At 50.2% G+C, this 57,671-nt stretch carries 43 protein-coding genes, 2 tRNA genes and 11 pseudogenes (2 of these 56 only partly in view); 38 read left to right on the top strand and 18 right to left on the bottom strand.

The genetic code is table 11. The annotated features are described in order from the left end of the window. Positions 1-35, top strand: partial view of a tRNA pseudouridine(38-40) synthase TruA gene (truA, locus tag GPOALKHO_RS01610; RefSeq protein WP_406702608.1) — the 3' portion only. 751 nt of this gene lie to the left of the window's left edge; only the last 35 of its 786 coding nucleotides appear in the window; the start codon falls outside the window, past its left edge; its stop codon occupies positions 33-35. 39 nt (positions 36-74) lie between these two features. Further along, positions 75-434 (top strand): annotated as a pseudogene (locus GPOALKHO_RS01615) (hypothetical protein); the annotation flags it as partial. Here the strand turns inward: GPOALKHO_RS01615 and GPOALKHO_RS01620 are convergent. Then, positions 384-632: a hypothetical protein gene (locus GPOALKHO_RS01620; RefSeq protein WP_406703520.1), complete on the bottom strand. Its 249-nt coding sequence runs from the start codon at positions 630-632 to the stop codon at positions 384-386. The pseudogene GPOALKHO_RS01615 and the gene GPOALKHO_RS01620 overlap by 51 nt on opposite strands. 1,514 nt (positions 633-2,146) lie before the next feature. Here GPOALKHO_RS01620 and GPOALKHO_RS01625 point away from each other — a divergent pair. The 17 genes and pseudogenes from GPOALKHO_RS01625 to GPOALKHO_RS01705 all read left to right on the top strand — a co-directional run bounded on the left by GPOALKHO_RS01625 (position 2,147) and on the right by GPOALKHO_RS01705 (position 17,055). Beyond that, entirely contained in the window at positions 2,147-2,410 is a 264-nt protein-coding gene (locus GPOALKHO_RS01625; protein ID WP_406702681.1) for a hypothetical protein, read from the top strand. Positions 2,411-3,307: 897 nt separating this feature from the next. Further along, positions 3,308-4,527 (top strand): annotated as a pseudogene (locus GPOALKHO_RS01630) (sugar phosphate nucleotidyltransferase). 229 nt (positions 4,528-4,756) lie between these two features. Continuing rightward, positions 4,757-6,133: a phosphomannomutase CpsG gene (gene cpsG / locus GPOALKHO_RS01635; protein WP_406702683.1), complete on the top strand. Its 1,377-nt coding sequence runs from the start codon at positions 4,757-4,759 to the stop codon at positions 6,131-6,133. A gap of 106 nt (positions 6,134-6,239) precedes the next feature. Then, on the top strand, positions 6,240-6,860 hold the full coding sequence (locus GPOALKHO_RS01640; protein WP_406702684.1) for an ABC transporter permease: 621 nt from the start codon (positions 6,240-6,242) through the stop codon (positions 6,858-6,860). Between the two features lie 44 nt (positions 6,861-6,904). Continuing rightward, the gene (locus GPOALKHO_RS01645) at positions 6,905-7,228 is read left to right on the top strand and encodes an ATP-binding cassette domain-containing protein (RefSeq protein WP_406702685.1); all 324 of its coding nucleotides are present in this window, start codon (positions 6,905-6,907) and stop codon (positions 7,226-7,228) included. A gap of 272 nt (positions 7,229-7,500) precedes the next feature. Beyond that, positions 7,501-7,776 carry a hypothetical protein gene (locus GPOALKHO_RS01650; RefSeq protein ID WP_406702687.1) on the top strand — a complete coding sequence of 92 codons (276 nt, stop codon included), beginning with the start codon at positions 7,501-7,503 and terminating at the stop codon, positions 7,774-7,776. Between the two features lie 378 nt (positions 7,777-8,154). Continuing rightward, positions 8,155-8,685 (top strand): class I SAM-dependent methyltransferase, encoded by a 531-nt coding sequence (locus GPOALKHO_RS01655; protein ID WP_406703312.1) that lies wholly within the window; start codon positions 8,155-8,157, stop codon positions 8,683-8,685. 941 nt (positions 8,686-9,626) lie between these two features. Further along, positions 9,627-9,809 (top strand): hypothetical protein, encoded by a 183-nt coding sequence (locus GPOALKHO_RS01660; RefSeq protein ID WP_406702689.1) that lies wholly within the window; start codon positions 9,627-9,629, stop codon positions 9,807-9,809. Positions 9,810-9,857: 48 nt separating this feature from the next. Next, entirely contained in the window at positions 9,858-10,154 is a 297-nt protein-coding gene (locus GPOALKHO_RS01665) for a hypothetical protein (protein WP_406702690.1), read from the top strand. A gap of 310 nt (positions 10,155-10,464) precedes the next feature. Beyond that, complete coding sequence (locus tag GPOALKHO_RS01670; RefSeq protein ID WP_406702691.1) at positions 10,465-10,701, top strand: hypothetical protein; 237 nt, start codon at positions 10,465-10,467, stop codon at positions 10,699-10,701. A gap of 608 nt (positions 10,702-11,309) precedes the next feature. Next, positions 11,310-11,660: a hypothetical protein gene (locus GPOALKHO_RS01675; protein ID WP_406702692.1), complete on the top strand. Its 351-nt coding sequence runs from the start codon at positions 11,310-11,312 to the stop codon at positions 11,658-11,660. 204 nt (positions 11,661-11,864) lie between these two features. Continuing rightward, positions 11,865-12,143 (top strand): glycosyltransferase, encoded by a 279-nt coding sequence (locus GPOALKHO_RS01680; RefSeq protein WP_406702694.1) that lies wholly within the window; start codon positions 11,865-11,867, stop codon positions 12,141-12,143. 155 nt (positions 12,144-12,298) lie between these two features. After that, positions 12,299-12,568 (top strand): hypothetical protein, encoded by a 270-nt coding sequence (locus GPOALKHO_RS01685; protein WP_406702696.1) that lies wholly within the window; start codon positions 12,299-12,301, stop codon positions 12,566-12,568. A gap of 267 nt (positions 12,569-12,835) precedes the next feature. Further along, on the top strand, positions 12,836-13,045 hold the full coding sequence (locus GPOALKHO_RS01690; protein WP_406702697.1) for a hypothetical protein: 210 nt from the start codon (positions 12,836-12,838) through the stop codon (positions 13,043-13,045). 114 nt (positions 13,046-13,159) lie between these two features. Then, positions 13,160-14,566 carry an NADP-dependent phosphogluconate dehydrogenase gene (gene gndA, locus GPOALKHO_RS01695; protein ID WP_406702699.1) on the top strand — a complete coding sequence of 469 codons (1,407 nt, stop codon included), beginning with the start codon at positions 13,160-13,162 and terminating at the stop codon, positions 14,564-14,566. Positions 14,567-16,543: 1,977 nt separating this feature from the next. Further along, complete coding sequence (locus tag GPOALKHO_RS01700; protein ID WP_406702701.1) at positions 16,544-16,696, top strand: hypothetical protein; 153 nt, start codon at positions 16,544-16,546, stop codon at positions 16,694-16,696. A gap of 194 nt (positions 16,697-16,890) precedes the next feature. Beyond that, the gene (locus tag GPOALKHO_RS01705; RefSeq protein WP_406702703.1) at positions 16,891-17,055 is read left to right on the top strand and encodes a hypothetical protein; all 165 of its coding nucleotides are present in this window, start codon (positions 16,891-16,893) and stop codon (positions 17,053-17,055) included. Between the two features lie 218 nt (positions 17,056-17,273). Here GPOALKHO_RS01705 and GPOALKHO_RS01710 read toward each other — a convergent pair. Continuing rightward, positions 17,274-17,847: pseudogene (locus GPOALKHO_RS01710) on the bottom strand (lactate/malate family dehydrogenase); the annotation flags it as partial. A gap of 120 nt (positions 17,848-17,967) precedes the next feature. On the opposite strand from GPOALKHO_RS01710, the gene GPOALKHO_RS01715 reads away from it, so the two are divergent. Continuing rightward, positions 17,968-18,135 (top strand): hypothetical protein, encoded by a 168-nt coding sequence (locus GPOALKHO_RS01715; RefSeq protein ID WP_406702705.1) that lies wholly within the window; start codon positions 17,968-17,970, stop codon positions 18,133-18,135. Positions 18,136-18,814: 679 nt separating this feature from the next. Here the strand turns inward: GPOALKHO_RS01715 and GPOALKHO_RS01720 are convergent. The 3 genes from GPOALKHO_RS01720 to GPOALKHO_RS01730 form a co-directional block, all read right to left on the bottom strand. Beyond that, positions 18,815-20,110 (bottom strand): NCS2 family permease, encoded by a 1,296-nt coding sequence (locus GPOALKHO_RS01720; protein ID WP_406702707.1) that lies wholly within the window; start codon positions 20,108-20,110, stop codon positions 18,815-18,817. A gap of 1,354 nt (positions 20,111-21,464) precedes the next feature. Further along, positions 21,465-21,659 (bottom strand): hypothetical protein, encoded by a 195-nt coding sequence (locus tag GPOALKHO_RS01725; protein ID WP_406702708.1) that lies wholly within the window; start codon positions 21,657-21,659, stop codon positions 21,465-21,467. 516 nt (positions 21,660-22,175) lie between these two features. Beyond that, entirely contained in the window at positions 22,176-22,442 is a 267-nt protein-coding gene (locus tag GPOALKHO_RS01730; protein WP_406703314.1) for a DNA-3-methyladenine glycosylase I, read from the bottom strand. Between the two features lie 1,482 nt (positions 22,443-23,924). Here GPOALKHO_RS01730 and GPOALKHO_RS01735 point away from each other — a divergent pair. After that, positions 23,925-24,167 carry a hypothetical protein gene (locus GPOALKHO_RS01735; protein WP_406702709.1) on the top strand — a complete coding sequence of 81 codons (243 nt, stop codon included), beginning with the start codon at positions 23,925-23,927 and terminating at the stop codon, positions 24,165-24,167. Positions 24,168-24,182: 15 nt separating this feature from the next. On the opposite strand, the gene GPOALKHO_RS01740 is transcribed toward GPOALKHO_RS01735, so the two are convergent. Together GPOALKHO_RS01740 and GPOALKHO_RS01745 are read right to left on the bottom strand one after the other, a co-directional pair. After that, positions 24,183-24,524 (bottom strand): hypothetical protein, encoded by a 342-nt coding sequence (locus GPOALKHO_RS01740; protein ID WP_406702711.1) that lies wholly within the window; start codon positions 24,522-24,524, stop codon positions 24,183-24,185. Positions 24,525-24,563: 39 nt separating this feature from the next. Continuing rightward, on the bottom strand, positions 24,564-24,821 hold the full coding sequence (locus tag GPOALKHO_RS01745) for a hypothetical protein (RefSeq protein WP_406702713.1): 258 nt from the start codon (positions 24,819-24,821) through the stop codon (positions 24,564-24,566). Between the two features lie 224 nt (positions 24,822-25,045). Between GPOALKHO_RS01745 and srlE the strand changes: the two are divergent. The 5 genes and pseudogenes from srlE to gutQ all read left to right on the top strand — a co-directional run. Continuing rightward, positions 25,046-25,283 (top strand): annotated as a pseudogene (gene srlE, locus GPOALKHO_RS01750) (PTS glucitol/sorbitol transporter subunit IIB); the annotation flags it as partial. 63 nt (positions 25,284-25,346) lie between these two features. Further along, positions 25,347-25,574 carry a hypothetical protein gene (locus GPOALKHO_RS01755; RefSeq protein ID WP_406702715.1) on the top strand — a complete coding sequence of 76 codons (228 nt, stop codon included), beginning with the start codon at positions 25,347-25,349 and terminating at the stop codon, positions 25,572-25,574. Positions 25,575-25,660: 86 nt separating this feature from the next. Then, positions 25,661-26,277 (top strand): annotated as a pseudogene (locus GPOALKHO_RS01760) (SDR family NAD(P)-dependent oxidoreductase); the annotation flags it as partial. A gap of 495 nt (positions 26,278-26,772) precedes the next feature. Beyond that, positions 26,773-27,546, top strand: a pseudogene (locus GPOALKHO_RS01765) (DNA-binding transcriptional repressor). Further along, positions 27,539-28,507 (top strand): arabinose-5-phosphate isomerase GutQ, encoded by a 969-nt coding sequence (gutQ, locus tag GPOALKHO_RS01770; protein ID WP_406702716.1) that lies wholly within the window; start codon positions 27,539-27,541, stop codon positions 28,505-28,507. The pseudogene GPOALKHO_RS01765 and the gene gutQ overlap by 8 nt, the downstream one beginning before the upstream one ends. A gap of 2,468 nt (positions 28,508-30,975) precedes the next feature. Here gutQ and GPOALKHO_RS01775 read toward each other — a convergent pair. Together GPOALKHO_RS01775 and GPOALKHO_RS01780 are read right to left on the bottom strand one after the other, a co-directional pair. Further along, positions 30,976-31,113 (bottom strand): winged helix-turn-helix transcriptional regulator, encoded by a 138-nt coding sequence (locus GPOALKHO_RS01775; protein ID WP_406702718.1) that lies wholly within the window; start codon positions 31,111-31,113, stop codon positions 30,976-30,978. A 3,770-nt stretch (positions 31,114-34,883) separates the two neighbouring features. Continuing rightward, positions 34,884-35,136, bottom strand: a pseudogene (locus GPOALKHO_RS01780) (alkaline phosphatase PhoX); the annotation flags it as partial. Positions 35,137-35,939: 803 nt separating this feature from the next. Here GPOALKHO_RS01780 and GPOALKHO_RS01785 point away from each other — a divergent pair. The 3 genes from GPOALKHO_RS01785 to GPOALKHO_RS01795 all read left to right on the top strand — a co-directional run bounded on the left by GPOALKHO_RS01785 (position 35,940) and on the right by GPOALKHO_RS01795 (position 40,884). After that, positions 35,940-36,029: transfer RNA gene (locus GPOALKHO_RS01785), tRNA-Ser, on the top strand. Positions 36,030-39,137: 3,108 nt separating this feature from the next. Then, positions 39,138-40,046: a cation diffusion facilitator family transporter gene (locus GPOALKHO_RS01790; protein ID WP_406702719.1), complete on the top strand. Its 909-nt coding sequence runs from the start codon at positions 39,138-39,140 to the stop codon at positions 40,044-40,046. 631 nt (positions 40,047-40,677) lie between these two features. Beyond that, a complete protein-coding gene (locus tag GPOALKHO_RS01795) occupies positions 40,678-40,884 on the top strand; it encodes a hypothetical protein (protein WP_406702721.1) in 207 nt (68 codons plus the stop codon). An 844-nt stretch (positions 40,885-41,728) separates the two neighbouring features. On the opposite strand, the gene GPOALKHO_RS01800 is transcribed toward GPOALKHO_RS01795, so the two are convergent. After that, positions 41,729-41,947, bottom strand: coding sequence for a hypothetical protein (locus tag GPOALKHO_RS01800; protein WP_406702723.1), 219 nt, complete (start codon positions 41,945-41,947; stop codon positions 41,729-41,731). Between the two features lie 923 nt (positions 41,948-42,870). On the opposite strand from GPOALKHO_RS01800, the gene GPOALKHO_RS01805 reads away from it, so the two are divergent. Together GPOALKHO_RS01805 and GPOALKHO_RS01810 are read left to right on the top strand one after the other, a co-directional pair. Continuing rightward, positions 42,871-42,993, top strand: a complete 123-nt coding sequence (locus tag GPOALKHO_RS01805; protein WP_406703316.1) for a hypothetical protein — start codon at positions 42,871-42,873, stop codon at positions 42,991-42,993. Between the two features lie 162 nt (positions 42,994-43,155). Then, positions 43,156-43,236, top strand: coding sequence for a hypothetical protein (locus GPOALKHO_RS01810; RefSeq protein ID WP_406703318.1), 81 nt, complete (start codon positions 43,156-43,158; stop codon positions 43,234-43,236). 1,850 nt (positions 43,237-45,086) lie between these two features. Here GPOALKHO_RS01810 and GPOALKHO_RS01815 read toward each other — a convergent pair. The 3 genes and pseudogenes from GPOALKHO_RS01815 to rcsA all read right to left on the bottom strand — a co-directional run bounded on the left by GPOALKHO_RS01815 (position 45,087) and on the right by rcsA (position 48,037). After that, on the bottom strand, positions 45,087-46,307 hold the full coding sequence (locus GPOALKHO_RS01815) for a glycosyl transferase (protein WP_406702725.1): 1,221 nt from the start codon (positions 46,305-46,307) through the stop codon (positions 45,087-45,089). Between the two features lie 53 nt (positions 46,308-46,360). After that, the gene (locus GPOALKHO_RS01820; protein ID WP_406702726.1) at positions 46,361-47,173 is read right to left on the bottom strand and encodes a mannosyl-3-phosphoglycerate phosphatase-related protein; all 813 of its coding nucleotides are present in this window, start codon (positions 47,171-47,173) and stop codon (positions 46,361-46,363) included. Between the two features lie 300 nt (positions 47,174-47,473). Continuing rightward, positions 47,474-48,037 (bottom strand): annotated as a pseudogene (gene rcsA / locus GPOALKHO_RS01825) (transcriptional regulator RcsA). 1,064 nt (positions 48,038-49,101) lie between these two features. Between rcsA and GPOALKHO_RS01830 the strand changes: the two are divergent. The 3 genes and pseudogenes from GPOALKHO_RS01830 to GPOALKHO_RS01840 form a co-directional block, all read left to right on the top strand. After that, positions 49,102-49,500, top strand: coding sequence for a trehalose-6-phosphate synthase (locus GPOALKHO_RS01830; RefSeq protein ID WP_406703320.1), 399 nt, complete (start codon positions 49,102-49,104; stop codon positions 49,498-49,500). Further along, positions 49,497-50,132: pseudogene (locus GPOALKHO_RS01835) on the top strand (trehalose-6-phosphate synthase). The gene GPOALKHO_RS01830 and the pseudogene GPOALKHO_RS01835 overlap by 4 nt, the downstream one beginning before the upstream one ends. Positions 50,133-50,496: 364 nt before the next feature. Next, positions 50,497-51,069, top strand: a pseudogene (locus tag GPOALKHO_RS01840) (PhoH family protein); the annotation flags it as partial. 22 nt (positions 51,070-51,091) lie between these two features. Here GPOALKHO_RS01840 and GPOALKHO_RS01845 read toward each other — a convergent pair. Then, a tRNA-Ser gene (locus GPOALKHO_RS01845) sits at positions 51,092-51,181 on the bottom strand. 946 nt (positions 51,182-52,127) lie between these two features. Then, positions 52,128-52,313: a hypothetical protein gene (locus GPOALKHO_RS01850; RefSeq protein WP_406702727.1), complete on the bottom strand. Its 186-nt coding sequence runs from the start codon at positions 52,311-52,313 to the stop codon at positions 52,128-52,130. A 1,580-nt stretch (positions 52,314-53,893) separates the two neighbouring features. On the opposite strand from GPOALKHO_RS01850, the gene GPOALKHO_RS01855 reads away from it, so the two are divergent. Then, positions 53,894-54,133 carry a hypothetical protein gene (locus GPOALKHO_RS01855; protein WP_406702728.1) on the top strand — a complete coding sequence of 80 codons (240 nt, stop codon included), beginning with the start codon at positions 53,894-53,896 and terminating at the stop codon, positions 54,131-54,133. A 548-nt stretch (positions 54,134-54,681) separates the two neighbouring features. Here GPOALKHO_RS01855 and GPOALKHO_RS01860 read toward each other — a convergent pair. Then, on the bottom strand, positions 54,682-54,774 hold the full coding sequence (locus tag GPOALKHO_RS01860) for a hypothetical protein (protein WP_406702729.1): 93 nt from the start codon (positions 54,772-54,774) through the stop codon (positions 54,682-54,684). Positions 54,775-55,687: 913 nt separating this feature from the next. Next, positions 55,688-55,993, bottom strand: a complete 306-nt coding sequence (locus GPOALKHO_RS01865; protein WP_406702731.1) for a hypothetical protein — start codon at positions 55,991-55,993, stop codon at positions 55,688-55,690. Positions 55,994-56,346: 353 nt separating this feature from the next. Here GPOALKHO_RS01865 and GPOALKHO_RS01870 point away from each other — a divergent pair. After that, a pseudogene (locus GPOALKHO_RS01870) lies at positions 56,347-56,747 on the top strand (30S ribosomal protein S5 alanine N-acetyltransferase); the annotation flags it as partial. 131 nt (positions 56,748-56,878) lie between these two features. Here the strand turns inward: GPOALKHO_RS01870 and GPOALKHO_RS01875 are convergent. Then, on the bottom strand, positions 56,879-57,022 hold the full coding sequence (locus GPOALKHO_RS01875; protein WP_406703522.1) for a hypothetical protein: 144 nt from the start codon (positions 57,020-57,022) through the stop codon (positions 56,879-56,881). Here GPOALKHO_RS01875 and GPOALKHO_RS01880 point away from each other — a divergent pair, their 5' ends adjacent. Together GPOALKHO_RS01880 and murJ are read left to right on the top strand one after the other, a co-directional pair. After that, on the top strand, positions 57,023-57,220 hold the full coding sequence (locus GPOALKHO_RS01880) for a hypothetical protein (RefSeq protein WP_406702733.1): 198 nt from the start codon (positions 57,023-57,025) through the stop codon (positions 57,218-57,220). A gap of 448 nt (positions 57,221-57,668) precedes the next feature. Further along, positions 57,669-57,671, top strand: the 5' portion of a protein-coding gene (gene murJ / locus GPOALKHO_RS01885) for a murein biosynthesis integral membrane protein MurJ (protein WP_406702735.1). 1,539 nt of this gene lie beyond the right edge of the window; only the first 3 of its 1,542 coding nucleotides appear in the window; it begins with the start codon at positions 57,669-57,671; its stop codon lies beyond the right edge, outside the window.

The following is a 57,671-nucleotide window of genomic DNA, read 5'->3' on the forward strand; positions in this document are numbered from 1 at the left end:
CGCCGCCGCCGGGGCCATTATTTCTAGCGGAGTGACCGCTCATGTCTATCGCGCTGCATTGATGGAATAACTGCATGAAATATATAAAATTTATCATCGATTTTATTTTACATATCGATCTCCACCTGGCAGAACTTGTGGCGCAGTACGGTGTTTGGGTATACGCTCTCTCATTTATGATTCTGCTTTGCGAAACCGGTCTGGTAGTCACGCCTTTCCTGCTAAGGACTTGCTGCTGTTTGTTGCCGGGCTTGATATTCATGTGATTGTGCTTTTAAAGGTTCTGGTAGCGATCGCCGGCGATACGATCAATTGTGCCATTGGCCGCCTATTCGACGAAAAGCGGTTCAGCCACCCCGTCAAAACTATTCCGACGAAGCTATCTAGAAAAAACCATTTATGCCCGCCACGGTGGTAAAACGTGCGCTATCGCCATTTCGCGCTGGCTGTATAATGTCGCCCAGGTTGTGGGTTCGTCGATATAGCAACTGGTTTGGCGGGCGAAGTCCATGCATTTGGACGCTTTGCTGAAGCTGTAGCCGCCTGCCGACGGCAGCGACGCGCGGGTGCAGACAAAGCTCCGCCACGACGGTGATAGCCAACCAGCGCCCTAACGGATAACGCGCTGTCAAATCTTAAGATTTTAGCGGGCGGCTTAGCCTGTGCGCGCGAAACATCATTTATCGCGGTATGACAATAACCGATTTCAGTGTGCAGGCGGACAACCGCCATGGTGGACGGCTGATCCTAAAGACTACCGGCAAACTTGGCAGAAAGGCGTTTTATTACCTTGGATGCCGCCGGGGAATAGCCCCTGTTCCATTTGCATCCGCAATTTCCTGCGTCGCGCTTGGCCCGCTGCTGAAAGCGTTTGCATTTCCCCAGACGCGCTAAAGGGAGATATGGGACATAATTTCACCGCGATAGTTTTGCCCGCGGTTGGCAGGATTGGGCCGCCATGATGTTGGATAAGCCACACTGAAAGGGCTAAATATTTCACAGTTGTAAATATTTCACAGTTGATTTAAAGGCGGTAAGGCGCACCAACGCAGTGTAGCGGCCGATGAACGCGATGAGCGTTATTCACAAGTGCGCTAGCTTACCAACAATGGCACCTTTAATCTACTGAAGCGCCATCGACGGCCGGCCGGGCTTGGAATCCCAGTTCTACAGAATATAGATCAACTCCTGCGTAAGCGCTTAAAGGATGAAGTGAAAAAGCTTAAAGAATGGGAACGTCAAACCAGAGAAAGGTGAGACGCCGTATATGGCGGACACCTATTGCGAATTAGCGTAGCGGTGAAAGAGCGTGTGAGACCGCGAGCGAAGAAACAAAGGGCCGTCTTAATATAGAGTATCATTTTGCCCATGGCAGGTCGGAAGTGAACAAGGAAGATAGGTCGGCCATCAAAAACACTACCCGTCAGCAGTGTTTGCAGGTTACAAGCTGATATAAGGTTGATGGTGATTGATTAGAACGATGATCAAAGTAACGAAAATGATTGTCGGTAACCAGTTACGTTAAGTATGGTAACTACATCTATAAATAGGTTTAATAAAAAGGGATAAATCAAGAACGAGATGGTTACCTGGAAAATGGACAATACAGAGGCAATGACGAGAATATTTTGCTCAGTAGGGCCAACATCAAGATCCCGAGCATGATGATGCCGGCAATAATATTACAATAATGGGTTTTACCATTTGCCTGCGTGATTGTCCCGTCAAACCTGGATCTTAGGACACCAAGCAGCAACATATAAGGTATCAGTACTACAACCCGCTCGAGAGGAGCAAATAATGAACGTAGAATAAGATAAATCTTTATCCACACCTCTTTCTCCTACATCTACACCTCCGACAGAGGTTTCATCGTCTTTCGCGGTATTTATCAATCCATTTTTAACAAGCTCTCCGCCGCCGATGGCGCGCAATATGTTGGTCGCTGTCCCGATTTAGAGACGCTGCATCAGACCTTGCCCAGCCACGAGGAGCAAAATTGTTTTGGCCGGTCGGGAACTTCGCCAACCGGACAAAAATCGGTTGGCGGAGCGAGCCTTACGCGTTAAGAAACAGCGAGCTCAAGGAGGATGATAGCATGCATCGTCTTTCGCGTTAATGCCGATTGGCACTGAAAGCATGTAGCATGACACAATACAATATTATAAGCAATGGTTTGTATAACAACGGAGGGGCGTGTAAAGATGCCTTTTCTCGTGCGCTGGACCATGTTGTAGCTTCAGAGGCGCTATTATTGTTGTTCAGTATCGTTAACCTCGGTACTCTGTGTAAGACGATCAAATGGTTTGATGGCATCAAGAAATTAGCTATCCGCGAAAATATCTACCCCAAGCGTCCCAATAAAATTGGGTGTTTGGGCCGTACTTTCTTTTCAGGGGAAATACATTGACTTTCTTGTGCTGGAGGATTTTTGCATTGCTTATACGCGCCAGCGAACCAGGGCCGGCACCAGCCTCGGCGCCCTTGACAAAACTCCATAGGCGCTATCGCACTGTACCTTAATTACTCCCTGAATTCCATTGAATTGTTAACGTGTTCGCCAATCAGATTGTGACACATAATAAATGTATGGATCGTGATAATAGTGGCGGCGCTATCTTTAATGGTCATGTTTTGGTGAGTTGCTTCAGAGCTGCATTGCTTAGAATATCCATAAATATATGGTTGATTTCCCTTCGCCAGATAACAAATCAATGGCATGTTGTGCGGTTACATCGGATTTTGAAGCGCGTTTATCTTCCTGAGAAACTTGAGATTAGCGTCGGGTTGCCTCTAGTAGATTTAACCACACATACCAATAAAAACACCGATACCGCTGCTCGCGGCGTGCAGATCAGTAACTGCATTGTTAGCGGCTGTGTTATTGGAATCAAGGGGAACCCATATCGACATCTCTATTCTCAATAACATCGCTCTTAATTGCTATTTGCCCATTAACTGTAGCAGTGTTGGATTATAGCAATATACTGCATGGCTAAAATATTCTCTCCCGTCATCGATTACAGTTAAAGGAATCAGCGTGTAATCGGCGAGCGATACCGCACAAAAGCGCAAGAATACCCATGCGTCTGACGCTGTTGGGCCTACAACCGGCACCGCACGGCCGGTCCGTAGTGGTATAGGCAATGATCGCGGCGGTGGTATGCGAGTGTATGCTCAAGGCATTTTACCATAGCTCTTTTGACTTGCCACAAAAGGAGGGCGGCTAGGTTTGGGTGCGCAACGTATGCTGATTGCGACGTTGATCTGACGGCGACTCGTCCACCCTATGGCGAAAAGGAAATGTATGTTACTTCCAGTTATTATGGCCGGTGGAACCGGCAGCCGTTTGTGGCCGATGTCACGCAAGCTTCATCCCAAGCAATCTCTCGCCCTGCACGGCGTTTCATGTTGCAGGAAACGGCGCTGCGCCTGGAAGGGCTTATATCCATCAGCCGCTAGTGATTTGTAATGAGTAACACCGTTTTCTGGTGGCGGAGCAGCTGCGGCAACTCGATAAGCTGTCGCAAAATATCATCTTGGAACCGGTGGGGCGAAATACGGCTCCGGCCATCGCATTGGCTTCTTTCAGCGCCATCGTCAACAGTGATGATCCGCTGCTATTAGCGCTGGCGGCCGATCACGTGATTGAGGATGAGAAGGCGTTTCATCGCGCTTTCGGCAGGCACTTCCTTACATCTGGTGACGTTCGGTATCGTGCCTACTATGCCGGAGACAGAGTACGGTTATATTCACCGTGGTAAGGCACAAAACGATACAGCGGTGTTCCAGGCGCATCGGTTTGTGGAAAAACCGGATCGGACGACGGCGGAAGGTTATATCGCCAGCGGCGAATATTACTGGAATAGCGGCATGTTTCTGTTTCGCGCTAAAAAATATCTCAGCAAGCTCGGTAAATTCCGCCCGGATATTCTCGCTGCCTGTGGGTGGATTATGCGGTGATTGAAAAACTGCCGACGCCATGGCGGCGCTGCCGAATGCTGGTTGGAGCGATGTGGGATCCTGGTCGGCGCTGTAGGAAGTTAATCAACAGGACGACAGGCGAATGCCCTTACCGGTGATGTTTTTACCGACAATTGCTACATCAATACCGATGAGAAAATGGTGGCAGCTGTCGGCCTGAACAACTTGGTGATTGCGAACACTAAAGATGCGGTGTTGGTCGTCAATAAGGATAAGGTGCAGGACGTCAAGAAAGTGGTGGAATATCTAAAAACCCGTGCCCACAGCAAATATTGCCGTCATCGTGAGTCCTATCGCCCGCGGGGCGCAATGAACCATTGTCAATGAAGCCTGCTACAACGTCAATCGTATTACTGTCAAACCAGGCGGTATGTTTGCTACAGATGCATCATCACCGCACAGAGAACTGGGTAGTGCTATCTGGCACGGCACGGGTGACGGTGGATGGCAGGCTTATTTACTGACCGATATCAGTTCACCTTCATTCCTGTCAGGTCGGGGCGCGCTGTTTACCTTGCGCCTGCGGAGCCGCGCAGCCAATAGCAGCAATGCCATGATAAAAGAAGTGCCGTATCTCTTTCTTGTTCTTGCGTATTTTAGGGAACTATCTCGCCGCTCATGCCCACGGCTTCGGGCGATTCGCGCGCGGGCGACAGAGGGTGACTCGGTGAAGGCAAGAATGAGAAACCAAAGAAATTCTATCTGGTGACGCTCGCGGTAGATGATAGAATGGATCGAATAATACTGTTGTCGAAAACCTTTTGAGGGAAACATGGCTATTTTATCCTGCTTTAAGGCCTATGACATTCGTGGAAGATTGGGGGCAGAGCTCAATGAGGGTATTGCTTATCGCATCGGCCGCGCCTACGGCGAGCTACTCAAGCCGCGCAGTACGGTCATCGGTGGCGATGTGCGCTTGACCAGCGAGGGTCTAAAACAGGCTCTAGCGCGCGGATTGAACGATGCCGGCACTGACGTCCTGGATATCGGCATGAGCGGTACGGAAGAGATTTATTTCGCCACCTCCTATTTGGGGGTAGACGGCGGGATCGAGGTGACGGCCAGCCATAATCCGATTGACTATAACGGCATGAAGCTGGTGCGTGAGCAGTCACGTCCAATCAGCGGCGATACCGGCCTACGCGATATCCAGCGTCTGGCCGAAAAGAACGCGTTCGGGCCGGTGGCGCAGGTGCGCGGTAGCCTGCACCGTGTCGATGTGCTGTCGGCTTATGTCGATCACCTGCTGGGGTTTATTGACCTCGCCCGGTTTCGTCGCCCGATGACGTTGGTCATTAACTCGGGCAATGGCGCCGCGGGGCACGTGGTAGACACATTGGAGGTGCGGTTCCAGGCCGCGGGCGCGCCGGTGTCCTTTGTGAAACTGTATCACCAGCCGGACGGCCATTTTCCTAACGGCATTCCCAATCCGCTGCTGCCTGAATGCCGCCAGGATACTACCGACGCCGTGAACGCCGCTGGCGCCGATATGGGCATTGCTTTCGACGGTGATTTCGATCGTTGCTTTTTGTTCGATGAGCGGGGGGGGTTTATTGAAGGCTATTACATAGTCGGTTTGTTGGCGGAAGCCTTTTTACACAAATATCCCGACAGCAAGATTATCCACGATCCCCGATTGACTTGGAACACCGAAGATGTCGTTACCCACGCCGGCGGCACGCCGGTGATGTCGAAAACCGGCCATGCGTTTATTAAAGAACGCATGCGCGCAGAGAATGCGATTTACGGTGGGGAAATGAGTGCCCATCACTATTTCCGCGATTTCTTTTATTGCGACAGCGGGATGATCCCATGGCTACTGGTGGCGGAGTTGATGGCGGTGCGGGAACAATCTCTAAGCCAGCTGGTGGGCGAACGTATGCGCGCCTACCCGGCTTCGGGTGAAATCAATCGCCAGTTGGTCGATGCGCCGGCGGCGATTGCCGCGGTGCTGGATCATTACCGTGATACGGCGCTGGCAATCGATCACACCGATGGCGTCAGCATGGTATTTGCCGACTGGCGTTTTAACCTACGTGGTTCCAATACCGAACCGGTGGTACGGCTGAATGTTGAGTCGCGTGGCGACACTGCCCTGATGAAGGATAAAACCCAGGAAATTCTTGCCATTCTGACTGGAATACACTGACGCTCAATGCCCTATTCGATCGCATTTCTCGCTACCGTGGCTTTATTATTGATAGTATCCGACGGGATTTTCAATATCGCTATCAAAGCAGCTTTCTCGGCGCGCTATGGCTGATTTTGCAGCCGGTGGCCATGATTTCAGTGTATACGCTGCTGTTTTCTTCACTGATGCGCGCATGTCCGATATGCCCGATATGAATACCCCTCTCTCCTACAGTATTTACCTGTGCTCTGGCGTGCTGACCTGGGGATTGTTTACCGAGACGTTAAACGGCTTAGTGAATGTGTTTCTCAACAATGCCAATCTCATTAAGAAACTTAATCTTCCACGTATTTGCCTACCTATCATCTCGTTCATCAATTTTTTGATTATCTTCGCCATTTTCGTACTGTTTATGGTGATCTCCGGAACGTCTCCAGGCTGGATCTTCTTTGCTATTGTCCCCGTGCTGTTGGTGCAGGTGATGTTCACTGTAGGTTTGGGAATTATATTAGGCGTGATGAATGTGTTTGTTCGCGACGTGGGGCAATTTGTCGTCATTTTGTTACAGTTCTGGTTTTGGTTCACGCCCATCCTTTACGCCGCGCATACGCTTTCGGGATACGCTTTAATCCAATGGCGACTCTGGTGGAGTCATATCAAAATCCTGCTTGAGCATCATATGCCTGACTGGTTGGCGCTGGCGCCGGTTACGGCTGTCGCTCTGATGTTGTTTGCTATTGGCTAGTGGATGTTTCAGCGACATGCGGCCGATATTGTGGATGAGATTTAATGACCCGTATTGAAGTCACTCAGGTCGGGAAAAACTGGGGCCATTTTCCGTCGAGCGCCATAGCAAAATGGGTTCTGAAAGATATTTCCTTTACCGTACAAGCCGGCGAGTCGGTAGGAATCGTCGGTGTTAATGGCGCCGGCAAAAGCACATTGCTGAAGCTGCTTACCGACACCACAAAGCCCACTCTGGCAAAATACCCTGCACGGGCGGTCGCGGCGCTGCTGGAATACTGGGGATGGGATTTCATCCCGATCGCTCTGGCCGACAGAATGTCTATATATCTATCCGGTTTAATGAAATGGGCTATAGCCGTGAAATGATAACGAGCCTGAACGAGCCTGATGGCGGGTTCTAGATTCGCAACCGCGGCGCGGCCGGATATTCTTATTGTCGATGAGGTCCTATCGATCGGGGATGCTTGCTTCCAAACTAAATGTTTTTCACTGATCGCCGACTGTAAGCGTCAAGGCACAACGCTATTACTGGTTTTCCGTAGCGCTGGTGATATCGTCAAGCACTGTGACCGCGCTATTTTTCTCAAAATGGTGCCATCGAGCTTGATGGCTCAGTCCGTGATGTCACCAACCGCTATTTGGATGAGCTGTTCGATAAACAAGCCGATGCAGTAGCGGAACCGGTACGGGTGGACGGTGCATTGGGATCGTCTCTGACCGACCAAGGCGATCCATTCACCAGCCGCCGCGGTTATCGCGCGGAAGAGTATCGCTGGGGACAGGGCGAGAAAATCATCGATTTCGATATTCAGGCCGGCGGCGAACATTACCCCGCCGCCATCGATAGCACTAGCCAGACGGATGTACATGTCAAGGTGTTGTTTGATCGGGACTTTGATACTGATAGTGGGTAGTACCGGGTAGAGAGCATATTTCGGCGAAAGCAGGGGAAGTCAGAGTGTTTACTTTTAGCTTCCTGATGAATCTCAATCAGGGTGACTATTTGCTCTCCTGTTGGATCTCTACCGGTAATCCCCTCGGTGGGTGGCGCCATTAGATCGGCGATATGACGCTATCATGTTGCACGTCAGCCGCAAGGTGGAATTCTGGGGTCTTATTGCTCTAGCATCGACATTTAAAAATCATTCATTAAAATGCTAAAAGCAATGAGTAAAAATGTACAGCAGCTGGTGGCGGAACTGCCTGAGGTGTATCAGACCATTTATAGGCATCCTTAATGGGCGCCTGCAGCGTCGCGGAACTGCTATGATCGCATTGATACTCTTGGCGCCATCTATGATCAATTGGCATCAAAGCTCAGCCGACCATTGCGGGTGATGGATCTTGGCTGTGCCCAGGGCTTCTTTTGTTTGAGCCTGGCCGAGCGCGGCGACACCGTAAAAGGCATTGATTTACAGGATGAAAATATCTCGGTGTGTTGCGCGCTGGCCGATGAAAATCCTCAAGTGGACGCCTCTTTCGATGCGCCGGAGTCCGATCAATATGATATGGCTATCGGCCTTAGCGTGTTCCATCACATCGTTCATCGTCACGGCGTGGCGCGGACGCAACGCTTACGCGGGGAGACGCTATATGGGGACCTTCTCAGCCGGGCGGACGCGCGCGAACTGCTGCGCGATTGTGCTTTTCTTGGCGCACCGCTGTCAGGCTTCGTTGCGCCGGCTTTGCTCGGGCATGACATAAGCGGCAGCGAAGGATGGCTGATAACAGAACGGCTGGAATGTGAATACTGCGGGACCGGTTATTGCGCGAAGACGAGCTGGATAGGGCGCGTATCATCAGTGAGCTGCTTGAGCAGCTGACGCTTTTGGAGCAGGCCGGTCTTTATCACGATTTACGCGGTTGGATGTCCTTATTAATCATAATGACGCGGTGCGTCTCATCGATTACGGCTCGATTGGCGCTAAAGCCGACTGTGTCTGGCCATACGATCTTTTTCAGTCCTGGTCTATTTTGTCAACGAACTGTTCAATCCGCCAGCGACAAAACTCGACCCGCTTCGTCCCTTTACCTTTAGCCCGTTTAATGCGCTGGAACCTTTTCACCGCTGGCTGTTGCTGCCTGGCGTCAGTCGGCGCAGACCTCAACCTTCGCCAAACTACAGGCGCTATTTGTGCAGCGTGAACAGTTGCCGGCATGTGCAGAGAACGAGACCGGCATGGAGCACTGGGTGGCAGCCATGGAATCATGGTCTACAACAATTGCAACTGCATGTGCATCATCTGCCGAGCAAAGGGGTAGTGCTGACGCCAAGCAGCGATTTTGGCACACATTTTGAAGAATGGTATCAAAGGCCGCGCCCGTCATGCTGCCAAACGGGCGTTAATGGCAGGTTACACGCAGATTCATCAACGTCCGGCACTGAAATCTTGTGTCATTAATGCCTTCCATAAAAGCGGATACTACCCGCAGGCGCGGCAGCTTTTCGGCGTTTATTTCCACTCTCTCATTCAGTAGATAAAGGAATGAGCAGGCAACACACGATACCCAACGCTTGCGCTTATCGGCGCAATTGAACGAGATGGCCGGCGTGCCCGCAGAGGTGCGAAATTTTATCAGGAGTTAATAAAAGGTAACGTCAGTGCACATTCTTATTGACGTTCAGGGTTTGCAGTCAGCAAGTAAATATCGCGGCATCAGCCGTAGCACGTTGGCGATGAGCTGAACCATCATCCGCAATGCCGGCAAGCATCGGGTAAGTATTCTGCTCAACGGCATGTTCTCTCCGGATAATATCAGCAAAGTGCGTCAATCATATTACGATGTGCTGCCGGCCAGTGAAATTTTTACATTTACATTTGCCGCGCAGGGACCGGTGGCGGCCTGCAATGCCGCCACCGCAGAACGCAACTGCGCAGCGCGTATCAGCCGCGATGTCGATATTGCTCATATCAATCCTGATGTTGTGTTCGTCACCAGTTTTTGAGGGGCATGTTGATAAATATATCGTATCGATCCCTGACTATTCGGTGACATGGAGCACGGTTTGCATCTGCCACGATTTGATCCCGCTGTTGAACCAGAAACCTATCTAGCTGATATCAATTTCCGCCAATTCTATACCCATAAACTGCATGAATATGAACGCGCCGACGCGATTTTCGCCATTTCCGCCTCGGTATCTGAGGAGGTGAAAGAGTATACCACTATCGATCTGTCGCGGGTAATCAATATTTCCTCCGCCGTAGAGCCGGAGTTTCGCGTGCTTTCGCTTACACCAGAGCACAATCAGGCTTTCTACCAGCGTTATCGCTTGGCGGACACTTTATGATGACGTTGGCCATGATCGAGCCGCGAAAAAACATTGCGGTGCTGATTGAAGCCTATAGTCAATTACCTGAACCGTTGCGAATAACCGCCCAATGGTGCTAGCCTACGTACCCGATAGTGATTTAATCACCATGTACAACCTTTGTAAGCCGTTTATTTCCTTTACTCCATGAAGGTTTTGGTTTGCCGCCCCTGGAGGCGGTGAGCTGCGGCGCGCAGACGCTTTCGTCGAATGCGACCAGCTTGCCGGAAGTGGTTGATTTGCGGGAGGCGATGTTTTACCAGATGAGTCTTCAAGCTATGCGCGAAGCATGCTACGTGCGCTTGAAGATGAGGATTTTTATCAGCGATTACAGGATCATGCCCTGACGCAGGCGGCAAAATTCTCCTGGGACAGCACCGCTAAACTGGCACTGGCGGGATTTAAACAGGTCATGACGCGCCAAGTACCGACACCGGCGGCGAACACCAGGCAGTTCACCGCCAAAGCCATCAGCCGTTTAGCGGAAACTGTAACCTTGAACCCAGAAACCGACCGCTCGGCGTAGTTTGGGCGCTGGCGAAGAATGCTTTCAGTGAGCAGACGCCACGATTGTTGGTTGATGCCTCTACGTTGATAATGTAGACAGCCAAGACGCGCCGGCTGATATCGACGTTGCGGGCGACAGAACAGTTGGATTACCCGGTACACGTCGTTTATTGCCGCCCGTGCGCAAGATGTGCCGGTGCTTTTCACCCAGCAGGATGTACTACTAGTAGCCGAACCACAGGATCCTGTGAGCGCCAGGCGGCAGGCTGAGCTGGATACGCTCATTATGGCAGGAACACAAGTGATGTCTGGCTTCCTGGTGAAGCATTTGCCGCGGCGTGGCTCGCGGTCCCGCAAGTCCGCCAGAGAGGCAAGGCTACGCGCGATGCTCCGCTATACCGGCACTTTTGCCCTTCGACGCTATTGCGACGGAACTGGAGCATCGTAAGGGTACAGTGGGCGAACGAGATTACCCTGAATGCGATTCTCAAGATTGATGGTCTAGAGGCTGACGCCGTCCCTGCCACCAGAGACGACTTCCATCAGTTCGCATGAAGATAATGTTTTCAAATATCCATTAACCTGAATTGGCCGTTATGCATTGGAGCTTGTGCACCAGCTGGGCGTATGCCGGAAGTGGAAGAACTGCAGTTCTTTAACCGACTGAAGGTCCAAACTTCCATACCGGACTACTCACCTGCATTGGCTTCACTTTTCTGGCCTTGGCAACCATGGCTACAGCGTCGTGGCGCATTGATGGAAAATGTACCGGCTCGTGTTTTCGCTATGCCAAGGGTGGGGTTGCGCAATTATCGCGATTGTATTTACCGCAGCTCGAACTATTATCTGCCGGAGTATGCCGTGTGCGCTTATTCCATGATATTTCCATTTTTACTCGTCCTGAATACCACTCGACAGAACGGGTACGGTATTTATGTCAAGCGATGTTATCCAGTCTGCGGCGTGCTAGCCGGGTGACTACCGTCTCCGACCTCTCCAAAAATGAATTGGCGGCGTATTTTAATTGTCCGATCGAAAAAATTGATGTTACGCCCTTGGCCTGCGGTACGTCGTTTATCCTCGCGCCGAGGATGCGGTGGCGCCGATCTTGTTGCGGTTTGGAAATAAGAATCGCTGGTATACTTTATTTACCGACACCATTGAACCGCGCAAAATTTATCGGTGCTGCTCAATGCCTATAAAGACCAGGGTGGCGACACTCCACATCAGCGCTTTGACCACGGCAGTCGTGAAGGTTTGGTTAACTATTTGGGTTGTGTGGCGCAAGAGGGGCTGCCGATTTTATTCGCCTCCGCCCGCTTGTTTGTGCTTCCTTCATTATATGAAGAATTCGGCTTACCGGTACTGGAGGACATGGCGTCGGGCGTGCAGGTGGTCTGCTTCAACGCTGCATCGCTGCCAGGGGTGGCGAATGATGCGGCGTTGATCTGCGATCCATAGGGATGTCGACGCCTTAAGTGCGTGGATCGCACGGGGGTTGCAGACGACGCGTGGCGTGCTGAGGGCGCGAACGCCTGTCTGGCACGCGCGCAAATGTTCTCCTGCAGCGTGCGCTCAGGATACGATTCAAGCTTATCTTAAGGTTTAAGTGGTCTATGTTGAAAGTCTTACATTTTTATAAAGCCTACCACCCTGACTCTTACGGCGGCATTGGGCAGGTGATTTTCAGCTGCGCGAAGGCGCCCCGGCGTACGGTATCGAAGGCGGTCACCTACCATTCGGATATAGTGAAACAAAAATTTATCCTGCTGATGTATGTCACCTTGATGCGTCATTTTCTCGGCGATGTCGATCGTATCGTCGCCTCGTCGCCGAATGATGTTGCTACAAGCCCCATTTGCAGCACTACCTGGCCAAAGTGGTAGCGATTCCGTTTTGTCTCGATCGCACATCCTATCCGCCGGAGACGGCTCGAAGCGGCGCTCAGCGCGCCTTATCCTATTGTATGATTGGCGTGGGGACGATGGAGGCCAAGCTAAAAAACGCAACGCCAAATTTGGGCTGAATAATATCCATCTTCTCGGTGCCTTACCGGACGTGGACAAAGCCGCGTTGCTGAAGAGTTGTTATGGCGTGGTATTCCCGTCTAATTTACGGTCTGAGGCGTTTGGCATCATGCGCTTGGAGGGGCGATGTACGGTACGCCGCTCATCAGCTGCGAAATCGGAACTGGTACCACCTATGTCAATATTCATCGGCAAACCGGCCAGCAAAATCCCATCCAGGCGCGGCGCTATGGCGAACAGGCGCTCGAGCGTTTCAACGCCTTATTTACCTCAAGGCGGATGGTCAGTAGTTATGCTGATATCTACCGCGAGCTAGCGGGCCACGACAGAGAATAGTATTCCTATCGTACCAATCACTACCCGCGAGACACTTGTTTAGGTTAACATTATGCACATAGACCTGTCCGCCGAGCGGCGACAATGGATCATCCTTACTACACGAGTTACTTAATGTCCACACAACAGATAGGCGTCGTCGGTATGGCGGTCATGGGGCGCAACCTGGCGCTTAACATTGAAAGCCGTGGTTACAGCGTATCCATTTTCAACCGGTCGCGCGAAAAGACTGATGAAGTGATCGCTAAAAACCCAGGGAAAAAGCTAGTGCCCTATTATAGTGCAGAGGAATTTGTCAATTCGCTTGAGAAACCGCGGCGTATTCTGTTGATGGTTAAGGCCGGGGAAGGCATTGATAAAATCATCGAGTCGCTAAAACCGTTTTTGGGAAAAGGCGACATTCTCATCGATGGCGGCAACACCTTCTATAGAGACACTATCCGCCGCAATCGTGAGCTGTCGGAGGAAGGATTCAACTTTATCGGCACCGGCGTTTCCGGTGGTGAAGAGGGTGCGCTGAATGGGCCATCGATTATGCCGGGTGGACAGAAACACGCCTATGAGCTGGTGGCCCCTATTCTGGAGAAAATCGCCGCGCTCGCTGATGGCGAAGCTTGTGTGACCTATATCGGTCCCGATGGCGCCGGCCATTATGTCAAAATGGTGCATAACGGCATCGAATACGGCGATATGCAGCTGATTGCTGAAGCCTATGCACTGCTGAAAAATGTATTGGGTCTGAGCAATGAGCAACTGGCCAGCACCTTTAGCGAATGGAATAAAGGCGAGCTGAGCAGCTACTTGATTGATATTACAAAAGATATCTTTACCAAAAAGGATGCACAGGGCCAATTCCTGGTGGACGTCATTCTCGATGAGGCGGCTAACAAAGGCACTGGCAAATGGACCAGCCAAAGCTCGCTGGATTTGGGCGAGCCGCTGAGTCTGATTACCGAATCGGTGTTTGCTCGCTACCTGTCATCCATGAAGCAGCAACGTGTGGCGGCGTCCAAGGTGCTTACCGGTCCGCACACTGAATCGTTCAGTGGCGATAAAGCGGACTTTATCGAGAAAGTGCGCCGTGCGCTCTATTTAGGTAAAATAATTTCCTATGCGCAGGGCTTCTCCCAGTTGAAAGCTGCCTCGGATGAAAACCAGTGGAATTTGAATTACGGCGAAATCGCGAAGATTTTCCGCGCCGGCTGCATTATCCGGGCGCAGTTCTTGCAAAAAATTACCGATGCCTACGCTCAAGATCCGACGATCGCTAACCTGTTGCTGACGCCGTACTTTAAGAAGATTGCCGATGACTATCAACAGGCGCTGCGCGATGTCGTAGCCTATGCGGTTCAGCACGGCATTCCGACGCCGACCTTCTCCAGTGCTATCGCTTACTATGATAGCTATCGTTCCGCCGTGCTGCCGGCCAACCTGATTCAGGCCCAGCGCGACTATTTTGGCGCCCACACCTACAAACGTATCGATAAAGAAGGGCTGTTCCATACGGAATGGCTGGAATAATGGCAACTGGCGCACAGGGGTGGGGGATCGGCCTCCTGCTGACCCAGGGGACTTTCTGAGGTGAACGCACGGCCACTGCGCCGGCCTCGTGGCGGTGTTGACGGAACGCGCGATTTCCCTGCCGGCCCACAGCGATGCTTTGTCGGGTCACCCCATGTTATCGTCGATCAACGCTGCTTGAACCCGCACGGCAAGGTTTTTCCGTTAGCGGCGGGTTCCCCTAGCCGGCAGATTCGCTGGGTCGCTCTCAGAGTCGCCACTACCTTGAACTGAATGTTTCCCGTGCTGGTAGTGTCGCGTCGCCATCGGCCGCCGTGAGGGCCAGCAGCGCGGCGTGATTCAGCGACGTGAGAACCTGGCTCGGTCAGGATAGACATCGAAGCGCCCAGAACAGTAACATGCAGCGATCGGCAGGGCCTGATTGACTGCTGGTTGCGCCATCTGCGGGTGAGAATATATCGCGTGAATTGAGCGTGCAGGCCTTTCACGCACTCCCTGAGCAGTGGTTGGCGGAGCATTGTCAGCGCTGGCTTAATCGGTTACCCGGATTCGAGTCGGCGTCCCGTGATGATCTTCTCGCCACCTATTTGCCGCCATCCACGCCGACGATGGTTTAGTCGTTTTCCAGCGTGGCGCAGCCGTGCTTCAGAACGACCGATTCCGAGTCTGCTGGCGTGATGACGCTGGCAAGGCCGGTTGACCGAGCCGCCTCCGGGTGTTTCCTGGCGGGTAAACAGGGGCTGTCAGGCGGCGGTCACCACTATAATTTATGCACGCTTGGGCATCCCGCCAAGCGTGAGTATTGCTCGACTTGACGGTAGTCGGATTTGCAAACAGTTGGGTTTCGACTATCTTTATCCTAGTTCTGTCATGATGCCGATGGCCTGACGCGTTGTCCTCCGGCGCAGATTTGTAAGCCGGCAGCCGTACACGCTATGGTTAATGAGGGGGTGGTTGTGTTGCGCCGTACTCAGTTCTTGTTCGCGCGACGGCCATAGGTTTCTGAGGTGACCTATGGAAAATCTGGCAGATAGCCAGGCGGTATTTAACCCCAGGCCAATAAACCAGCGCGTTCCAGTGAGAAGTCGAGGCGTATCTGGAACGCTATCCCCATACCAGTAAGTGGATCCATGCTCATGCTGACGGCTTCGGTGTATAACCATGACCATAACCGGCAAGACGGCTACAACAGCGAACCTGACATACTGTGCTCGCCGCTCGCCGGCACTCTCAATCCTTTGCCGACAATCCCACGCGCTGCGCGCAGTTACAGCTAGCCATGCGCGATCGAGGCGGTCAGCCCTGTGACGTCGAACCGTGCAACGTGCTAAACGCCTCTGGCAACAGCTGGGTACGCGCGGTATCTTTCAGGTGGTGGCGGTGTAGCTGGAATTTTATTTGGTGGACCGGCGGCGTAATGGGGCGCAAATGCCGCAACGCACCGCCAACCCGATGGCCGGGAAAATCAGCGCCAGGCTGATAGGGCAGTCCTTGACGATATCGCCCGGCTGGTGCGCCTTAAGGGATCGCCGACAGAGGGTGTGGTGGCGTAGTCCGCCCAGGTCAGTTCGAGATTGACCTTACCCATAGTGACCAGGTGCTATACGCCTGCGATCAGGCGCTACAGTTGAAGTTGAAACGGCTGGTTCGAACAGCCCGCCTGCCAACAACCTTTAGGCCAACCCCGTGAAGGTTGAAGCGGTAGTGGCCTGCGCATCCACTTCAGTTTGTAGGTTGCCGCGGGCAACAAGGGTTTGAGTATTCCCTGGGATGCCCGTCGCCTCTGATGGAGCGCGCTATATCCGGAGTGCTGGACTGCTGTCCGCATTGATGACGATGCTGGCGCCTAACGTCAACGCCTTCCGGCGCTTCAGCCTGGCGGCTATTTCCGCTACGCGCCAATCGTGTCGCTAACGTATCTGGTGGTGGCAGCCCCGCTGCTGCTCCAATGCGAAGTTCTGCCCCTGTTCACCGACGATGTCGCCTGCTCGCCCTGCTCGGCGAGCGTTTTGTCGACTCTTCCATACCCGTACAACCGCCGAACTGAGCGAGTTCGAGCGACAGGTGGCGGTAATCGAAATCGATTGGGTGCTGAAAACGCCTGATGCGGCGCGCTTGGTATCGCTGTAGCAAAATTACCGCCAGCAAAAACACCGGTGCCAAAAGGTGTCGGTTGTTTTCATCACTGTGATTGCACGCGCGCGATATGACCCTCACCCGATGAGGCATCCTCGCACGTATATAAGGACGTAAATGAGTATGGGCACAATGCACTACGTTGAGAAAAATCATGACCCTGTTTCAGCCTGCCCTACCTGCGGTAGATGATGTTGTTTGACATCTTCAGCGTTGTCTCCGGCCTAACCAATGGACATGTGGCCACCACCTCACCTATTCGGTGGCGCTTTACGCCGTTCTCTTTAGCGCAGAGTTTAGTGGACTGGTCGTCGCTGTTCGATTATCTCTTAATGCCGTTAACGTCCCGTTGACGAATGCCTGATATTGGCCAAGAGGTCTTCCCGATGTGCTGTAAGGTTATGGCCGACGCGTGAAGGCAGACCGTCGTTGGCCACAGCTCAATGGTGCTTCACGGCCAGCCGCCGGATGTTTTACTCAATGATCGCCGCGGATGTCTTAAATTGGCGCCGCTCCTGTGGCGTGAAATCCAGCTCGATAATTACATCGTCTTGCGACCACCACCGGAGCTGTATTCGTCATCCAGCACGCAGGAGACCGTCAAGGCACGGCGACTACTGGTTAGAAGGTTGCGACAAATTTCGGCGATGATGCCGGCGACGCCATATTCCGTGCAGCCCTTCGGGCATAAATGTCGAAGCCGGTTTTGCGGGTACGGCCCGCCAGCGCGGCGAAATCCAGTGTTTAACCCGTTCTTGCCGCGGCTGAATTCCTCCGGAGTATACCGTATATCGCGCAATGAGACCAGGCCGGAAATTGATTGTCGCCATGTTCCCCCACAATAAACGCGTCGATACTTTGCGGCGCGACATCCAATTGCTTCGCCAACAGGCGGCGAAGTCGGTCGGTTCCAGTCGAATGCCGGTGCCCAAGACACGATGGCAGGGCAATCCAGGCAGTTCCAGACCCGATAGTATCGCAGGGATTGGTTGCGATGAGAAAAATGCCATTAAAGCCGCCCGCCATTATTTGCGGCACAGCCTGCTAACGATACCGGAGGTGGCGTCAAGCTCATCCAGTTGGGTCTGGCCCGGTTTCATACTGCCTCTTGACGCGGTCATAACGGCGATACCGACATCGGCGCAATGGCGCAATCCGCCGCGCTGCGGCTGCTGACCGTCATCCGGCTTATCATAGGCTGCCGCATTGGTCATATTTTACGCTGGCCTTCCAGCCGCGCCTGGTGATGTCCACCAGATACTACCATGCCGTTGGCGCGAAGCGATCATGATGGTAATGTTTTTTACGACGGCAAAACCGATTGGATGGCCAAACGGGATAAGCGTACGGAGCAGGCTACTGCATATTTTATCGTACTCCCGGTGTGTGAGGATGCCGGGTTTGTCGCGCTGCTCAGAAACGTTGTCGACTAGCAAATATCCACTAAGGCGAGCCTGACGGTCAACGCTCGTCTCCTAGCGCTGATCGGCTCGGTGACGCCGCAACAGCTGGAAGCGCTACCGGCGGATCCAATGCTGCGGAATGTCGATGAAAAGGCGTATATATCAAGGGACCCGCTAGTGCTGCCATGATCGGCGAGCTGCATTTGTTATCACGCCTGCCGGGCATTGGCGTCTGGACGGCTGGGATGTTGATGATTTTTCTCCTGGGCAGGCTTGATGTGCTGAGCCGGGGATATTTAGCTTCCAGCAGGGCATGATGCATTTTATCACCACAAAACGCTGCTGCGGGATTGATTCGAACGGTATCGCGCCGCTACACCCCATGGCGGAATCGTATCGTTTTATCTGTGAACCATGTCTACGCCGGCTTATGCGGCGGGGCTGGTGGCAGTTAAACCCGCGTCGCTCTAGACTTCGCCTGGGTCGGCACCAGAGCATGGTCATGCGGCGTCTTATCATCAATAAATGCGACGCCGACCCGCGGCACAGGTTGTCGTGATAGTGGGCTATGCTGCCGCACATGCGGTCGGCTCGGGTAATACGGCCCGTAGCGGTCTTTAAAAGAGGAAAAGAACGTCGCGGTAACCGCGTAAGGGTATCGGCGGTGAACTGGCCGCGCCGGCGTTCGCCAGCCGGCCCATAAACGGCATTAGGCGCTGAGCCAGCCCAGCTTAATGACAAACAGAATCGACAGCACAATCAGCGCCACGTTCAGATCGCGATAACGGCTGGTCAGCAGTTTTACCAGCGTCCAGGTAATGAAACCGAAAGCGATGCCGTTGGCAATTGAGTAGGTCAGCGGCATGGTCAGGGCGGTAACGGTGACCGGGGCCGACACGGTGATATCTCTCCAGTCTATCTCCATCAGCCCGGAGGTCATTAGCACAGCCACAAACAGCAGCGCCGGCGCGGTAATGAACGCGGGTACGCTTGAGGCCAGCGGCGCGAAAAACAGGCTAAACAGGAACAGAATACCGACAATGATCGCCGTAAGACCGGTGCGGCCACCAGCGCTAACGCCCGCGGCAGATTCGACATAGCTAGTTGTGGTGGAGGTACCTAACAGCGATCCAAAAAGCGCCGCGGCGCTATCGGCCACCAGCGCTTTACCCATTTTAGGGATATCGCCCTGTTCATTCGTCAGCCCTGCGCGTTTGGTCACGCCGATAAGAGTGCCGGAGTTATCAAATACGTCTGCAAACAGGAAGGCAAAAATAACGCCCGCTAGTGAGATATTCAAAGCGCCGCGGATGTCCAGGTGCAGGAAGGTTGGGGCGATTGACGGCGGCATGGAGACGACGCCGACAAATGGGCTGATGCCCACCGTGATGGACAAAAAAGTAATCGCCAGAATACCGATTAACACCGCGCCCGGCACGCGTCGGGCTTCCAGTATCACTATGATAATGAAGCCCAGCATGGCAAGAAGCGGTCCCGGCCGGGTGAGATCGCCCAGACCGACCAGCGTCGCCGGATTATCCACCACGATGCCGGCACCCTGTAGCGCGATGATGGCCAGGAATAAACCAATACCGGCGGTAATACCCGAACGCAGCGGCAGCGGAATGCTAGTGATGATCAATTCGCGGATTTTGAAAATTGACAGCGCAAAGAAAATTAACGCCGACAAGAACACTGCACCCAGCGCAATTTGCCAGGTATACCCCATATGTAGCACGATGGTATGTGTGAAAAAGGCGTTCAGCCCCATGCCGGGTGCCAGGGCGATCGGGTAGTTGGCGATAAACCCCATCAACATAGAGCCGATTGCCGCCGCAAGACAGGTTGCAACAAACACTGATCCTTTGTCCATACCGGTTGCGCTGAGGATGGTCGGGTTGACAAACAAGATATAAGCCATTGCCAAAAAGGTTGTCAGGCCCGCGACAATCTCGGTACGTACCGTGGTGCGGTGGGCCGTCAATTTAAATAGTTTTTCTAACATGTGTTTAATCTCTGAGAAGATGTCTGCACTGCTCAAGCAATCGTTATACTGCTCTTTGGACGCAGGCGCAGGACAGCATGATTAATCAGGTTCTCAACGGGTATATCTGTCCCGCAGGCATTAACGCTGCGCGCTGTTACGATAATGCGGTGCGGCGTTTTCACCATTCTGGTGCCAAAGTACCAAATAAGCACGAACGTCTTTTGGCAGACCGATCTGGCAGCGTCGGGTGACTGACAGGCCGCATCATATCGCCGGTAGCGCTAAACGTCGATCATATTCGTCTCTGCGAGATAACGGACTGCGTTGCCGGCCCAGCACAGCGAAACAACGCTTTGTCTAGCGGCTCAGGCGACTATTCAGCGATCAATCCAAGCAGCATGGCAGTTCGGGCCCAGCACCAGCATCACCAGGCCGACTTCGGCAAGCCATTCGCCGCCGAGAGTCGGGGTCTGCGTTAGCTAAGTGAGGTGGTGTTACACATGCTGTTGCGTGGTTGATATAGGCTGTCTGGTTTACCCAGACCTCGACCGATACCGGTGCGCGAGGTCAGTCCGGGAATGTGCAGTTGCCCACACAACATATATTCCGGCAATGTCGACTGGCTTATCAGCACCACCGCTATCGACGCCTTCCGCTACCCAGTGAATCAGTTGTCCCGACTGCTCTGCATCAATACGGAACGCACAACCGTGCAGCAGCGGGCTCAGTTGTTTACACAGCGCGATGCGGTGGCAAGTGACCTACTATACGGCGTCGGTCCGCACCGGATCAAGCTCAATGCCCATAGCGTGTGTCACTTGGCAGGTGGCGTGGCATAGTGAATTGCCGATATGTGTGCCGAGCACCTCAGGGGAAAGAGATAGCTGGCGCCGCGCTGAATCTGTTGTCGGTCCAGTGCATCATTGTTGACTGAAGGCCAAAATGGCAGCAGCGTTTCAGTATGGCGCAATCCATTCTGCCGGATCTGACAGGTCATACTGACCTGCCCGCCATGAATGGGCTGCATCACCTTGCGGTTGAAGTCCTATTTTAGAATATCGGGATAGGGCGCCAGTCCTAACACCTAGTCGGGTGTGTATGAAACAACAACGAGTCCTGGCTGATCATTGACGCAGCCGAGTAGCGACGGCGAAAATTCCAATATCGTATGCCAACGCGCCTTTTCTGTGGGGAAATTCCGTTTGCGGATGTTCATGGGCTGTACCTCCGGCTCGGTGAGCGTCACCGCACGCCGGTTCACCGGCGCTAAGCAGGGCGCTGAGGCGCGCGAGATGTTTATTCGGCAATTATGGGGTATAAACCGCTTGGCTGGTTCACATCGAGCTTGTCGTGGTCAGCAAGAATCACCAGTCTAGCCGCGCAGATCATAGCTGCCGGTGTCGTTGTTAGCGTCGATACCGACCTGGATGGCATGACGAAATCCGCACGGTAGCGATAAATGTTGGCGATTCACGATCACCTGATGCGTGCCTGGCGCCTGCTCACTAGCCTCCGCCAGTTTTCGCGTGGCATCCAGAGTGTTGGTGAGAATGGTTAAACCAGCCATGGCGCTCAACTTTTTCCATTAGCATCGTTGGTAGTGTCGGCGTCGAGAAAAACCGTTTGCTCTGGCTGCATCAGTCGCGCCGCGTGGCGCGGGGCCAGTGGCGGCTCGGATGTTGGTTTGATCGCTACCGCTCTGTCGTGTACCCGGCGCAACACGCCGAGCGCCCTCCTAGCGCGATGCATTCCTGCCGCGCGGTTCGCGGGAAATGCCTAGCGCTTCACTGATGCAGTCGGCGGTAGAAAAGCCATTTGCAGCGACAATGGCGGACTTGCCTCTTGCTATGCGAGATGTCACCCCATACCGTGCAGGGGAACAGCTCTACGTCGGAAACGTTCTGGTTAGAAATGAGGGACCAGGCGCTCGGTAGAAGCATTCGGCACTGTGATCGTTCACAATTCGACAGCTTGCATGCAGACGTAAACAATCTCAGCTCTGCAAATTTAAAGCCACGTTTTCAGCTCAGAGGAAATCCATGTGAAAGCGGCGTCGAGGTGACCTGCGTGACGCCGTCGCCTTTCAGCACCTCTTCGCCGGTGAGGTGCTGAGGCAGGTTCCGGCAATTGTTGCTTCAATTTTCGCAAAACGCTTCGCGGAAAGCCGCGCGTTTTCGCAGCACGGTATCCAGGACAACCTGGCTTGAAAGCCTTCCAGCATCAGCATTTCCAAAAGCATACGGCCGTCATATTGAGGCACGCACCATCCCATGTCGTGATAATCTCGCATGAGTGCATCATTATTACGTGCCCATATGTAGCGCGGGAGAGCCGGATTCCATGCCGCTATTTTGCTTCTAGGGTGGACGCCTGGCTTGTCGCCAGATTGCGATCAAGCTGCCAAGAATGACGGGATCCGCTTTTTCGCGATATTGCGCTCTAATTCATCTAAATTTGCGGCGCCGGTGGCGAAGATGGTACCTAAGGCCTGTTTATTTACGGCGTGCTGGCGCGTAACAGACCGGAACCGAAAGCGGAAAGATTCATACCGTCCCACAACAGCAGCGTCATCAATAACAAAGATCTTTTCATGGGGTTTACCTCGTAGTATGTTCATATTGATGTCGTGATATAACGATCGTCGAAAATGTTATAGCGTAATTCAACATGACATTAATTACCTATTAAATGACATGGGATGCAATAAAGCCACGTTCCTCTTTACCGTCTACTGCACGTGCCGCCGCGGAAAGTCGAGCAATGTGAAATGGGTGAAATACTCTTTCAGCAGCGAAGAATGATCCTACTGTCGTTCAGCGTAGGCGTAAACATCATTTAACCAAGTCCGTGTTGAAGTAAGAATACTTTTCAATCGCCGCTTAAGATATTCCTAACATCGCTTAAGGCATTCCTAACATAAGTAAATAATTTGTCTATAACGGTAACTAATGTTGTCTAAAGGTGTTTTGGAAACAAAAACCGTGCGCACTCATTTAATTATTGCATTTATTTTTGTTAGTTTATTTTCCCGCACTTTATTTTTGTTAGCGTGAGGAATTGATGAGCTATTTAATCAATGACAGTACTGGCTGATAATAGCGAGGATGTCTTTAAAGGTCGCGCGTGTGTTTACAGAGAAAATTGGCTGCACTGTGCTTTTGCCCCATCAGCAGTGCAAAACAGGGAAACAGGCCCGTTTTTATCTCGTAACTGGCGCTGTCGCGTGCGGGTGTGCGATTATTTTCATGGCCAGGCGGGGGCTATTACCTGCCAGGGAACAGTGGGAGATACGGCAACGGTGGGAGATACGGCAACGTCAGTGCGCACCAGAGCTAAGCGGGCGATCTCTGATTATGCAGCCGCCACCAACGTTCGTTTCCCGAAGCAGGCGCTGGTGGTAGTGCGGTGGTGTTCGTTGGTAAGGGCTGTTGCCGCCTGCACCAGTCGCGCCTGGCGCTGCCGCCCGGCCTCGTGCCAATCTGCCTTAGACTGCTAGCCAAGCTACTGCGTCAGCGAAGCGTTGAGAGCCGTCAGCTCGGCTGCGGACAGCGTGTTTAGCGTTGCAGACATGTCCGTCAGAAAAGCGAGAAGATAGGCATAGAGCGCCGTTGCGTTGCACCGTGGCGATGGCAGAACAGGATGCTATCCTGTTCTGCGGCGGTATAGAACAGGCAGCTAGCAATATAGCCAATTTGCTGGTCCACCCGGAGGCGCTGGACAAAGCAGCAGCAGCGCCTCCGGACGGGCAGGCGGAACCACGTGCTGGGAAACCTGGCCGAGCAGAGGCGCCACAGGGTCTGACTCGTTGCAGAGCATCGCTTCCTAGCGCATTGTGTCGATACTGATGCTTTCCGATGTGAGCGGACGCCCATCCGCCACCGGCAAAGGCAAGTTCAGTCATAGCGACAGCATATGCAGCAATACCCGCGCCGGTATTTCCGCCTCCTCATATGTGCCACCGATGCACCTGTCGGCGCCAAAGCCCCTGCTGGATATCATGCGTCGTCAACGATCGCAGGTAGTCAATGGTATGCGCCGCGCAGATGCCAACCGCGCTGTCGCCGCGCTGAGCTGAGCTGAGCAGCAGTGTCTAGCGGGCCCGTTTCAGGCTGTAACGACAGTAGCCCTCCATGATGCGCTCTGCGCCAGATACCGGGCACAGAGCGCACTGCATACTGTAGGCCAGAGGCTCATCCCAGTGTCCTGCCGTCTGCGAGCACAGCAATAGCACGGCGCGCCGCTGAGAGATGACGTAGCCTAACTGCGCGGTCGGGCTGTAGGACAGGCGTTTAGCCGGGAAGGGGGAACAGAGGGCGATATCTGGCGTGATGCGGTCTTTTATGCCGCTGTTGCGTAAGAGTACCCTAACAGCGCGCCAGAGGAAGGGGCGATGGCGTAGCATCGTCGTTATCCGGCTGTAGTGATAACCCATGGCTTCTCACTGCTCGCTCTGGCAGATCGATGGCGATGCTCAGTGCAGGGCGCGCGGGCGTCTAGTTTCATCAGCCAACACGCCTAAAGGCGCCGACGGGCAAGCCTGCGACGATACTGCCGCGTCGCAGGCGGGGTCAACGCCCCAGGCGAACGCAGCCGTTGTATCGGCGATAAGCCTACGAGTGCCGCGCCCGCCAATCCGGCGCCAGTTACCGCAGCGAGCTGGGCGGTAATTCGTGCGGCGCAGCGGCAGCTCGGCAATCTCTCTTTCCATCTCTCTTTCCATACGTTCCACTACCCAATGATAAAGAGAACGCCAGCGACACGACCCTTGATCGGCGTTCTAATGGCATGGATTTCTCATGGCGCCAACGCGGGGTGCGTGGCGCGAACCGTCACAGACATAGCAGTTTCGCGCGCCGTTGCCACAACTGAGGAGCGACCCGCAGCCGCCTTCGGCGTAAAACCGGCGTTGGATACTGCCGGCTCGGGGGAGAGGCTGGCCGCTGGCGCGGCGGAAAAATTACTGGACAAAGCGACAGCGTGCTGACGAAAATTGGCACGAGGATGGTGCCTGTTATAGCCGTTTTCAGGTGGGGCGTAATACCATCGACACCGTGCTGAAACCATCTTGCCGTTCATGGCTTTCGTTTCTGCGCTGATCGGAATCATCAATAGCATCTGGGCCGGGGATTGCATTACCCACGGACTTAAGCCCCTGGCCAACAGCGCGATTGGGCTGGTGACGCTGGCATTAAGGGGAAAACGCCGAGGAATCTCTGGCGGCAAAATACGGTGATTCTGTTCCGAGAAGGTGCACATGAAGGCGCACATTAAGGATATCGAGGCTTATCTACTGGTCAGTATGGCGATGATTCCAGGGGGATCGAACCTTTCCCATTACGGCAGCGGGTCGGACGCGACGCAGAATCTGCGCGGACTGGAGCATATCACGGTCCATTTGGCGGCACCGATCAGGCTGAATTTCCTGGCTCAGTGCATGTCGCAGGTCCCATGCCATCGGATGTTGCAATTGGCAGTGAACTGACTATACAGACATAAATATCATCATACGGGAGATAGTAATGGATAGGTGGCGATAGCAGTAGATAGTGGCAGACTTGGCTCTTTTTCGCCGGATATCGTGTCACAGTAGCCGATCTGCATGGTGAGCATACGCAGTAGAGGTTGCTGAGGAACTGAACGAACAGGGGATAGGAGAAGTTGACCGCGGCTGGCAGGTAGACGTCACGAACGAGCAGAGCATCATCTCTCTGGCGCAGCAGGTGGATAAGGCCTTGTGAGGGGTATATTGCTGGTCTACAGCGCTGGCGTCGCAAAAACCGCGTCGATTGCCAATTCAGGTTGAACGATTTCAATATGTCGTTATAGGCCAATCTGGAGAGGTATCTTCTGTGCGCGTGAATTTTTCCGACTGATGATCCGTGATAAAACCGCCGGTCGTATTATTCAAATCAACTCGAAATCGTGGAAAGTCGGCAGCAAACTTGGCGCTGGATTTGACAGAACATGGCATTACGGTGTTGTTTGGCAATCTACTGAAATCGCTGTGTTCCAATCGTTGCTGCCGCAATACGCCGAAAGGCTGGGTATCCCTGTCGAGCAGGTGGAGCACCATTATATCGATAAAGTGCCGCTAAACAGGGTTGTGACCATCAGGACGTCCTGAATACGCCAGAAATAAACCTCGTACCGGTCAATCCATCAACATTACCGGCGGTCAGGTGGTGCTTTCAGGCGCCCTCCCCAGCGGGCGTCGGGGGAGGGCGTTGCCAAGGAGAGAAAACATGAGTCAGAGCTCGGTATTGATTATGTTTGCTCTGCTCGCCTGATCCGGCCAGATTTTGCTAAGTTGGCGCCAAGTGCGGCGCTTTAATCGGGCGTTGATGCAATTATAGGGGCCGGGATGCGTCGGCGTCAGCCGCTCATTGGGGTGTTTTCGATCGCGGGTGGTGATGGTGCTGGCGTTTGACGGCCAAGGCAAGCGTCCGCGGCTGGTTCGTTTTACGCGGAATGACGGTGTTTGCGCGGCCGTAACCGTTAACGTAACTGATAGGATTGCAGCGTGAACAGCTCAATCCGATTGTGATCTACCTTAAAGAACTGGCGTGTCAAACCGCCCTAGCATTAGCGATTGAACCGAAATCATGATATTTTCATTTTAAAACATTCTTGCTTTCATCGCCGCCGTTGGCGGCGGATCTGGTGGCAAGGGAATACTCCGTTTGGAAAAATATCATGAGAAACCTAGGTATCGTCAGACCGAGATAATCGACTATCTACAACTCCACGGCAAAATCTCCATCTAGGATCTTGCCGGGCATGTCGCCCTCACTGACACCACTATCCGCAAAGATCTGAGCCAGTTGGAAGAGGGAAGTGTGATAATACGCACTCATGGCGTCATTGTGCTCAGTCGTGAAGAGGGCGACCAACCCATCGATCGCAAAACCCATGTCAATACCGCTAAAAGCGGTAGATTGCCCGGCATGCGGCATTGCCGATCAAAGATGGCAAATCGCTGATATTCGGCGCCGGAAGCACGGTGTGGCACATGGTGCCCTGGCTGGCGTAACAATATTACCGTCATGACTAATAGCCTATGTTAGCGAGATGGTTAAGCTGGATAATGATTAGGTGATCCTAATGCCGGGGCACTCTATCGGAAAATTCTACCTCTTTCCACGGCACACTGCCGGAGGCGGCATTTTCCGATTTCAATTTCGATAAATTGTTCATCGGCGCCGACGGCGTTGATTTGACCGCCGGTGTGACCACGTTAAATGAATGCATGTGGTCAGCCAGGGGATGTGCCGGGCCGCACAGCAGCGTATTTTCTGGTGAATTCGTCAAAGCTCGGCAGTAAAAGTTCCAATATCGTCTGCGCACTTAGCGCGGTGAGGATTCTCATTACCGACAACGATATTCCGCCGGCCACGCTCCAGGCATTGCGTGATAGCGGTATCGAGGTCGTCGTGGTGGGTAACGAAGATGAGTGATGAACGATTATTGGCCTTCGCCCGAGAAACGTTGGACATTGAAATCAGTGAGGCGCAGAGGATGCGCGATCGCCTCGATGGTAGTGTTGTTACCGCCTGCCGATTGCTGCTGGCCTGCGAAGGAAAAGTAATTGTCGCCGGCATGGGTAAATCCGGCCACATCGGAAAGAAAATTGCCGCGTCTCTGGCCAGTACCGGTACGCCGGCTTTTTTTGTCCATCCGGCAGAAGCCCTGCATGGGGATTTGGGCATGATCGATGCCCGTGATGTGGTGGTGTTTATTTCCTACTCCGGCCGCACGCGCGAGTTGGACACCCTGTTGCCGCTATTGACGGAAAGCCAGATTCCTGTGATTGTGCTGACAGGCAATCTGACGTCGCCGCTGGCCCAGGGCGCCGCCTGCGTGCTTAACATCAGCGTCGAGCGTGAAGCCTGTCCGATGGGGCTATCGCCGACCTCCAGCGCGGTAAACACCCTGATGATGGGGGATGCGCTGACGATGGCGCTGATGCGCCAGAGAGACTTCGGCTTGGAGCAGTTCGCCCGGTCACACCCTGGTGGCAGCTTAGGTGCGCAATTGTTCAACCGTGTACATCATGTGATGCGCCGTGGCGAGCGTATTCCGCGCATCGCCGTACAGGGCACGGTTATGGACGCGATGTTTGAACTCAGCCGCACCGGGCTCGGTCTGACCGCGGTCTGCGGCCCTGCGGATCGTTTGGTGGGAGTGTTTACCGACGGCGATCTCAGGCGCTGGCTGGTAAAAGGACAGGCGCTCACAGTGCCGATTGCCGACGCGATGACCACCCCCGGGTATCGACTCCCCCTCGACTGGCGTGCCGGTGCGGCGCTTGAAGCCCTGCATCAGCAGCAAATCACTGCGGCACCGGTGGTCGATGCCAAGGGTGACTTAGTGGGGGCCATTAATATGCACGATCTGCATCAGGCGGGTATCGGCTAAGCATTATTGCCGAGCGTGCATAGTGTACGGCGTTGGGCTACTGAGCGGCTCTTGCGCAGATTTGGAGCACCGTGGCGTCGGGAACCATTCAGCAGAGTACGGATGGTGTGTCCGCCGCCGATGGGGTCTGCGCGGGCTGAGGCGCTGTGGCGGCCCTATAGCGTTAGCGTTTCGGTGTGCCCATCATCTGTTGGCCGAAAGCTTGTTCCCACTCTGTTTTGAATTGCGTGACCACGGTATCGACCGTAGGGCTTACAGTAATTGCTCAGCAATGTCGGCCGCTAATGTCATATGGCAACACCCTGCCAGCATACAATCCAGAACCTGCCGCAGCGCTTTGAGGCTGGCGGTCAGCATTTGGCAATCATGGGCATACTGCATGGGCATACTGATTCAACAAGGATTGAAGTTCACGGACACATTGCAAGTCGCTGCCACCTTGGGCATCTATCAGGTTGATATAGGGGCGACAACTCCCGCATCGGCGTACCACCGTTGCGCGATCGCGCGCATACAGCGCAGATGCTTAGGCAGACTATACGACACGCGTTGAGCGGCGGCGCTATCACCGTTGACAATTTTCGTGTGGTCGGCAAGGGCAAGGTACGTGACGCGCGGTACAGAGCCGCATCGTTAAGCAAGCAATGTCATAGCACCTTGGCGCTCGGCCGTCGATCTCCTTCGAGTCAGGTGGACGTTTGTGATCAGGGGTAGTTTACGCCTAACGGAAAACCGTGAGCTGGCGGAGGTTCACACACAAAATTAATAAATAAAAACGAAATATGTTTATTTATTTTTATTAATATTATCATTTGTGATAATAATAGAATGGAACAACCGAGGGAAAGTGGAACAGCGGAACAGTGGAATAGTAGGATTTGGCAATAAGAGAACTAACGAGGACACGACATTTTACAAAGATCTTCAACACAGCGATGGCAACCTGCTGAGAAAAACAGCAGCTTACGGCATTCTGTTGTGTCACCGGACAACCGCTATTTATACAACCTAGCGAAATAGCCGGAACCATCACGCAATATCATTTCGGCAAGGAGGGACATTAAACCGAATTCAGGGCTGGCCTAACGCTGTGGCGGTACAAGACACCTGCAGCACGGCAAAGAAGCTCGGAAACTATACAGATCTCACGCCGTGCATCTGGTCGGCGGATATTAAATGACGCCCAAGGGGCATTTCTATGTTACTGAATAGACTTTCAGCACGATTAGCGGCTATCGTGCAACGCCTTGGCCTTGATCGGCTATTGGGCGGTGGAAAAGCAGCCGCGCGGCATCACCACGGACGACAACGGTAAAGGCTGGCGGTGTCCGGCGAGAAAAGCTCGGTGGTAGGCAGTGAGGATATAGCCGCGGCTACACGCCTTGCTTACAAGCTACACAGTGATGCGCTGCTGCTGTGTATCGAAAAGCCAAAACAACCAAGACTGCTTGAACCCCTCATACAGCGGTCGGCAGTGAGCAGCTATCATTTCCCGGTCGGGATGTTAGGATGGCTATTGGATGGTTCATGAGAAGTGTTTCAACTGATCTGTTTTGTGATTATTGCGGGAAAGGAATTCGACGATACCAGGCTATTGGCGAGCACTTCAAAGGCTTTTCTTACCCGTGCGCTGCCCATGCCGGGTGTATCCACAGATAAAACTGCTGCAAACAAGGCAGGCGGTCGTTTTCCACTAGTAGCGTGCGGTTACGTCACGCTGGGCCTTGACGCCGATCAGATTGGAGGTGGCATATAGGCCTAGTGCTCACCGCCACGCGGCGATAATGTTGGGGTGGTCGGCAAGAATTAGATGGATAGGCTCAGCTGGCAGATGCGCGTAGTGCGCCGAGCAGCTCCACACCGTCGTGGAGGTGTGGAGCAAGTGACCCTTCGAGGGTGGGATCTTGCCGGGTCGAGAGGGTCATATCGATTTCCCCACGGTACGTTCATTTAAAACGAGCTGCGGCCCACAATTCATCTCCAGATTTAAACAGAGCGCCCAGCGGGCAATTTGACTCAATAAATACAGCAACAAGGTTTCCGAAACGTCGAGATGGGATTCAGTACGCTTGGAAAACGGCTGTCCTTAAGAGAACGAAGGCATCGTTGTGTTGCTTTTTACGGTCTTCTTTTTTGATCAAGGGCCATCCTCACCGGATTTTCCATCTGCTGCATCTGCTGGCTGATAGCCCAATGCGTCCGGCCTAATTGCATGTGCCCGGGCAAAGTTGTGCAGATCGGCTACCGCGACAAAGGTTCTCAGAAGTTAGATATCAAGGTTTCTAGTTCTGCCGTAGGCCCGAACGCGGCTCTCCGCCTGCTGACGGTGTAGCCCCATATTACATCTGCATCAGGGATCGCCGGCTCGTTCTGCGAGCATGGGGCTTATGCAGTAAAGCGTGCCGCTCACTGCGCGGCGATTAGGGTGAGGCGTGCGATCCAGAAGTGACGCCTGGATGGGTTAATAGTTAATCATCATTGTCGGGGCCGTACTGGTTCGCCCAGGCGATGAGCATCGTAAAATGTGTCTTTAACGTTTTGCCCAGCGGGGTAATGGCGTACTCCACGGCGACTGCTGAAGACACGATAATGTGGCGGCTGATCAAACCCGTTACGTTACAGCCAGCTCAGTGCTTCTCGAGGATGATGGGCTAGCGGCTACCTTCTTGGTGTATCGCCTGACGTCAATGTCAATCATAAAGCGAAGTGACAGAGTGAACTAATGGCGAGCGTTGGCAGGGAGATAGTATAGTCATTGCGGCGGGAAGATAGTCTGACGAACTTGCTCCGCTACTTGGGCAGCAACTGGCAATGATCGAGGCAGGCGAATTTAATCACGCCAAGGTTAATATCCGGCTAGAAGGGGACGATTACTGCTTCAGTGTTCCGATCTCGACAGCTTTGCCAATCCAGTAAACCAGGAACCGGCAGATAGCTATTCGGTGAAGAAAGAAGAAATGTACAGATGGCTACGAAAGCAATTTAATAATATGAAAATGCCACGGCTGGAACGTATAGTTTCTGGTCAACGCTCCTGTCCTGCAGATGGCTGCCAGGACTCAGTTATATATCTGGTAAGTAACGGATCTACCTCATGGTGACGCACTGTGGCATGACACCGGGACCGTTGATCGGATGGCTTTGCGGAAGGGTTCTTCACGATAGGCGTTCTTCACTTCTAAGTGTTTTCTCTCCTGTTTTCTGCGTTATATTTCCCGGCTGCACAGTAATTTTCAGTCGATGTTCACCACTAAAATGAGGATCAGAAAGCTAATAAATAAATTCTGTTAAACGGCATTAATAAAAACCTGTCTATAATAAAAACCTGTCTATTAATAAAAGCCTGTCTATCATGGGCAGGCCTGAAGCGTTTAAACGTATAAAATATAAGGCTATATCTGGTCATTATAGCTTTCCTACGTATTAGTTACAATTAGCCAGAACGCCTCTGCAGAAGAGCATCACTAGCCGATAGTATCATTATTTTGCGTGTTATGTTATTTTATAAAATTTAAGCTCATATTTCGTATACCGAAAATAACTAGTTATATGTTTTCATGCTGTAGTTTCAGAGAAAGATTTAACAAGAAGTTAATATGAGAATAAGTAAGATAGTTGTATTCTCACTAACGATGGCTTCAACTTCGACTCTGGTATTTCAGGCGAAAGATACGGCGAGTTCAGATTTTTAGGAAATCAGTTGCGTACTATAGAAGATAGCATTATCAGTAACTTTTACAGTCAGTATAGTAGCCAGTTCCAGACGACGACTTTAGGAGCCTGTGCTGCTGTAGCAGCACTTGAATACAACTTCTCTTTCTGTTCAATGCTACGTTAGTCAAAAGCTTTGAGAGAGTTAAATAAGTATATTACTTGTAAGGTTAAAAGATTCTAATGTAATTGGCAAGAGCAATAAATTCCATAAAGTGTGTGAATAAAATGAAAGAACATTTCTCATGGATGTTATTCCCAAGGTGAATTGAGAAGACTATTAAGTCTAGCAAGGAGATCTGTTATTCAGTAGATCTCTTATGAAAGGCGTTGTTAGATTTTACATGTATTAATAAGTATGTACACCTGAACCGCCGACTACAACAACATTAAACCAATGATCCTCAGCCGAAGAAAATCGTAGTCGCTGATAATAAAATTTACGTCACCGATCCGTTGAGAAGTAAAATTATTGCATTAAACGCTACTTCTTTTAAAAAGACCAGTGAAATTAGCGTCAAAGGACATTCCTGTGGCTATCCATTAAATAGGGATTAGTGACACGCACTGACTGCCACATAGGCGAATTTCGCGCGTACTTGGCCTACAACGAAATAGACTCGACGGGTAAGCTACTAAATCAAACGGACGCTATCTGATTCGGTAGGGTCGAGCAGAATAATCCGGTCTGACCAATAATTATCGATAAAATATTGCATTCCCTTACCATTGATCAAGGTCGATGTGCTTCTCTCTGGCAACGTTTTTTCGTATGACAGGACAAAAGTCTCACAAGAGTCGGCTGAGCTGTGAAGTCCGTGGCATAAGGCATTATCACCCACTTTTTACCTTGCAGGTCCACCACGCGAGCGCCGGCAGGTTGTTTGAAGCATCATCAGGATTAGAAATGAATACGACAGCATGATTATCGCAAGAAACAGCAACGCCACGATGCGGAGCATTTACTTTAGTTATATTCCTGCTGACCTTTAGAGCGGCGCTTTCACCAAGGATTTACGCGCTATCTTCCACGTCAAACCACTTGGCAATTTTACCCTGACGTTCAATAACATGACTAGGTTTCTTACCCGTTCCTTCCAGTGGTAATAGTTTTGAATATCAATATTCATGATCTCCGTGATCATGGAAAGCAATGCATGAAGCGATTGTCGATACTACGCCAGTATACCCTGGATAGCGAAATTAAATGCGAGCTTATCTCTATCCAGTGAATAATAACATTCACCATCGGCGACGAACAGACGCCATGCGGTTACATCTTCATCTGCGAAAGCAGGCATCACAGAAAGGCCTAAAGGCAACGTTAAGATGCAGTAGATAGCAAGAATTTCTTCATCATGATGTTCTCCATCATATATATAAAACTGATCGGCGGGTATTTGTGGTGAGTATTACGGTTATTGCTCGTCGCTATTACAATCGCCGTTACGTTATGTCTATCATTTACAGGTATTTAGATGCAGGTATCTTTGCTCTGACAAGGCACCCGCATAAAAGCACGCCAGCTATGTTAAGATCAGCTTCTCTGGCAATTTGTTCAACCAGGATAAAATGTTTTCAGAAAAACAACTAATGCGTTGTTTTCTTTAATTTTCTTAAGTATGCTGGCAACGTCAGTGGCAGAGGCCTCTGATTCGGTATATATCCCTTGAAGGGAAAGGAAGTGTAAGTGTATATTGAATGCATATGGCCTTCGAGGCACTATACTTTTCCTGCAGGATCGTAGCGACAGTCTTAATGATTTTATTTTCAGGTAAGTTTTGCATCATAAGCACGGGTATTAGCCTGATAAAATCACAATCACTTTTTATCTTGTGAAAAAGCTTTTATAATATTGCATTTGCCACTAATTACCAGGTATGTAGATCAAACGATTCAGCATGAAAGACCTCTTTGTGCGGAAGTTTCACTTACCTCGATCAACCGAGAAATAAAACTTTTAAGTTGTAAACCATTTACCAGTATGATATCTGACGTTAGATATAGCGATCGCGTCAGCAGGAGAGAGTGCTTATAAACATGAGCATCGCCATTGTAGCCGACAATAGTATGCAGTTCTATGTGGTACAGGCCGATATTTTGCCATATCGCCAATAACAGAAAAGCTTGCTATGATTAATTTTCGCTTTCTCCGAAAAGTAAAAAATAAAAAGCATAAATGTCGTCAGGATACATAAAGACATGAAGCGGGTTTTATTATTAAATAATTTCCTCGAGTGGTAGTGAAAATTTAACGAATTTTTACCTCAGCGGTTTATCGGCATAAGCAAGTCATCAATAGTCGTGACATCAATGGCATGAAAAGGCTTATCAAGCATGATATGTTTGCCTGTTGAGGGATGATAAAGGGCGTGCATTGAAGCTAATCTCCTGATAATGCACTAAGCTGTCTTTTCAAGTCATGCTAATCCTACTGACACCAATGCGCCAGTAGCACAGAAGCCACTTAACGGAACGAATCCCTGCTATATCTTTAAGTAGTGTTGACCCACCAGAACCGTTAAGGCAAATGATGGCAGTTAAGGGAGCCTTTTGTATCGTCCCAGTAATATTTTGTCGCAGGCAAACCCTTATAACCCAGCGCTATATTTGCAAAACGCAAAGAGTAGTCGTGCATGACATCCATTCTATATAATGTAAAAGTTTAATCGATTTTTTGATAAGGAATGTACATGTACGAAGCCAGGCTTAAGGTAGTGTTAATTGAGCCTTCGCCGGGATGCGGGATGTTAATGAACAGTGCACGATTGCCTGGTGTAAAGGGATACCAGTAATTTCACACCCGCGTGACCAGGTCAAAACGGCGATACTCATTAGTGCCTGGTAGGGTCGCCGCCATTTGGTTATTCTTCATCCCTTCATGCGCTTTTATTAATTGCACTGAAGGAGACATCGGTCGAACACTAGAATATATCACGTAAATTTCGCTAAGAGGGAGGGGGTCTGTACCCTCTTAGCTCCAGTGTATGGGAACTGATTGTTGGTGCGTGGGTTGGCTGCGTCTATCGTGGTTTTGCCCTCTTTGGTATGCTTGCGCGTTGTGGAGGTCGGATCGTAGGGGTCAATCTCCACCACTCAGCCAGTGTCGAAGCCGTGACCGCAGATATCTTGTTTCGTATTCCATCAGTATCAGGTGCAGTGCTTTGTTACGGCTTTTTCGCACATCGGTTTATATACCGGTTATAATCGCCTGGGAACACAACCTACCATGTGAACACCGGCCCACCATCACCGGAAATATCCTCAACTTGCTTCAGAATGGCAAGAGCCGGCGCGAGAACGGAACGATATGCGAAGTGCGCATTTTAGCTCCGTGTCTGGAATAACAGACTCTCGCAATGGCCTCGCGGGTGGGAGGGGTGGAGGAGACTATTCAGATTCTGTTACCAGCGGGCAAAACGCGGTTCACTTGAATGAATGAACACATGCTCCTTCTTGACATAAAATTCCAGTGTCTGCAAGGGAGCGAATTTTTTCAGAAATTTCTTTGCCAGTGCCACCAATTTTGCTGCTCATTGACGAGATAGATAGAGGGATTGATACCGCCCTATCCTAGTTTGTTTCATCTGAATTGGCGGGATGCGTGCTTTGCCATGGCCACTTGATCATCATCTTGTTCGATAAATCATCACTTGAATCGTGATGACGGATTAATACTATTAAAATACCGCAAAACAGGGCATGATAACAATCGTAAAAAGGAGAGATGCCGGAGTGGCTGAACGGGGCGGTCTCGAAAACCGTTAAGGGAGCAATCCCCTCCAGGGTTCGAATCCCTGTCTCTCCGCCACTTTCAGGGGCACAGACAATTCCCTGTGTCAGCACTCCTTCAGCCTTGTTCATCATAAAAACAAGATCGCTGTTTTACGATGAACAAAAGGTCGTATCAGCCAGCAGACCTCAAAGCAGATGTTTACATTTAACCTTCCACTTAACCTTCCACGGCGTCCGCGCTTTTAATGATTGCCAAATGGCATTGCGCGCCGCCTCAGATTTGCAGGTTTGTAGATAACACTGATGTGTGACTGAGCTGCATGGATGCCATACAAAATGACCGGTGGTACTACGGCACATAGCTGACAAAAGGAGTGAGCCTGAAAATGAGAAATTTGTTGGCTACCATCCATACCGAGAGACCCTCCGCTATGTTGCGCGCGGCCATGCAATTGATGATGATAACCGTGTGTCATTTCGGTATCAACTACCCTAGGCAGTGGGTCTTTCCAATATCTGAATCGATTTTAGGTATTGACAGCTAGCGGTCAGCAGCATTAATCCTCAATGATGCTTAGGCCCGAGCTCGCAAATAAGACGATAGATATGGATGTGGCGTAAGAGCGCAACTAATTTGGCTTCGATAAACTCATAATCAAGGGAGTAAGAAAGTAATGTTGGCACTGGTATTCAATGAATTGATGGCGTTTGGGTAATGCTTTGAGATTGATGATGAAAACTTGCATGCCTTCTCAAATATACCGATAAGAAAATGTACGGCTATATTTTGCTTTTAAAATTAAATATAAATATTAAGTTGCTTTTGCTTGTTCCAGTTGTTATTTTTGACGCTCAAGCGTTGGATGATACTAAAAACTTTCACTATGCCGAGAGAATCAAAAAACTATTTATGCGATTTTTCTAATCAAGGCGCCATATTATCTAGATTAAAATTACATATTATTAATTCAATAAAGCGAAGAGCATTTTCTTTTATCCCGCAGGGATAGGAGGTTGATGTGGGTAGTGATGATGCGTTGTATCCGTGGTTGGCACTACCTTTTCCGTTATCTTACGTTCCTTAAATGTCAGATTGTTGGAAAGGGAGTAGCGTCCGTCGATTGTCGGAAGCAAATTGTGCCCCATGCCAGAAGAGGCACGGTTTAGCTCTACACGTTGCGCGGGTAATGTCGAGATTTCCGAATGATAGGTTCACGGTCACTTCGACGGGCATTCGCGCTGTAAGGCATTCCGTTGATGGATTTAAAATGAGCGCCGCGGTCGCTTGTCCGTGGCGCGTAATGTCGGCTGACAATTAAGCACGCATAGGGTGAAAATTATTGAGATTAATATCTATGAAATGATATTCATGGTGAGTAGCTGACGCAGATGCAATAACGCTATTAAGACAATTTGATCACATGAACACTTGCTATAATAAAGAAATTTTCTGATGGCGTTCAGATTATTCTTGTGGATAATGTTTGGCCATCGCCAACGAAGACAATTCTCTTAGAAATAAATCTTTAGGATGGCGGGAAATTTATTGACAAGCGCCACATTACGTTTAATAGTTAACGATGGTGAGTAATACAGGCTAGGCCACTTAATCTTTATAGGAATAGGCCGGCCTTTCCGATAATGTTGAATAATGATTTAAAGTTATTTGCTTCAATTAATTAATAAAAATGATACGATCTCTGTGTCAAATTTAATGGATTTTGTCGCATAAGTATTAATCGTTAAAATAGATAGTCTTCTCTAATTCGTAATGCGGAGGGTGCTTGCAGCGGGCACACAACAATAGACGTATAATATTCGGCATTTTTTAGCAGCTTAACGTATTTGACATCGTAATTATTAGTGACACTGTATCGAGTAAGCATTGCGTCAGGTATAAAACGGTGCAGCCAAATGACGACGACACTAAAACCAGGACAATACCATGAAAATGATAACTTTAGCTAACAATAATGCTCAGAAAATGCCCAGAAAGTGGATGTCGTGCCTGAAATGAATGGTCAGGAATAGATGGATGGGATAAATAGAGCATTGACGACTATTGTCAAAAAATGCGGGAATCAGAATTGAGAGCGAGAATGCAGAAGAGTTAAGTAGACTGCTGCGTCGGGCAGGGGAGTAACAGATATCCCTCCGCTGCAAATTAAGGATATGTTACGATGATGCATAATATATTCGTATAAAAATTACACGATATCTCACCCAACTTCAGCAGCACAGTGCTTTGGCGTCTTGAGGTAAGAATCGATGACACGGGCGTGGGCGGCGGAAAATGTTTAAAATACAACATATTTTCACGCCAGCATATGACGGAATGATATTCTTTTGTTGGCCATTGTTGTCGTGCAGCGGTTGTTGATTAATTTCATTACCGTGCATCAACGTAGCGACTTACCGCTTTAATGCCTATTGTGTTTCTTTAGGTTTTTTGAGCACAATGGAAAAACTGTGTCTGTGCAGACTGCTGTTTTCAGTCGCTTGCCGCCAGCGCACGTCGCCCCAGGAATAACATCAAAGCGCTATCGCCAGATAGAGAAGTATCACCGTTAATCATTTTCTATAAGGAAAAGATAAATGTATATATAATAATTTTACCTTAATTTTATTAGAATTTGCTGCCTGGAAGAATAGTGCACCGCTCGGTGGCAGAAACAGGTAATGTTCGTAAAGGGTTAACAATAAAGCATGATGCGCTGACTATATTGCGCAATGTAATGCGGCTGTTTCGGTAAATCATGTCCAGAGTTATTAAAATAAGGAATCATGTTGCAAAGCAGACATTTATTCGCTTGCTGAGCTTAGCGCGATTTATTAATGCGCCAAACCTGTGACCGTATCCGTTAATCAAGCCGGGGCGACAGCAGACGTATGTGGTACTGATGCAACGTGCCAAATTCAGCAAGGCGGACTCGACGCCCCAGATACCGGAATGGATGGTAAGCGGTTTGAGTGCCTTTAGGGTACTGTGCTTAGATCATGGATGTTAATAATAAATACGTTATTCTATTGTTGTTCAGCGTAAATGGAAACCAGCAAAGTATTTATTTAGCGCTCACGCTTTTTCCTAAGTGAAAAGCTGTTTTTCATTCTCGAATCAACACAATAAACTATTGAATTTAATTATAGTATGTATGGTAAATGATTATCATTTGGATAAAACATTATGATTGCTAGGCTGCCTAGAAAACGCCTGATGCGTATCGCCTCGCTGGTGTCGCTTGGTGTGGCGTTAACGTTGGTATGCATCAAGATTTGGGCATGGCTAGAAACGGGCTCCATTGCATTACTGACCTCGGCGGCGGATGGTTTAGTCGATGTATTGGCGTCAATAGTCACGTTAGTGGGCGTATATTATGCACAGCGGCCTGCAGATCACGGCCATCGTTTCGGCCACGGTAAAGCAGAAGCCATAGCCGTGTTTGTGCAGGCAATGCTATTGGCGGCGGCCGGAGCCGCGCTCGGGATGGAGTCTGTCAGCCGACTCATTACTCCGCGGGCACTTGCCGCGCAGGGACTGGGCATTATTGTGATTGTTGTCAGCACCCTTTGCGCCAGCTTGCTGGTGACCATGCAAACGCTGGTGGTAAAATATACGCAGTCGACGGTAATCTCCGCCGATCGCGCGCATTACATCACCGATATCGCGGTGAATACTGCGGTGTTCTGCGCGCTGGTCATCGAGCATCAGTTTAGCTGGATCAGGGCAGACGCCAGCGGGGCGCTGGCCATTTCCTGTTATATGGTTTGGAATTCTCGCGATATGATCCGTGTCGCAATGCTGCAATTGCTTGACCGCGAGCTTGATGGCGCCGATCGCCGTCGCATTGCCACCGCGGCACTGAGTTGTCCAGGAGTGGAAGGGGTTCATGACCTTCGTACCCGCAACGGCGGAGATCGGGTATTTGTCGAGCTACATTTGGAAGTGGATGGGCGGTTGACCGTCGATACGGGTCACGCTATTTGCGATAGTGCGGAAGCGGCTGTCAGGGCACTATTCAGCGTAGCGGAGGTTTCCGCACATCTTGAGCCGGCCGGAATTACGGACGAACGGCTCGACGATCTTATCAAGTAGCGCCGATAAGCACACCTTGCGGCATCGTTTGGCGCTCGCCAGCGGTAAAAACATCACCGAAAACTGTGGGTGCCGAACGCCACTTTCACTATCATCGGAGCGGAATGACGTATTAAAACTATCATCTAACGGCAGTGCGAAAAATGATAATTATCATCTTTCTCGTTATCGATATCTAGCCTTAGTCGCTAACGTAGAAATGACGCGCATTTTCCCCGATGCGGCTTAATTTATGACAATCAACCACAGAGAATAGCGAATTTGCTGTGCGTCGCCGATTGGGTAAAGCCACGACAAATATCTTGTTGGCCTGTAATGTCCAGAAATAATTCGCCGCTATACCCAAAAAAAAATAGCGATACCGCGAGTTTTGGCTAAAATTATTGTATGCCTGATCAAACAAGGATGATCAGTTATAGAATAGAGATACCCACGGCACTAAGCAGTAAATAGCCTGTAGGGGATGGCGTTAATCCCTTGGGCGCGCAGGCCGATCGCCGTCACGAAAGTGTGTTCAATCAAATTGAAATAAAATAGAACGGTTAGGCATGCGTAATCACTAACTAAAGATAAAAACACCTTGCGTAACCAGTGCTTTTATTACTGCATTAACAGGGTAAATAAGTGCGATATGAGAAAATTACTGGTACTGCTGTTATCAGTCTGCCTGGTGGTGCTGGCGGTGGTGCTTATCGGCCCTGGCGGTTACCATGACGCTCCCGAGCCCGGTCGCGGAGCACACTTTCTCTTTCTGCCTGGCGTCGCGCAAATTGTGTTAATTGTCGGTTTGGCCTATTATGTGCTCAACGGGATCTATTATCAGAAGCCAAACGATTAGTATGGCGGTCAAGTCGCCTCACATACCGCCAACCTATGTGGTGGCTGGTAACAATAGCAATATGACAGTTGTGGATATGAATGGCGAACGTTTTACGTCAACCAAAGCCACTATTATCGGCGAAAATTAATGGCGATTACCTGGGAAGTCCATTGCCAATGGCTTGTGATCTTCTCACCTTCTCGCTAAGGCCTGCCGCGGTAGGCCTTTTCTGCCCGTCTTAATGGTGTCTCAAACATTTTATTACCCGCCTGGCGCCGTCCTGAACATGCATTAACATAATAATTTAGGAATGGCATTAACCCTGCAACTATAAAGCCCGTGCGTAACGGGGTATCTGGGGGATCAGGTGAGGATATATAAAAAGTTTCACTGTGAACGCTGGTTGAAAATTTGTCTATATCTTGGTTTGCAGCCAGCTTGGCTGGGGCGTGACCAGCGCAGTAGTGTTGTTGTTACTGGTTTATTGGCTATTTGATACACCTGTAATTAATTTTGCTGAGCTGCTTATTACTTTCGTTATCTATAGTCCTTGTCCTTGTCAACATACTGCGCAGTTGCATTAAATTGGGTCATGATGAAAAAGAGCTGAGGTCAGGAACGAAATGATCTTGGCAAGCCTCCATGACGGCTCGCCAAGACAAAGGGTGGTTGCCGCAGACAAAACCGATTATTATTCTTTGATGCGATCGAACGTCGGCCGCTCTGTAACGCCAGAGCAGCAGCAACTTGCTGACATGCTAACGCAAGAATTATTTGTCCTCGTTCTGAACACCCTGGTTGAACAGCATGCCCGTCACCGCAGTCAAGTGCGGTAACTGCTCTGGTGCGCCGCGTATAGATTTTATCGCGCAATCTGGATACGGTGGATGTAGATTTGTCGCCGGACATTCATCCTCAGCGGCTGCATTTCGCCGGTGAGGATCTTTGCCTCAATCTGCGTCAGGATATCTAGATGCGGGTAGTGCAACATCCAGAGATCTTGTCTTTTATGCCAGCAGGATATTTGTTTAGCGATGGCACCAGCGTGACCGGCGCGAATAACAAATTTACTTTGGAACACCAGTGTCGCGTTGATGCGCGATATCAGTGAAGCGTTAAGGACAATGTCGATGTTGTATATGAGTTTGGCTATTTATTTATCACGCAAATTATACGATCCACACTATCGGGTCCTGTTCGCTCGAGGCGCGGAAACGTCAACTTACTGTAACATCTCATGTTTATCAGATGATGTTGACCACCATCTTGGGTAATCTTGATGTCCAAACCCACGATCGGATCATTACCATGGTGTATGACATGAAATCGCCAATTCCCAAGTGGGTAAACCGCAGCGACTGGCACCTTTCGGAGGTCATCAGGGGCGCAGATGAGGTAGCACAACGCATGCTCAATTATGCTCATGGTGAACCGCATTCAGCGTTCTGAGGTTCATGGTGTTAATTCCTTTGCTACCCGACGCACGACTTCAGGCTAAAACGCGCGGGCTAAAAGGCTCCTTCATCCGTCTCAAGTCGCCTCGTGCGGGCCACTCCTTGCATGAGGCGTTTATGGGGCCTGGGAGCCCCGTAGCGCATCGCAGCCCTGCCTGTCAATATCACTAACTTGTTATGCACTCAGCTCATAGCTTTTGCACGTTGACTTAAGTAGCTTGTCGACTGTTTGTCTCCGGGTGAGTTTTCAGGCCGATCAGCGGCGTTAGGTGGCAATATTGCTATCTAACGATTCTCAACCTGGCAAGATAACACGATTTTGCCTTGTTTTAACTGCTATCGGGGAACTGAGCTGCAGCCCGTTATCTCTGGCATGGCGGATATTGTCCCCACCGCGCTACGTATTGGCGTGAAAATCAGTCGGCGCATGGGCATTCACAGGGGCCACTGGTCAACCTCTGGGGGTTTGGTACAGGAAAACAACTCTCGATGACCCTGACGCTCGGCAAATCGAAAACGTGCGTGCGTTGGTTTAAAACATTTACAGCTTATCGAAACCGACAAGGAAAAATCACTGCCAGACCTGTACGTCGATCTTTCCACCGTGGGCGAGGGGTATGCGACCGATCATCTGATCACCTTGCTAAAGCAGCGTGGTATTTCGCCCAGCTAATAGCCCCCGCGGCGGCTATACAGCATCCCACCGACGAAGCCGTGATGACGGAAGCCATCATGAATTTGCAGAGACACGGCACAACACCTCTAGCAGCCATCGTAACTGTTATATAAGCTTAACAGCAAGCGTATCAGTCACATTATTGATCCCGTGACCGGCATGCGAACAGATCACAAACTGGTATCGATGACGATTATCGCCATAACGACGCTGGAGGCGGATAGTTGGGAGCCGGATTAATGGTGCTTTGTACGGAAAAGCTAAACAGCTGACGTTGCGCGAAGAATATGCGCAAATTGCCTTTCTTCCCACTGCAATTTGATGATCCCCTTACTGACCTGTGCCGCCGGTATGCGCCATGAGATGGCCGGGATCGTGAACACTTTCCACCGCTAGTAATATTCAATGAAAAACATGCATGAACAGATGGACGCTGGCGTTAGAGCTGATGATGTTTTCGCTCACAGGAGATCTCGCACTACGAGAGACTATCCATAATGGTTGAGATGGAGCGATGCATCCGACGATGCGTAAGCTGGCTGAAATGTCATCGGCGCGCAGAAGGCGGAAATTGCGACCATGCAACAGTGGTTAGTGGTGCACGTTCAGAAAAAATAGCTCTTGAAGGCATGCGGGCTGTTGACGCCAACTTGGCGGCCCTGCTTAGCCATGGCGGGCTGAACTCGGCTTTTCAATCCAGGCTGATATGAGTAGAGGCAAGATAGAAGTGCCAAAAAGAAACAAGAGAAGACACTGAAGAAAAGAGTAAGAAGGAGCTCGATATTTGAACAGTTTGTTCACTGCGGTCAACCTGGCGCAAAGCCGGGTTTTTATTGCCGGTAGTTCGTCCACGCGAGGTGCGTTAGACGATTACGAAGGGTGTAATGTAAAATTTAATCAGCGGGCGGCTGGATGGCCACAGCGCCAAATGGCTAATGGTTTAGTATTCTGATAGCCTAACGACTAATAATTCATGCCTTCTAGGCTCTTTTGCCATCACAACCGTCAGTTCGATGAGGCCTCGCTCCCAGAATTGAATACGCCGACGACCCTTCCAGGCCTACCGGTCATCATGTGTTTATCGCCTTGCCGGCTATTCTTCTCTCCCTACACATACCCAAGAATACCGCCGCCTGTTCCGTTTTCGCATGCCCTTAACCTCTAACCTCTGCCGCCATTCTTTCCCGCTGCTTCAGTCCCATCCTGATACTACCCCTCCGACCGTCGGTATCTGCATTATTACGTAGCGTACCCATACCCGGCTGTTTGTGCGCCGCCTGCTGGTCGGTTCGCTAAAGCGTGCGCGGTTTTCGCCTGTGCCATGTCGCATGCCGATTACTAAACTTTTCCTTGGCAAGACATTCTCGGTCACGAAATGGGTCTTCGAGGGGTATCGCAACATTATGGCGGTTAGAAGATGGGTAATATATTAATCCATTATTATTCATTTAAATAAAGTTCGTCACCGAGGCGTGATATCAAAAAGTTCGCCATTGACGGGCCAAAAGATCTCAGGTTACACTAGGAAGATTTTCTGAATTATGCCATTCACCATTTTATTTTAATTATTAAGAGAATAAAAACATTTGGCTCGCCGGGTGAGGCTGAGCTAATGCGTGGAATTGTGAGGAGGAGATATGTGCAGTCGCGGTGTGAGCTGCAAGGGTAGGGCGGGCTTGTTGCAGCAGGTCCTGTGGCGTGACGTCAAAATATTTTCAAAATAGTGTGGTGAATTATTACGATTGAGGTACGGTTTCTGACAATTTACGTCGCGGATATAGCAACAGTCCATGACCATGACGGTAGCAGCCCACACAAACTCTGCATATGCCAGATGGAGTAGCTGGAGAGGGCGGCGATTGCCGGTAAAGTGATATTGCGATCCAGATGATCCTCAACCAGTCTGCAAGGGTGGCCACCAGAGGTTCATCAGGTTTCAATTCTAGTAAGTCTAATCCTTGATTGGACTGCCTGATGGGACGTCAGAGAAACGCTGCAGCGCACCCGGTGGCTGCAAGGCCCTTGCGGCCACCGGGTGCGGAGTTAACAAAACGGCCGGGGATCCCCGGCCGACGTCACGGCGCTGAGTATTAGATATTCCCTTTATTGTCTTCTTCGACTGCATCATAAATACGCTGCATGATATTTGGAAAGGCAGACTGTACGCGGCTCCAGCTTGGAATGAAAGGTTTATCGTTCGGACGTTCGATAAACGCCTGGCCAGCATCGAGTATGTGCTGCATGAATAATTCCACCGCGGCTTCTTCGCTGTGCTGATCAAAACTCAAGCCGTTCATGATAGCATCATGTTGATAAAAATCTATAATATCCAATGCGTTACGATAATATGTAGCTTTTAGAACGCGAAAAGAATCGCTGGTGAGGTTCACGCCCATCGTTGCCAGTTTACGATAAAGTGATTGGATAATATCGTTACTCATCCGTTTCAGACCGCCCGAACCATCCTCTTCTGCAAGTGGTTGATGTTTATGATCGTAATTATCGGCAATTTCAACCTGACAAATGTGATTGGGTGAGTAGTTGCGGTAGATTTCCGACAACAGGCCGATCTCCAGCCCCCAATCACCAGGGATCTTCATATCATGCATGACCCGGGTACGCATCGCGAATTCGCCGGACAACGGGTAACGAAAACTGTTTAGGTAATCCAAATATTCAGATTGTCCATACACGTTCTCCAGCGAACGCAAAAGCGGCCCCACCAATAGGCGCACCACGCGGCCGTTCATCTTGCCATTGGCAACACGTGCGTAAAACCCTTTACAGAATTCATAGCTGAAACGTGGATGCACCACCGGATAGAGTAAGCGCGCCAGCATGCCGCGGTCATAGGTGACGATATCACAGTCGTGCAGAGCAACCGCCAAGGTGCGATCCGAGGCCAGGGTGTAGCCGGTACAAAACCAGACATTGCGCCCCTTACCCGCTTCGGTGGGGGATAAACCCTCTTTTTCCAATTCGGCATCAATGGCTTTCAATCGCGGCCCATCATGCCATAAAATACGATGGTGCTGCGGCAAGCGAGAAAAAAAATCTCGGGCGTGAAGAAACTGCTCGCGGTTGGCGCGATCCAGACCGATGACGATTTCTTCCAGGTAAGGGACACGCGCTAATTCGTCTATGATACGGGTGAGTGCCGGCCCCTCGAGTTCGGAAAATAGCGAAGGAAGGATAACCCCCATTTTTCGTTTGCGGGAGAAGCCCATGAGCTCGGCCTCCAATTCTTTCACTTTTCGATCGGACAGGTTATGGAAATTGGCAATAATTCCATTTTGATGAAAATCGCTCATAAAACAACCTCCAATGGCTATATTTTATTGAATTGTTGTGGGTATGACCTCAATTACGCCTCGGTAATGAAATGGTTCAAACCTTCCACCCAACCTTCCGGTCCGTAGGCATGAGTGCGATAAATGGACCGATGCGCCGAGGGCAGTACCACCGGCGTTTTACTGTACCCGCGGATAATCACGGCATAATTTACTGCGTTGAGCATGGATTGATCGTTTAGACCGTCTCCCAGACCGAGGGCTTGCCAGCGCTGGCCGTCGTGCTGGCGGTACTGTTCAAGAAGCCAGTGTACCGCGGCGCCTTTACCGCTGCCTCGCGACATGACGTGGTAAAATCTGCCGCCCTCGGTGATGGCCAAATCCTCCGCCGCCAGTTCGGCGGCAAAAGCGGCAAGTCTGTCGTCGGTGTCGCGCCAAATAAACGCCTCTGAGGCTTGGCGAGCTTTGGCCAGCTGTGCCTCTCTCACGCCAAGATCGGTCCATTCCGCGACTTCATTGGCGGTCACATCGCCAAAGCCAAAAAACTTGTAGCCTTGCACCTCGCGCAGGCGCGTCATGATGGCACGCAGGGCGGTGTAATCCTTACCTGTAAAGCCGAGGGCCGATACCTGTGCGTTTGGCCATCGCGCGTCAAGCTGTAAAGCGCCGCCGTTTTCAGCAATAAACGGTTCCCCCAGCAAACCCAGTTGCATTTGCAATGTGACGATTTCAGCCGTGGTTTTACTCGAACAGATGACAATTGGTATGTCGTTGGCTTTCAATTTCACAAGCCAGGGCGCGGCAGGCTGCCAGCTATAGGTATGGTGATCTAGCAAAGAACCATCTAAATCGGTTATCACTAATAGGGGGTCGGTCAAGCTCGGCATATTGTTCTCCGCCTCTTCTACATCATGGCGTCCACCTGGCCGCCTCTCCAGCAATCAGTATATACGATGGCTTATTGATCGAAATAATAGTTATTTGGATGGTTGTTGAGTGGACAAATGTTAATCTGAAACTGAAAGCCTGTTTGTGGGTTATAGGAATGCTCCTAATTTATAGCGGAGTGGATTCCATGTGCTTGCTATTGTAGCGCGGATGATTTTGGCGGCACCGGCAATCACTACTGCTTCTAGCAGCACGGTGCTGCGCCGGCGGAACACACTACACCGCCCCGTCAGTACGCATTAACAAAAAATACACGAGATGACGGTTTTCGTTAAACGCACGATGTGGTAAATTACTCGATTATTGTGAGTCTTGATTTTGCCTTTAATATTACCTTTGTTGGACGAAACCATTTTGGCTTTGCTCTGCATATTTCAAGAAATCTGTATCGTATCTTGTCCCGATATTCATATACGCAACATATTAGATTCGGTTTGACTCAGATGTACGGAATTGATATTCAGACCAGTTAGATGGGTATGCCCGATCATGCGATTTTTGCAGTATCACACAATGAGGGAATTGAGCGTGGCTAGCTTGATAGATTTCTACAATAATAAGATTTGTGCGAATAAACAGATAATCTCCAAAATGGATATTCGTCATCTCAATAAAATGAAAAAACGTTTCTGGATGAGCTATAATAATGCGTTTAATTCTCTACATCAAATTCATGAATAAAGCACTCATCGTTGATGAACACCATTGCCGACTTAAACTTATCGTATTTGGCCTGAAGTTGCGCAATGTTATTTACCGTATTGATATTTCGACGTTTACCCCTGTTTCTGTTAAAAGTCCATCAGCTCTAGTTAGGTATAACTGCATGAGTCAATAATAATTATTGCCATAGCGTACTCTTACTTGAATTTATTTATCTGTTTTACGATGAAACTGTGATCTTAATCAATTATATTTCTTTCGGACCATTCTCAATGTACACCATCAATCACTGTTTCTTAACAAATCGATCGGCAAACTCCGGAGCACCAATCACGCGCAGAGCCGTCCCAAATTCCCTGCTGGCGCGGGGAGGCAGCACCTCTTCATCGTATAATAATCTAACTATAAATAAGAAAAATTCATTAATTAAGCTAATAATTTTTAGCCGCGCTGTAAGCATAGAAATATGCTAAAATTTTTAATGACTATTTTATGGCGTTAAACGTAATACGGCGAGAGTATAAACGTAATACGGTGAGAGTATAGATGCCGCTCACTAAAGAGATTTGTAAATACTCAACCGGACACGGCAGTTTTTGGCTGAAGTTAATTGACCTGAACCGATCCAACACCTGCGGGCCGGGTGGAAAGGACGTAAGGCGAAGAGCATAAGGCGTTGGCGGTAAGTCCTCCTTGCCGCGCCGTCATCGGCGTTAGCGGGCTTTAATGACCACGCCTAGGTCGATGCTTCGACCATTACTTTGCCGTGCGTTTTTATGTTAGAGGTGGAAGAGCGACCTTGGCTAGGTTATGACAGAGTTGTTTTCATGACTATACTTATTTTGCTGTCACCGCGACTCAGGCGGAAAACCACCGTACAAAGAAAGCTAGGTGCTGGTAAAAGCACATACCAAGGAGCATGACGAAGACCTGAATTCACTCCATAAGCGGCATTCATGCAAGAACCTCCGTTTGTCGGACGGATACCATTATTTTATCGGCGACAACCTGACAGATGAATCCACTTTCAAACAGGTTAACGCTTGCACCGATTGATCTGACATTATCAAAATAATAAAAGGAAAGCACAGTGGCCTGGCCGTCGGCATAATGGATTAACTGAAAGATCAAAGTGAATTGTGGTTTGGCTGGAATGGAAAAATAAAAGCAAAACGAATACGATCAATATTACCTCAATACCATTATCTGGTTAGCCTTTCATTACCGTTTCGATTTGGTGCAATATCAGCATGAAGATTGTAATGGCTATTGTCGCGTCAATGAAATGCTGATGAGACGTCTTAAGCCGCTGATGAACGAAGACGATATTCTTTGGATATATGATAATCCTTTATTGCCGTTCGACGCCACCTGCCGTAAGTTTGGCATGAAAAACCGTATCGGTTTCTTTCTGCATATTTCCACCTCGAAAATCTTCAATGCCTTACCGCTCGGCAAGGAGCCGTTAGAGAAGTTATGCGAGCATGATTTATTGGGCTTTCAGGCGGAAAGCGATCGCCAGGCGTTCATTGAGAACCCGACATTGGTCACCACCGTGGAAGATTGGACGATGATCGTATCAAGGCTCACAACAAGCCGGTGACGACCTGGGTCTCTCCCATTGGCGTCGAGCCGGAAAGTATTCGAGAACCGGTGGAAGGGCCATTACCGCCAAGGCTTGCCCATTTGCGCGATAAGATAAACGGTCAGTTGATTATTAGTGTAGACCGGCTGGATTATTCTAAAGGGTTACCGGAGTGCTTTCAGGCCCATGAGACGCTACCGTGGAATTATCCACAGCATTGTAGCAATATTCCTGACTTCCAGATTGCGCCGACATTGCGGGGCGATGTGCAGGCGCATCAGGATATCCGGCATGAACTTGAGATCGAAGCCAGCCGTATCAATGGCCACTTTTCCACATTGGAATGGACGCCGCTGTTTTATCTCAATCAGCATTATAACGCGGTCTGTTGATGAAAATTTTCCGCCGCCGTGAGGTAGAAGCTGGTAATGCCGCTGTGCGACGGAATGAATTTGGTTGCCAAGGAGTATATCGCTTCACAAAATCCTGAGGATCCAGGTGTGCTGATTTTCTCCCATTTTGCCGGCGCGACCAACGAGCTTACCTCAGCGCTGTTGGTTAATCCCCACGATCGCGACGGCGTCGCAGCCGCGTTGGATAAAGCCCTCAGCATGCCACTTGGCGAGCGCAAGAGCGCTTTCAAGAAATGATTGTGGTAATCAAAAGAACGACGTTGTGCATTGTCGGCAGCCTTTCTTGACCGATTTTAAAAAACTCTTCCAAAACTGAACAGCTTGGGCAGGCCGTCTATGGCGTGACACGATAACCCGTATCGTCATCTTACGCAAGACTTGGGGCCGCGAGACGCAGAGCCTGCTTTCGTAAAGTAATGGCGAAGGGCCGAATGGCCTGTACTCTGCTTACTTCAGTGCCACCTGCGGTGATCATACTTCCTCTCACGCCCATTGTGGTTACCCACATACTTTTCCCGTTCAGCCTGTCAAATGTATCCATTGGCTTGGTCCATGCGGAAAGTGACAAACTGCAAGGCGCCACTATGGGAAGAATAAGGCAGTGATCAAAGCTCGTTCGTGAAGCAAAATGCGTCATTCGTCGCGAATCACGCAACCACCAAATGTGTGAAATGACTCAGTCACTTCTCTTGTGCAAGCGAGCGGGATTGAATCAATCGGCACGGCACGCGCGACAGCCGCGATACATTGGCGACAGAAGCGAGTAACAAGGCTCATTGAAACTAAACAGTTAATCTTCACCACCGGTGAAATCGGGTGCAGTAAAATTTTCCTAAAGAGGTTGAGCGGATAATTGTTACCCGACCCATGTTGCAGGCAGAGGAGAATCTTGGATTTCTTCCCGGTCCCGGTGATATCGCCAAGAAATTTGCCCGCATTTCCGTCCGGCCTATAACATTTTTGCTGAAATCGACAAGGTGGAAATCGCGCCCTTTGCATACATGCGCGGGCGAACGTTTATGGTCATTTGGACGAAGTGCAGGAGGTGACGGTCAATAAAATGCAGATGTTCCTGACCATGTTGGGTGAGAATGCCTTAGTTATCATTAACGGGGATGTGACGCAATGCGTTTTTCCGTGCGGGATAAACAAAGCGAAAAGCCGGGGTTTGCAGGCGGGCTTTCTTATTGTCATGCTGGCGGTGAGGGAGGGATTCGAACCCTCGATACACTTTCACGTATACACACTTTCCAGGCGTGCTCCTTCAGCCACTCGGACACCTCACCACCCGTTAACTGCCGAGTAGACATTACTGTATTGATTCGTCTGTTGATGGTCAAGTGTAATTTTGGTTACAAATACTGATTGCTCACGGCGTGAGCGTTTATTCGATTTATCATTGATAGCTATTGCCCCACGCGAAATGGCTGCGCAATCCCGTTGGCAAATTGCCGGCCATTACGCCATAAGGATGGCATCATAATCTAGTAAACGGGCAAGAGGCATCACTACCTGCCTTAGCAGGGCGGGATAGCAATAACATTGAAGCGCCTCAAACTACATGCTTGTTAAAAGAGGAAACCACACTGGCAGGATTGCAGTGCTTAACCCGCTGTTGAGCTGGCCTGTTCTGTTAATCAATGAAAACTGCCTCACTTATGCTGTATTTCCTCTGGATAGATACGGCCAGCCCTCCGCCGGAGATAAAGATCAATGCACCGAAGTAGATTTTGTGTTGGCCTCATGAAAGTCGACGCGCAAATATGAGAAATCTTTAGCTATGCGCTTGGCAAGCGAGGTCATGAGGAAAATATGTTTTGGCTTTGCCATCGGCATCGGGCTCCGGGCTATCTTGTAATCCCATATGAGGAATTTTATATCGTTAGGTATATACCTGTCAATCAGCAGTGCTTCCTCCATCAACAACAGGCAGAGCTTAATGTTTGTATATAGTGCTTTTCGCGCGACATTTTATAAAAACTGCTCTTGGTCTAAACCGGGTAGTGGCGCTGAGTTCGTCAAAGGCGATCGCCGATTTATCATACACCACCTGGTTGAAGCCTGAACCATTAGCGGTCTTAGCGATTGGATTTAGTGTATTGTTTAACCTCAGAAAATTAACAAAGGTATACTCTTAAAAATATCCGGCCGGTGATGAGGCCTTTTCTGAAGAAGGTGTTGAGTATAAAAGGGATGAAAATTCTGAAAGCAACATGGCAAACGCTGCTCCTTCTATTCCATAATTCCATACAGAGAGATGAGATAACTATTAAGCGCAATATTAAGCGCGATGATAAGCGGAATCTTTATCGCAAATCCGGCATTCATGACGATCACTCGGTACGCCACGGTACCCATTATGCTAAAACAGGTAGTGACCGCGCATATCCAGTTTGTTTTCACACGATGATTGAGCAATTTTTGTGAATAGCTAAACAGGAATCGGAGAATATGGCACAAACTACTAGCCACGATATAGACAACAGCAAACTAAACCAGACTCAGCTTAAGGTAAACAAAAGCCAGGTTCAGGATAATAAGAGCTATAAAGTACAATTGTTAATAATTAAATTGATTTTTGACCGCAACCTAGCATCAAAATTGGATTTGTAAATATCATGAATGCTGAAAGGTGCTCAATAGAAACAGGAGCATAATCACGACCTCAGTATATTCCATGTTATAATCGACATATCATCAGCGCCGCGCCAAAAAACATAAACATCTTAAACTTGAGCTTCACTTAAGTAGACATAAGCCACATGAAATAATTTATGATGAGTATAAGTAAACCGTAGCGCTCGATTGTCAGCTGCGACGCTTATACCAGACTCCAGTGACGAATATTTCACGCTGAAACTATATCTTATTATTAGGCTCGACAACTGAAATCAGATGAAATCTATTTTAGATAAAGTTATTTGATCAGATCATTGCATCTCATCCTGAGATCTGATTTCATATAAAATTCGCTGTAGCGGGTTTTATGGCTTGTGGCGTTATCGTGCCGCTCTTGGGATAAAATAGGCATCTTCCAAGCCGCCCGTGGCGCTTATGCATCGGTTGGCGTGAAGTAATACAGGGTTGTCTTTAGCGAACAGGTGCAAGATAACATGCTATAGTCGTTCTGTATTGTCCATCTTGTCTGGCAGCAAGCGGGGTGTTCCCGTTAAATAAAAAAATCAGGGTCGTAGTCAATAAAACACAGAGTGTCAGACATAAAAAACTATTTTGCGTTTCTGATAATAGCGCCGTTGTGCCAGAGAAAACAGGTACCGCCAGATCCTCATTCCCTGCAAGCTTTGATCGGAATAAGCATCAGACAAAGGTCAGCGGGATGACATGCGCGGGTAACGCCTATACGGGCTAGGCATGAAGAGTTCATCAATGACCCTGGAAGCCTGCCGTGGGGCCGCCGGCGCTGTTGACGCCGTATCAACTGACAGCGGTTGCGGCCGATCGTCACAGCGACAACATTGCTTGATCAAATACTTTTCACCGATGGTAGCGTCAATATAGTTTCTGACTTTGTGTTTATCCGCCCAGAAAAGGACATGCTAAGCTTAGAAAATAAGTGAAATTGATGGTCTTGTTATGCTATGCTGGGTTCATTGGTGATATTAATGAACGGTGGTAGTGATGCGTTTGGAAAGGCTTTTGATTGTCAGTAATTTCATATAGTTATATAAGCATTATCCTAAATGGCGCGATATATAAAATATTTAACGTCTGATGCAAACCCGGTTTTTTACAACCACCCCAGGTGGTGAAAACGGGAAAAAGTCGGCTATTTTCCTGCAAAACGCTGTAATTTAGGATTTTCACCATAAAAGTCGCTACGCTTTATTTGTTAAACTAGAATAGGAGTATTAATTAACCTTTTTAGTTATTCGTTTAACCTCATTTGCTGTCTTCATTTCCCAAATGTCTTGTCTTGCCTCATAAGAGGTGGATACACGGCGTTTGAGACAGTCGCAAGACAGATGAGGGAGGAAGAGATGAATGATTTTGCTGGTGTGCCTGACGCTCTTGGCGTATTATTTACCGTGAAGGATGGGGTACTCTCACTTTTGCTTGCGCTTGTCGCGCAGAATAAGCTCGCCGAGCATTATTGGCCGCTGAAACAAGACGTGCTGCTTACGTACAACAAGAATATGTGCCCGATTCTATCGGGGCGCTGGCAATTCTCTGTCGTGAAGCACTACCTGTGTTACGTAACGAGCTGGGTTACGACGTAGAGCAGGAAGAAGTAACACGCCTGAGAAGGGTACGTCAGGGTAATCGCTTGCGCCATATTCTACCCATTGGCGTACTCCTTCATGAGTTAATTGGCGCGGCGGCTCTAAGAAGCTTCCGCTATTTCTCACCCGTGCTTACCGTTAGTTCTGCAATAAGGAAATTACCCCCTCTGGCGATATGCAAGCGCTCACGCCTTGACGGTGTGTCGCGCCTACGCCGTTAGTGAGCATGGGTCAATGACCCATGCTTTGCTGGTGTTTTCTCCCTTGCCAGATTCCCCACACTGCAGCGACTTTACTGGAGGAGCGCGCGCCATGTTGACCAACTACCCGTTGTATCTCAGCTGTTTGTGCTCTCCATGAAGTTACGCCAGAACCAGAGCCCATGCGGGCGTCACGCGTGGCAGGTTTGCCGCGGCGTGGGTGTAAACGGGTAAAAAGAATCACCGGTTCACTCGACTTGACATCAATCTCTTTCGCCAGTTTTTTGCTAACGCCTCGCTTTTGCTGCGATTGGTGTCCAGATGGTAAGCCGGCTTGGAACCGAATCAGCTCCTTAACGATTGCTGAAGATAAGGTTCCAGCGTGCGCAGCGTACCGGCCAGTTTTTCCTGGTTGACCTGATCATTGATCAGTTGCACATCTTTAAGATAAATGGCACCCTGCTTGGGGTCGTAGTAGGGCTGGCACTTTCAGCGCCAGCCTGTTGAACTCAGCAGGGAAACGACATTAATGATATTAGCCGAGATGCCGATGGATTTACGGAAATCATTGTATTGCTGCAGATAATCATTCACTTTTGTTCGCTGAAGCTGTAATACGTAAACCGATCACAGCCGCTCAGCAGTAGATCCCAAACATCATCGCCAACGTGAAGCGTTTACCTCATCTCATCCCCTCCTCATAGATCGTTCATCCCTTACAAGAGAGGGTTAACGAGCACAGTCAGTGGAAACAGGCGAATATCGTCTTCGGATCTTCTCCGTTGCAGACATTGGACTGCTTAATCAGCGGAACCAGATCGCGCAGCTGTTAGCTGATGTTTCTGGCCTACTCGGTGGAGTAAGATGCCGCGCGGTTTCGCTGATGTCCTTTAGCTATTTGTCGATGCTGATCGGCACTATTTTCTGCTCCATTGGGTGGTTTCATCGTCATTCCAAAAGGGGCAGTGCTCATGCAAGGGGGAGTCTGGCGAGCACACCGTCAGGAGCTTTCATCGTGACCGTTGAGCATCGCGAGCCAAATGGGGCGCTGCTGAAATTGATAGTACAACCACAGCAAGGTAATAAAACCTATCAGCCCCAACATGAACCAGAAAATCTACGGAATCTCCAGCAGGTTGCCGACATCATATGGCCAGACGCCACCATAATCGATGGCATCGCCCAGCGCCAGGCTCACAGGCGACTAAATCCCATAAGCTACCGCAGGCGCGGTTGTCCGCCAGCGATGTGCCAAACGTCGCGCGGGTTCGGCAATGATAGAACCGATGTAAAAGTCCAATTAACATGAACGGGGCGCGCAAATCCTGGATCAGGCCGATAGGGAATAAGCTCAGCTAGTCAGGTTTTCAACCTGAAGCGCTTTTCGCGGATTATAGTAGTCGGTTAAGGTCAACACGCAGGTCGCTAAGGTCAACACGCAGGTCGCTAAGGGCTGATCGTGCAGCACTAGGCGCATGCCTTCTAGCATCGGCGCGTGTACGGTGGAAATGCGGTACCCTGGCAACAGGCAGGCGTTAAAGATGGCTACGAATACAAACAGTACTGCGCCGGCCAGGCACACCAATTTAAAATCATAGCGCAGCAGCCAATTGCCGAGCAGCATGCCGATGACGGCGCAAACGCTGTCTTGCATCATTAACAGCGAATAGAAACCCTCTCACTCCCAAGGGAGCACACAGAAGAGTCAAAGCAGCCAGGGCTCGTTGGAAATGCTCAGGAAATGCTCATTCATACGAAATACGAACACTAGGGCGCGCATCAGCATACAGACGATAATTATCGGCTTCGCTCCAGTCTTTTGGCAAAGGCGCCACCAAAAACGCGGCATGAGGCTAAGGTGAAACATGCGAGCGGGTAATGGTACCGCTGCGTTGACAACTACGTCGGTTCAGGTAGCCAAAACGAGAGTGCGGAGGAAAGATGTCCAGCTATCACTCAGTATCACAAAAGGCGCGGCTGGTTACCGATCGGCTTGTGATACGTCTGCCAATGAACGGGACGATTACCGTTTGGCGTAGTTATACAGCTAATTGGGATTATTCAAACCCTGGGGAGCCGCTATGCGACGAGAGTCATTGTTATCCCTCAGGTTAGTAAATGCGCCTGGGAATGATCAACGAAATGCATCGACGGGCCAACGCCTATTATTTTGCGCCAGATCCCGCTGGAAACGGAAATTCGCGGAGTCTTCTCGGCTATTCGCTTGGAGAAATGTGGCAAGGGAAGGGCTGATGTTTGAAGCGCTACAATAATGGCAAATTGCATGCCTCACAATCATCGCTCTACTGACGCGGCTTGGATTTATTCGCGAAGATTATGCGAAAGGGTATTTATTGATCGATGGCCAGTGGCGAGACCATATTCTGATGGCATTGACCTACAGTGAATGGGACTCCCGGTCGCTAGTGTTTTTTGGTGAACAGTATGATATTACGAATTGGCATTATTTTCCCCGTCTTGCGCGCATAGATGAACTCGCGCGGCAGTGCGACGCCATGTTTATCCATAGCAGTACCGAAAGTCATTTCGCGGTGGTGGGTGTTTGCTCAAGCGCGGTTAGCAGTGTATGTGGATAGGCCGCTGGCGACCGCCATGGATAGTCGGAGCGCTGCGCGCTGGCCGCCCGGCTCTCAAACAGGACATGCAGCACGTTGCTTTGTTGCATATGGATAAGCATCGTAGCGACAGCGTCGGGCCGCAGGACGTGCATTTTATGCTTTTAGATGATTATCTGCACGTCGTGGACACTGCCTTATGGTTGAACTTGTTGTACGTCGAGCGCTCGTTTCTCTACGGCGAGGGTCTGCTTACCACCGCTACGCACCGCCAGGCGGCAGTCAGCAGGAAACCGTCACCGCCGTGACCCGCAGCGTGCTCTATCGGGTAGAGGAGATAAGCCGTTATCAATGGACATGTGCGGGAACGCCAGGGGAAATGCTGCCCCGCCTGGCAGACGGTATTAATACAGAGTGGGTTCCTCGGCGCGATAGAGCACTTTGTTGACTGCGCGGCGAACTAGACCCGATATGCTTCGATGGCGAGGAAAGCATCAGTGCGCAGCACTGGATTGAGCGACTGCTCGCGGAGCGTGAAGTTTGATATTCGTACGCCACAACGCTCGCAGTATGCAGTATATGGCCGGACTGTTCTCCGACGAGCGGCATCACCGGCCGTTATCGCAACGCCGCTACGGAGGGTAGTGATTTTCTCCGAGCACAGGGTAGACTAAGCACACCTTAACGGCTCAAGATTTACCGGGAGGCGCGCCAAACTTAGGCTGATGGCGTCCGGGCGGAATAAAAAACACTACCATG

The sequence above is a fragment of the Sodalis sp. (in: enterobacteria) genome, from assembly GCF_036327475.1.
Lineage (GTDB): Bacteria > Pseudomonadota > Gammaproteobacteria > Enterobacterales > Enterobacteriaceae.

Excerpts from the sequence above, each read along its gene's own strand:
- GPOALKHO_RS01665 (WP_406702690.1), top strand. The coding sequence starts at position 9,858 with ATGGAGCACGGTTTGCATCTGCCACGATTTGATCCCGCTGTTGAACCA.
- gutQ (WP_406702716.1), top strand. The coding sequence starts at position 27,539 with ATGAGTGATGAACGATTATTGGCCTTCGCCCGAGAAACGTTGGACATT.
- gndA (WP_406702699.1), top strand. The coding sequence starts at position 13,160 with ATGTCCACACAACAGATAGGCGTCGTCGGTATGGCGGTCATGGGGCGC.
- GPOALKHO_RS01720 (WP_406702707.1), bottom strand. The coding sequence starts at position 20,110 with ATGTTAGAAAAACTATTTAAATTGACGGCCCACCGCACCACGGTACGT.
- GPOALKHO_RS01725 (WP_406702708.1), bottom strand. The coding sequence starts at position 21,659 with ATGGCTGGTTTAACCATTCTCACCAACACTCTGGATGCCACGCGAAAA.
- GPOALKHO_RS01670 (WP_406702691.1), top strand. The coding sequence starts at position 10,465 with ATGCTACGTGCGCTTGAAGATGAGGATTTTTATCAGCGATTACAGGAT.
- GPOALKHO_RS01640 (WP_406702684.1), top strand. The coding sequence starts at position 6,240 with ATGGCTGATTTTGCAGCCGGTGGCCATGATTTCAGTGTATACGCTGCT.
- GPOALKHO_RS01700 (WP_406702701.1), top strand. The coding sequence starts at position 16,544 with ATGTCGCCTGCTCGCCCTGCTCGGCGAGCGTTTTGTCGACTCTTCCAT.
- GPOALKHO_RS01820 (WP_406702726.1), bottom strand. The coding sequence starts at position 47,173 with ATGCCGAGCTTGACCGACCCCCTATTAGTGATAACCGATTTAGATGGT.
- GPOALKHO_RS01795 (WP_406702721.1), top strand. The coding sequence starts at position 40,678 with ATGAGAAAATTACTGGTACTGCTGTTATCAGTCTGCCTGGTGGTGCTG.
- GPOALKHO_RS01645 (WP_406702685.1), top strand. The coding sequence starts at position 6,905 with ATGACCCGTATTGAAGTCACTCAGGTCGGGAAAAACTGGGGCCATTTT.
- GPOALKHO_RS01715 (WP_406702705.1), top strand. The coding sequence starts at position 17,968 with ATGCCGTTGGCGCGAAGCGATCATGATGGTAATGTTTTTTACGACGGC.
- GPOALKHO_RS01875 (WP_406703522.1), bottom strand. The coding sequence starts at position 57,022 with ATGCAACAAAGCAACGTGCTGCATGTCCTGTTTGAGAGCCGGGCGGCC.
- GPOALKHO_RS01815 (WP_406702725.1), bottom strand. The coding sequence starts at position 46,307 with ATGAGCGATTTTCATCAAAATGGAATTATTGCCAATTTCCATAACCTG.
- GPOALKHO_RS01705 (WP_406702703.1), top strand. The coding sequence starts at position 16,891 with ATGATGTTGTTTGACATCTTCAGCGTTGTCTCCGGCCTAACCAATGGA.
- GPOALKHO_RS01865 (WP_406702731.1), bottom strand. The coding sequence starts at position 55,993 with ATGATGCAAGACAGCGTTTGCGCCGTCATCGGCATGCTGCTCGGCAAT.
- GPOALKHO_RS01880 (WP_406702733.1), top strand. The coding sequence starts at position 57,023 with ATGGATAAGCATCGTAGCGACAGCGTCGGGCCGCAGGACGTGCATTTT.
- GPOALKHO_RS01810 (WP_406703318.1), top strand. The coding sequence starts at position 43,156 with ATGCGAACAGATCACAAACTGGTATCGATGACGATTATCGCCATAACG.
- GPOALKHO_RS01690 (WP_406702697.1), top strand. The coding sequence starts at position 12,836 with ATGTACGGTACGCCGCTCATCAGCTGCGAAATCGGAACTGGTACCACC.
- GPOALKHO_RS01790 (WP_406702719.1), top strand. The coding sequence starts at position 39,138 with ATGATTGCTAGGCTGCCTAGAAAACGCCTGATGCGTATCGCCTCGCTG.
- GPOALKHO_RS01740 (WP_406702711.1), bottom strand. The coding sequence starts at position 24,524 with ATGGGTTATCACTACAGCCGGATAACGACGATGCTACGCCATCGCCCC.
- GPOALKHO_RS01685 (WP_406702696.1), top strand. The coding sequence starts at position 12,299 with ATGTTGAAAGTCTTACATTTTTATAAAGCCTACCACCCTGACTCTTAC.
- GPOALKHO_RS01625 (WP_406702681.1), top strand. The coding sequence starts at position 2,147 with ATGACACAATACAATATTATAAGCAATGGTTTGTATAACAACGGAGGG.
- GPOALKHO_RS01675 (WP_406702692.1), top strand. The coding sequence starts at position 11,310 with ATGCCGGAAGTGGAAGAACTGCAGTTCTTTAACCGACTGAAGGTCCAA.
- GPOALKHO_RS01855 (WP_406702728.1), top strand. The coding sequence starts at position 53,894 with ATGAATGATTTTGCTGGTGTGCCTGACGCTCTTGGCGTATTATTTACC.
- GPOALKHO_RS01755 (WP_406702715.1), top strand. The coding sequence starts at position 25,347 with ATGAAGGCGCACATTAAGGATATCGAGGCTTATCTACTGGTCAGTATG.
- cpsG (WP_406702683.1), top strand. The coding sequence starts at position 4,757 with ATGGCTATTTTATCCTGCTTTAAGGCCTATGACATTCGTGGAAGATTG.